Origin of the sequence: Rhizobium sp. BK316 (assembly GCF_014193695.1) — a bacterium.
Taxonomy (GTDB): Bacteria; Pseudomonadota; Alphaproteobacteria; order Rhizobiales; family Rhizobiaceae; genus Rhizobium.
The window spans coordinates 94,980-152,084 of record NZ_JACHZR010000001.1; the positions used below are offsets into that span (position 1 = coordinate 94,980).

Consider the following 57,105-nt stretch of genomic DNA (forward strand, 5'->3'; position numbering starts at 1 on the left):
CCACCGTGCTGCCGGGGAAGAGATCCTTCGAGGGATCGCGCGTGCCGAACGGATTGAGCGAGTACGTCGTGACCAGATAGCCGTCGCCGTTGCCGCCGGTATCGCCGGTCATCCGCTCGTGCCACTCCTGGGAGACGAAGGCGGGATAGTACTGGCAGCCTGCTGCCTGGTCACAGGTCATCAAAACCGTGCGCTGCAACTGCAGGCCGAGATTGGTCAAGGTGCCGGTGCCGGTCACCGTCATGCCCGTGCCGGCCTCGATGGCGCTATAGGCGTTGGTGAGATCGACAGTATTGATCGAGAGTATGTCGCCGGCCTTGATCAGCGCCGCCGGACTTCCGTAAGAGGAAACCCGGTCCTCGGTGACATTCCGGTAGACGTGGTGATCGGCATCCTGGACGATGTAGACCGTGCCGTTGTATTCGACACCGCCGCTGGGAGAGCAGGTATTGCAGAGACTTCCCTTGAGACTGTCATAGGCGGTGACGGGCGCGCTGGAAATCAGCTGGCTTGTGACAGTGGGAGCGACAAGCTTTTCGTTGCGCAGATTTGCGGTTGTTATCGCAATGTTACGGTCTGCTGTGATCAGGCCGGACCGGTTGATGATGGCAGCGTTGCGCGCTTCACCGGCGTTGCCGGCAATCTTAAGATCACGACCGGCGATAACAGCGCCCTGATCGTTGGCAAGCACGCCGCCGACGAACAATGCCGCGTCATTGTCGGCATAGACCAGCCCGGTGGCGGTGTTGGCAAGGTTGCCGGAGACGTTGATGGTGAGATCGTTGCCAGCGGCAAGCTGTCCGGCATTGGTCAATTGCGCCAGGGACAGCGTCAAATCGTGGGCGGCCAGCAGATTGGTGGCGCCGCTGGTGGCAAGGTTGCCAGCGGCAATGGCGATATCGCCGGAGCCGCTGATACCGCTGGCAGTACTGCTGGAGGTCACCGCATTGAGCCGCGTTCCGGTCAGATCGGCTGCCCCGGAAGACGTAAGATCGATTCCGCCGAACGTCAGCTGGCTGCCGGAGAGATTGGCGCTTTCGGCATCGATATGCAGCGTGCCCGAGGTGGCAAGCCCGCTCCGGTTGCCGGAGAGATCGACATGTCGTTCATTGATCGTGATGTCGCCGCCTGCGGCCGTGCGTTTGTCGAGGCTGATGACACCTGACAGCGACGACAGCGATATGGCCTCGTTTGCCTCCAGGCTGCCATAGCGGATATTGCCGCCGGCGGAGGCCTGCAAATTGCCGCCGGCAAGAACGCCGCCCGAAAGCCCAAGATCAAGACCGGCGAGCAGAGCTATATCGCCCTGCGAAAGCAAGGTGCCGGCTGTGATCGCGCCGGAGGCGGCCGTGGCCGACAGGGCCGCGCCCGACTGCGCCGTGCCGGTGATGGCGATGGTGCCAGCCCCTGACGACAGCGACATTGGTCCCGCCGCTGCCGTCTCGGTCAGGGCAAGGTTGCCATCGGCCAGGACACTGAGGGCGCCATTGCCGGCAAGCATGCCGCTGACATCGACCAGACCTGCCCCGCCATCGATGAAGATATCGCCTTCGGCTCCGACGGATGCCAGGCTGACATCCTTGCCCGCCTTGACCGACACCGTCTTCTTCGAGGTCAACCGGCCGGCTGTCACGCTGCGCTTGGAGGCGAGGCTGACGCCTTGGTTGCCCGACGCGTTGCCGATCGAAATTTTGCCGTCCGCCGACAGCGAAAGCTCCCCTGTATTGGCCGCCATGTCGCTGCGCATGCGGACGCCTGCGCCTTTTTCCGTGACGACCATCTTGATGCGGCCGGCCTGCATGGCGCCGAGCGCCGAGCCGTCGATTGCGTATTCGGGTGTTCCCGATGCCGCGTCGAGGGCTGCTGCCTCGCCGGTGGCGTAGTCGAACTTGCTTTGGCCTCCCGTCAGACGCAGGTCCTTGCCGTAGACCGGGCCATCGATCTTTACGGTGCGGGATATGACGTCGAAGAGGTCGACCGTACCGTCGCCGGATGCGAAGTTCGCGCCATTCGAGCCGAAGGTGACATCCCCATTCCTGACCGTGAAGCCGTTCAGCCGTCCATCGGCGCCGATATCCGGGGTGCCCGTCGTCAGCATGGCGTGCGGTGTGTTGATGAAGCCGCAACCGTCGCAGGTGATGCCGTTCGGATTGGCGATGATGACATCGGCCCGGCCGCCGAATATTTCGACCGGCCCTTCCAGTGCGCTTCGCCTGTTGCTGGTGACTTCATTCAGGATGACCGAAGCCGGGCCGCCGCCCCGCAGGTTCGGATTGCCTGGCGTGACGCCGCCGAGTTTGGACGTGCCGATCTCGGCATTGTAATTGTTCAATATCAGACCGGGCGTTCCGACATTGAAGTCGCCGTATTTATTGTGGGAGAGACCGGCGCTGTTTGGCGTCACGATATCGACTAAGGGAATGCCGTTTGGTGCCGTCCCGATATCAGGGCGATTTGCGGCCGGTGCTGCCGCATCCGGCGTTACCTGCTGGGCCTGCAGCAAGGCCGGCTGAAACAGAAGCAGGGCGCTGAGAAACGTCGCAACTGCCTTGCGGGCCAGACCGGAAGGGGCGCATCGCTCTTTGTGCTCGGTGTATCGGGCAGGAATTCCGCCCCGAACGGAAACAAGCGACCCGAACTTGCCCATGCTGTCACAACCTCTGCTACCGACAACCCGGTTGCAGCGCAGCAAGCGGGAAATCAGGCAATGCGACAACCTGGCGGCGAGAGTCAACGTGTATTGGAATATTGCTCAATCTTAAGGTGATGATTTACTTAATGGGATGCCGAGGATTTCAGACAATACCAAATCGGATTTTTCGCCGAAGAAAGAATCACGTAGATAAATCAATATGATAATTCTGTTAGCGGTGCCAGGTTCGCGGCGAGGCCCGACCACAGGAAGCGCGAGCAACCTTTTGTTGAGATGACATCCAGTCTGGCGAAAGATTCAATCTCTACGAGATCTGCCATGAGGCAGACATTGCTCGCCTGACGAGCGTGTCGGGCATTTGCGAAGATAAGACGGTGAAGCATGAGGTTGCGTTATCAGGCGAACCGTCCAGGACATAGAGCGTATCATGCGAAGCATTCCCCTGAAGTCGTGGCTTGCGGTTTTTGCCATGGCAAGCCTTGCGGCGGCCAAAGCTTTTGCGCAATCGGCCGAACCAGCGAGATCGCCCGCAGATGAGTTCATGCGCAGGCAAACCGACCTGAAACGAGCACAGCGGCTCAATGCCCTCCAGGCTGCCACGCCCGGTGGTTCCGAGGCAGAGGCGCCGCCGCAGGTCGTTAAGGAAAAAGGACCGTGCTTCGGCATTACACATGTCGAGGTGGAGGGCGTGACGCTGCTGCCGCAGGCAGCGCTCGCGCCAGTTCTCGAACGCTATAAAAACAGCTGCATCGGCCTTGCCGATATCAACGCCCTGCTCAAGGGCTTGACCTTTCTCTATGTGGACAAGGGTTACATAACCTCACGCTTCTATGTTCCCGAGCAGGACATCGCCGCAACGAAGACATTGCGTCTTGTCGCAGCGGAGGGATCGCTTTCGGATATTTATCTGAATGGTAAGGCGGCCGCCTCGAGCGGTCTTCTTGCAACGGCCTTTCCCGGCATGCGCGGCAGGCCGGTCAATATTCGCGATGTCGAGCAAGGTCTCGACCAGATCAACCGGCTATCCTCCAACAACGCAAAGACGGCGATGTTGCCGGGCAGGCAGCCAGGCGAGTCGATCCTCAACGTCGAGAACAAGCCGGACAAGCCATGGCATTTCTCGGTCGCAAACAACAATCTCGGCCAGGCTTCGACGGGTTATTCCCAAAGCTCGCTGTCGTTCGGCATGGACAACCTCTTCGACCTGAACGACCTCATCTCGCTTTCCTATCAGCATACAGGGCCGGATTATCCCTGGCCGAACGACGGGGTGGGCCGAAGCAACAGCATTTCCGGCGCGTTCAGCGTGCCCTACGGCTATTGGACGCTGGGGCTGAACGGATCTTGGTATCACTATGACAGCAAAATCCCAGGTAACTTCGCCGATATCGAGACCTCGGGTGATTCAGGCCAATTCGGCGTCAGCCTCGATCGGGTGTTGCTGCGCGACAAGAATTCCATCACGACGCTGAATGCGGCGCTCAATTACAAGCAGACCGACAATTTTCTCATGGGAAGCCGCATCGAGGTCGGCAGCCGTCAATATACGGTCGGCAGTCTCGGTATCTCTCATTCCCGCCGCATGCTGGGCGGGGTCTGGGTCTTCGATCTCGGCTACAGCCAGGGCCTCGATCTGTTCGACGCAGTTCAGCGTGGTGAGCCTGCAGCCGCCGAGGCCGATCCGGAATTCTCCAAGTTTTCCGCAACAGTCAATGTCACGACGCCGTTCGAGATTTCCGGTCAGCAGCTGCAAGTCGCGACGATAATCAATGGACAGTATTCGCCGGATAATCTGTTCGGGGCCGAGCAGCTTTCACTTGGCGGCTACAGCAATGTGCGCGGCACGCGCGACAGCGTGCTTTTCGGCAATAACGGTGTCTTCACGCGCAACGAAATCGTCTGGCGCACGCAGCCATGGGCAGGCAATAGGATGCTCGCCGACAGACTGGGCGAGTTGCGTCCCTATGCCGGCATCGATTACGGCCATGTATTCGGGCAAGCGCGTTTCGGCATTGAAAGCGGTGACATCGCCAGCTGGACAGTTGGAAGCCGGCTTTCGGGCGGGACGGTCAGCGCCGACCTTGGATATTCCCACATCTTCAAAAGCACCGCCGATACCAACATGTGGGATCTGTTTTTCGTGAGCGCCTCGCTGCAGTTCTGAATGACCAGCTGCGCTCACGCGCAAGGACATGAGCAATAGCGAGTGTAATTCATGACGGCAAACTGCGGTTTCATTGCATGTTAAATTGAAAAAATCAGGCTTGCGGCGCCTATCAATCCCGCATGGCTCCCGAGTTGCGCCGGCACCACGGGCACGTCGCGATAGGCGGGCATCACTCGCTCGTGAATGGTAGCCTCAATCGATCGCCGAAGGAGATCGTATCCGTGGGAAATTCCACCGCCCATGACGATCATGTCGGGCGAATAGAGATGGAGCAGATTGGTAAAGCCGATGCCCAGCCAGCGGGCTTCCTGGTCCATCAGCCCAAGTGCCGTTTCGTCGCCGGCGCGCGCCGCCTCGACAACGTGTCGACCGGTCACCTCGCCATCGTGGGACAGCGTTCGCAGCGCCGAACCGTCGCCGGGTTTTGTAAGAGCCGTCGCACGCCGGCCGAGTGCAGTGCCCGACGCCACCGCCTCGAAGCAGCCCACCGCCCCGCAAAGGCATCGTTCGCTCTCGCTCGTAATGGTCATATGGCCGATTTCGCCAGCGAGCCCGCGGCGCCCATGCATGATCCGGCCATCGGAGATCACCCCGCCGCCAATGCCGGTAGACACGGTGACGAATACCAGCGAGGCCGCGCCACGGCCGGCGCCGAAACGCCATTCGCCGAGAGCGGCGGCGTTCGCATCGTTCTCCAGCCGCACCGGCAGGTTCAGGCGGTCCTGAAGAAGGCGCGCGAGGGGCACTTCACGCCAGCCCGAGAGGGTCGGCGGTGCGGTGAGAATGCCAGCGACCGGATCGAGCGGGCCGGGTGCTCCAATGCCAATGCCGAGCGGTCTGGTGTCGGGAACTTCCGAGCAGGTTTTTTTCGCAAGCATCGCGATCTGCTCGATAACTGCATCCGGTCCATCCCTGGCGCGCGTCGGCATGGACGCGAAGGCCAGCAATTTGCCGCCGTCGCCGACCAGTGCTGCGCGCAACTCCGTTCCACCCAGATCGAATGCAAGCGCAATCCTGCTCATCAGGGCTGGGTCTCCAAAGCATGCAGCCAGGCAATACGCCCCGGCAGATCCTTGTCACCGAACGCCAACGATCCGAGCACGACCGTCTCGGCGCCTGCTGCCCGCAACAGTGGAACCGTCTGTTCACGGATGCCGCCGTCTGCCGCAAGAACAATCTCCTGTTCGCGTCCGACACGCTTCATCAGCGACCGCGCTTCACGCAGCCGGTCGCAGGCTTTGTCCGAAAGGCTTTGTCCCTTGACGCCGATCGATGTCCCGAGCAGCGTGAAGAAAGCGACCTCGGTGAGGAACGGTTCTGCTTCGGTGATCGGAGTTTCCAGCCGCAGAACGACGCCGGCTTCGGCCCCGAGCTCCTTTGCGAGTGCCACCGCGCGCAGGCCGGCTTCGCCGTTCTCGGCATGAACGCTGACGAGACCGGCGCCCGCCTCGATGAACTGGCGCGTCTGCTCCTCGACAATCTCGGCCTCGACCATCAGATGCACGTGGATCGGCTTTGCCGTCAGCCTGGCGATGCGGGCGACGAAATCGGGAAAGAACAGGAAGCCGGGCGTAAAGCGCGCGTCGGCAACGTCGATATGGTGGAGATCGACATAGGGCTCGATACGGTGAAGGTCGCGCTCCATATTGGCGAGATCTGCGGACCAGAGCGAAAACTCGCCGAGCAGTCTGTGCCGGGGCAATGCGGCGATGGCGCCGCCCGGAAGAGGTTTCGATGTCATGGGTGAGCGACGCTCCGATGTTTGAATTCTGTGTCGAGGAACTGCAGGATGACCGTTCGGACCGCAGCGAAATGCGCTTCGGCATCCGCTGCCTTCGCAGGGACTTCGAGGAAATGCGCATTTGGAAGTGTGTCAGCTATCACCTGTGCGACGGCGAGAGGGTGAATGGCATCCTGCCGGTTGCCGAGGACGAGAGCGGGAACAGAAAGCTTTGCCGCGTCCTCTTGCAAAACGCCGGTTCCATCCGAGGCGATGTCGCACAGGACGTCTGCGAAATCAGGCGCATCCGGGCGTTCGAAATAACCAAGCAGGGACGCGAGATTGTCTGGCGCGTCCATCCGCAGACGTTCCGCCGTCGCGGATCTTGCAAAAAGTGTCTGGCCGTCGGCACGCGAATGAGATCGAAGCAATGCCGCGATCTCGCGGATCGGCGCGAGATTGTCTGGGGCTTGGGCAAACGACCAGGCCGGTCGCACCAGGATGAGGCCCATGACACGCTCGGGATATGTTTTGGCCAGATGCAGCGCGATGGCTGCGCCCATCGAGACGCCGCCGGCGATGAAGCGATCTACTCCCTTTTCGTCTGCTGCGGCGATGACGTCGGCTGCAAACATCGCAATCGAGAAGGGGCGGCGCGTGCCGAGCGTCGAGTTGCCATGCCCGCGGCACTCGGTCGTGATCCGCCGCCAGTCTAGCCCCGCGGGGATAACCTGCGCGACCTGCGCCTCATCGCCGCCGAGCCCGTGTTGAAAGAGCAAGGCTTTGCCTGTCCCGCAGTCGTAGACTGAAAGGTCGGCATCGTCTCGTTTGAAGGCGATGCGCGTCTTCATCGGATCAGATCCGAAAGAAATCTGGCGACGGCGGGTGCTTCTTCTGCCGTAAGACCGTGCGTGACGAACGCACCGTTAAAACCGGTCGCGCGCAGGCCGTCGATGAAGGCAGGGAAATCGACGATGCCCTGACCCGCCGTCGCGAAGCGGCCATCGGCATAACGATCCTTCGCATGGGCCATCGTCACATGCTCGGCCGAGATATCGATCGCCCTCGCAATAATGTCGAACACTTCGGCCGGTGTCGCCCGCTCGAAGAGGTTTGCCGGATCAAGCACGATGCGCAGGCGCCTCGACCCCATCTCTCCGATCAGCCGCACCGCATCGGCGGCGGAGGTGACGATGTTTGCCTGTTCCGGCTCGATGCCGAGATCGATGTCGTGCCGCTCGGCGAGTTCCAGCGCTTTTTCCATTTCGGCCGCCATATCGGCCCAGGCGGACGGAAGCGCGTTATCCGGATGATACATCCATTGGTCTTGGGCATGGCGGCTGCCGGTGCAGAGCGTCACCAGCGGAATCTGCAAGGCCGCTGCCGTTTCGATCACCACGCCAAGCTGTTTGAGCCCTCTTTCCCGCACGGACCTGTCCGGATGGGCCATGTTATAGGTGCCTGAAAGTGCCGCGAGCGAAACGCCGGTCACTTCGGATGCAGCCTGGATCGCTGCGATCGTTTCCGGCGCCACTGCATCCGGCATCGATGGCAGGCCGACGCAGGCGAGATTGAACTGAGTCGTCGCAAATCCGTTGTCGCGCACGGCCGAGAGCACCTGCCGGGGATCGGTGCCGGGGAAGGTCTTTGCGAAGATGCCAAGCTGCATCAGACGGACCCCGTGACGGTTGCGAGTTCGACACGTTCGCCCGTTTCGACCGAGCGGGCGATGGCGACCATGGCGCGGATGGAGGCGATGCCGTCCTCTATATCGGCGCCGCGCATCGGCGCTCCGTTCAGCACGGTATCGGCAAGCCCTTCCAACTGCCGGCGGAAGAAGTGCCCGTCAGCTCCGAGCGGCTTGCGGGTCGTCGCGTCCTTTTCGTGGAAGATCTCGACTTCACTTGCCCTGAGGTACCAGGGATTGAAGGTCCTGGCGATTACCGAACCGTTTTCGCCATAGAGCTGGAAGCCCTCATGCCAGTCCATGCGGACGGCCACCGTCAGATCGAGATGACCGAGCGCGTCATTGGCGAATTCGGTTTCCACGAACCAGCAATAGGTGCCGGCGCGCTCGAGAAGGCGGGCTCGCACTGCGACGATCTCGCCACATAGGAAACGGGCGGTATCGACGAGATGCGAGCCATGCGCCAGCATGAAATACTGGCGCAGGTCAGCCTTGGGATTTCCGGAGGGTTTTCTGGCGAATTTGCTGGTGATCGGCAGCGGCTGGACCGCATCGGTATTGGTGTAGCGGTGGGTGGAGTCGCAGTACCAGGCTTTCAGCGCGAAAATCTCGCCGATATCGTCACGGACGAAATCCCGGGCAGCCTCCAGCGCCGGGTCGAACCGCTTCATGTGACCGACCTGCAGCACCTTTCCGGAGCGCTTGACGGCGTCGGCGAGCGCCTGGCCTTCCTCGACCGTCACACCGGTGGGCTTCTCGCAGAGCACATGCTTTCCAGCATCTAGCGCTTTGATGGACATCGGTACGTGATAGGCATCCGACGTGGCGATGATGACGGCTTCGAGCTCGGGATCCGCGAGCATCGCGTCATAATCGGCATACATCTTGTGTGGTTCGTATGTCGCGCCCATGCGCGCGAGCAGGTCAGGTGCTGCATCACAGATGGCGTAGAGGTCGGCATTCCCAGCCTTCACGCAGGATTCGAGATGGGCGAACTGTGCGATCGGGCCGCAGCCGAGCACACCCACACGCAGCCGTCGGTCTTCCTTACGGATCATATCTCTTCCTCAGGCGCCGTAGCGGCGCATCGTTTCGCGGTTCGTCCTGACGGCTGTCGCAGGGTCGGCAGCGGCCGTGTCTGATTCCTCTTCCAAGACCAGCCAGCCATTGAAGCGCGGCGCGGCAGCGACGATCTCGATCACGGCGGGCGTATCGCAGACCCCTTTGCCAAGCATGGCCCATTTGCCCTCTGCATCGACGTCCTTGAGGTGCAGATAGCGGATACGGTCCTGATAGGTTCGCAGCGTATCCAGAATATCGTCGTGGCCGCGCAGAATATGGCCGGTATCCGGCACCCAGCCGACGAGGTTCTTGTCGAGAAGCGAGAAGATCCGGTCATAATCGGCACGGTCGAACAGCAGCGTATTGTGGTGCGAGCTCGGATGCACAGCGATATCCACGCCCGATGCCTTGCCCAGTTCGCCGGCCCGATTGTAGAATTCCGCGGCGATTTCGAATTTCGCCTCCCGTGGTCCTTCGGAGACAACCGTCGCCGAACCGATCGAAACGAGGGCGCCGGAAAAGGCAGCCGCGAAATCGATCCAGCGCTGCGTGGTCCTGAGGTCGTTGTCGATCTCTTGCCTGACGGTGAAGCCGCTTTTCGAGCCGATCGCCAAAGAAACCAGCATCAGGCCATGTTTCTTCAGGCTCGCGGCGAAATCGTCGGGACTATCCGCGTAGTGGCCGATCATCGTGTCGGTAATCTCGATGCCCGCATAGCCGCCCTCCGCAATGGCCTCCAGCAGATCGTCTGGACCGCCATTCCAGTTTTTCCCGAGCATTTCCCAGGTGAATGTCTGGCAGCCGACTTTCAGGTCTTTGATACTCATGCCCATTCCTTGACTTCGTCCTGCGTAGGCTTCGTTGATATGCCGCTGGACCGGTATGACCGCGCTTTTGGCATGATGGCGAAGTGGCGACGTTCCCTGGCAAGCCGCGTGTGATGGTCGGATCGCTATTTCCGCATGGTTTATAAAAATTTATCGCGCGTCAAGAAATAAAATGTTCTATAGCGATTGTCGCGGCAGCGATGCCCATCGATGGTGGGCAAAACATCTGAAATTGGTGGGGAGGCCAATTCATGAAAGCATATCCGGGAACCAGGCTGGGCATCGGCGTGATCGGCTGCGGCAATATCTCGATGACCTATCTACGTAATGCCGGCCTGTTTGCCGGGGTCGAATTGAGGGCCTGTGCCGACATATCATCCGACATGTCGGCACTGAGGGCGAAGGAATACGGCATCCGGGCAATGGAGGTCGATGCGCTCTTGGCAGACCCCGAAGTCGATCTTGTCCTGAACCTTACGATCCCTGCCGTCCATTTCGACGTGACGATGTCGGCGCTTTCCGCCGGCAAGCACGTCTTCACCGAAAAGCCGCTCGCGACGTCGGCCGCTGAAGGACGGAAGCTTGTGACCGAGGCCAAAAGTCGCGATCTCTTGTTGGGTTCGGCTCCCGATACATTCCTCGGTGCCGCCGGCCGGCGTGCGCGAGGCTTGATGGATGCAGGTGCGATCGGTCGCCCGGTCAGCGGCACCGCCTTCATGTTCGGCCGCGGCATGGAGCATTGGCATCCCAATCCGCAATTCTACTATCAACCCGGTGGCGGGCCGATGTTCGACATGGGTCCCTATTATCTGACGATGCTGGTCAATCTGCTCGGCCCGGTGAAAAGCGTCATGGCGATGGCGACGAAAGGCCAGGAAGAGCGGCTGATCACCGCTGACGGCCCCTTCAAGAACACCAGCTTCAAAGTTGGGACGCCGACCAACGTGCTCTCGCTTCTCGAGTTTCAATCGGGCGCGACGGTGAATTTTGGTACGTCGTGGGATGTCTTCCGGCATTCCAATCATCCGATCGAATTGCACGGTACGGAGGGTTCGTTGCGCCTGCCTGATCCCGATACATTCGGCGGAACGGTCTCGCTTTCCGAGCGCGGCGCGGAATGGAAGAATTTCGAAAGCGAGGGCGAGTTGTATGGCGCCCTGAACTGGCCGTATAGCGCTCCCGACCGCGCCAACTATCGCATGCTGGGCGTTGCCGATCTCGTCCGCGCGCTTGGCGAGGGCAGGGCGCCGCGCGCCTCCGGCGATTTGGCGCTTCATGTTCTCGAGATCATGGAGGCGACCCTGGCATCCAGCGAGACCAGGAGCGCGGTTGCGATCGCGGGCACAGTCGCACAACCGCCGCTGCTTGGGGACGATGAAGCTCGCAGCCTGCTTGCTTGAGGTGAAGCGATGAAAGATCGATTGGATCCCGGCGCCGCGCATGTCCTGGCGCTCGGTCGCGCCGCAAACCAACCGCCCTTTGAGCGGGGGACAGTAAACGAGGCGCGCGCTGCCTACGATGTGGGTTGCCCGACATTGCAGGGCGATCGCGAGCCGGTCGCGGCCATCGAGGACAGAGCGATCGTTGGGACGGGCGGCCCGATCCCGCTCAGAATCTATCGCGGTGTGGGTGCTCCGAACGCGGATGCGCCCGCACTTCTCTATCTTCACGGCGGCGGCTGGGTCGTCGGTACACTTGAATCCCATGACGAGATCTGCCGTTGGTTTGCAAATATCGGCGCCTGTATCGTATTTTGCCCGGAATACCGGCTGGCGCCCGAGCACAAGTTCCCGGCGGGCCTGGAAGATTGCGTATCGGCGCTTGCCCATGTGGTGGAGCAGGCAAGCGCGCTCGGTATCGATCCAGATCGGATCGCGGTGGCGGGCGATAGTGCCGGCGGCAATCTGGCTGCTGTCCTATCGCTTCTCTCGCGGGATGGCGTTGCGCGGAAAATCTCGGCGCAACTTCTGCTCTATCCCAACACCGATGCCGGGCAGACGACCGACAGCTTTGTCAGGTTTTCAGAAGGATACGGTTTGACGGCCTCAACGATGCGCTGGTTCCGGAATCATTATGTCCGCGACGTGGCTGATATCGCTGATTGGCGCGTCTCTCCCCTGCGCGTCGGAAATGTCGCGGGCTTGCCACCGGCCTTCGTCGCGATTGCGGGCCAGGATATCCTCGCAGACGAAGGCGAGGCCTATGCCCGCCGGCTTGCCGAGGCGGGTGTCCCTGTAATCCTGCGGCGCTGGCAGGATCAGATCCATGGCTTCGTTTCCATGGGGCGGCACATTCCGGCGGCGCGGCGGGCGGTGGAAGAGGCGGTTGCCGGATGGCGCAGCCTCGTCGATCACGCCGACTGACGCATCACCAATGTACCGTCGAGGATGATTTTTCGGGCAACGACCTGCGTGGTGTCATCGTCTTCGTCCAGCATCGAAAGCAGTGTGTCGACGCTGCCACGCGCCATGGCGGTGAAGTCTTGCGCCATCGTCGTCAACGGCGGGCACGTATAGCGGCTGAGGGGGTGGTCGTCATGGGCGGCGATGCGCAGATCGCTATCGCTCCTGCGGCCGACGCGAAGGCCGCGCGAATGGGCGGCTGCCATCGCGCCGAAGGCGAGGCGATCGTTCGCACAGAGGATCGTCCTGCCCGGAAGCGTACCGGCCGCGATCATTGCGTCGGTCTGCTCATATCCCATACGTTCGAAATCCCAGCCATAGCTCTCTGTGGCGCCAAACACGACCGGTTCGAAGCCGAGCGATTCCATCGTGGCGATATAACTTGCCAGCCGCTCCCCGGAATTGTGATTGACATGCGGAATGTCGAAATATGCAGGCGGCTCCCCCGATCGGCAGAGATAGTCGACAATCGTCGCAACGCTTTGGGCGTTGTTGTTGCCAATGAAGGGCGTGTCGCCTTCGATGAACGTATCGAAGTAGACAATGGGAATGCTCTCCCGGAGTTTTTCGAAGATGCGAGGCTCGGAAGAAAGACCGAGAGGCGCGATGATCGCGCCGGCAGCCTTCAATGACAGAAGCGTGTTCACAGCCTCGGCTTCAAGATCCGGCAAGCCGTGGGACGAAATGACGATTGGCCAGTAACCTTCACCACGGACAAGCAATTCCAGACGGTTGACCATTTCGGCATAGAATGGATCTGTGATGACGGGCACGAGAATGCCGATGTTGCGTGTCCTCTTGCGATTGAGGTTGCGCGCATAGAGATTGGGACGGTAATCCGATGCCGATAGCGCCTCCTCGATGCGTTTACGCGTCACCGGCTTTACGCTGTTCGGGTCATCGAAATACCTCGAAAGCGTTGGACGGGAAACGCCACAGGACCGGGCGAAATCGTCCATGGTTTTGATCGTCATCTTGGCCATTGGCAATTCTGGTTGCACTGCGCCGAGGATCGTCTGCGTCAGCCGATATCGCAAAGGCGGTCAGTGTGGGGGCTTTCGAATTGCGTTTGTAGCCTGACAATGTCGCATGCGCAAAATTTTTTGTTACGTAAAGCACAATTGGCAGCCTGATCGCCTCTACACATAACGCACTTCGACTCCCAGCTTGTCCAACCGATTGCGAATCCCGTGCGGCATGCCGGTGTCGGTGATGATCAGATCGACACGTGAAAGCGAAAATGCCTTGGACGAGGCGCCAATATCCCACTTGCTGGAATCCGCCACGAGAATGACACGCCTCGCCATGCGGACCAGATTACGTTTTGTGCGTGCAATGTCCTCCGAGACATCGACGACATCGAATGCGTGATCGATGGCATGAGCGCTGAGGAACGCCTGGTGGGCGACAAGGCCGCCCACGGCCTTGTCGGAATCCGAGACGATCGTGCTGACGGTGCTGGGAAAGACCCGGCCGCCGATCATATGCACGTCCAGCCCCGGCCGATACATCAGATGCTGCGCGATGTTCATGGCGGTTGTGGCCACCACGACATTGTTGACCGGGGGCATTTGCATGGCGACCTGCAGCAGTGTCGAGCCACTGTCGAACACAACGGACTGGTTGTCGATGATCTGGCGCGCCGCCATCTGCGCGATGCGTCGCTTGGCATCGAAATTGCGGTTCATCCGTTCTTCGAAGGCTGCCGCGGGCGAACTGGCCGGCAAAGCTATCGCACCACCATGCGTCTTGATGAGCTGCTTCTTGGCATCCAGAATTTCCAGGTCGGACCGGATGGTCACTTCGGAGACGCCGAAGTTCTCCGCCAGCTGCGTGGTGCGCGCTTGGCCGGTTCGCTGAAGTTCCAGCATGATCTGATGTCGTCGTTGTTCCGCAAGCATGTGTTACCTCAAATTCCTTTCGATGACGGTACTGAACTTTCGAAAATCGAAAATCCAGGGCAACCATTGTGGTCAAAAGACGCGATGAAGGGCGGTATCAGCATATGTCCAGTCCACGTTCCACTCATCTTAAATCAAAACGAAAGAAATCGAAATATTGAACATTCGTTTATTTTCGAGTTAGGGTCTCAACGCGAAATCAAACTTGTAGAGGGACAGTATCGATATGGGCCTTGGAACCAAAATTCGCCTGTCACGGCTGTTTTCACATCCGTCGGGGCATTTGTTCGGTGGCGCGGTCGACCACTTCGTTGGCTATGGCAACGTCCGTGAGGGCGGCCTGGCGGATCTGCCGGGCGCTCTAAAGCGGGTGATGGCCGGAGAGCCGGACTATATCAGCATTCAGCCTGGTGCTGCGCGTCACTTGTGGCCCGCCTATGCCGGCAGGGCCGCACTTGTCATTCAAGCCGGCTGCTTTACGCCGGACGACAGAATCCGTCAGTTGATCGCGACCCCTGAGGATGCGGTACGCTACGGTGCCGATGCTCTGGCCGTTGCCATTCCGGTGCGCGGCAATACGGAAGGCGAATATATTCGCTGGCTCACCGATACCGTCAACGCCGCTGCCCGCTTTGAAATGCCGGTCGTTGCCCATGTCTATCCCCGCGACTATTCAAACGGCGGCAAGATCGTCTTCACCCCCGACGAAATCGCCTATGCCGTGCGGATCGGGTTTGAGACCGGCGTTGACGTGATCAAGGTCGGATACACCGGGGACTTCGACTCTTTCCAGGAAACCGTCGCCACCTGCCCGGTTCCCGTCGTTATCGCGGGTGGTCCGAAAACGGAAAATCTGCTCGGAGCTCTGACGCAGACCTTCGATGCCTTACGCGCCGGAGCGAAGGGTGCCGTGGTGGGACGAAACCTTTGGGGACACGGCGACACGACGATGGCGGCGCGCGCCTTCAAGCTTGTCATTCACAGCGGCATGGCGCCGCAAGAGGCGCTCGCTGCCGCGGGCGGTTGACAGGTGACACACAACCTTCAGGTTCTGGGCTTCGGGGCTCTGGCGATCGACGATATCATCTATGTCGACCGCCCGCTGAGTGCCGGCAAGGGGAAAGTGACAAATCGTACCCAGGACCACGGCGGCAATGTCGCGACGGCCCTTGTCGCAGTCGCAAAGCTTGGGGGACGGGCCGGTTTCATCGGTTGGCTGAGCGATCAGCCTCTCACCGATATCAGCGCCCGCGAGCTTGAACGGCACGGGGTCGATATATCCTTTGCGCCGCGCCGCTCCGATGCCAGGCCAATACGTTCGGTCATCACGGTCGGACCTGAAGGCGACAGATTTATCGCCTATGACGATGATGTGCCACACGGGACCTCGGAGTCGCTGACCGACAGCACTCTTGCGCAGGCTCAGGTGCTTTTGATCGACGGTTATGCCACCCACGCTGATACGATCGTTGCGCGCGCCCGCAAGCTGGGCTTGGCAGTGGTGGCAGACATTGAATGGACGATCGGGCCGGCAACCGAACGATTGATGAGCCTGTCCAACCACTTGGTATTGCCATTGAAATTTGCGCAGACTTATTCCTGCGAAACCGATCCGACGTTGATCCTGCGCAAGCTGTGGTCTGACGACCGAAGCGCACTCGTTTTAACCGACGGCGAGCGAGGATCCTATATCAGGCAGACCGGAGACGCCGTTTTGTGGCATGTCCCGGCCTACGAGGTCAAAGCGGTCGACACGACGGGCGCCGGAGATTGCTTTCACGGCGCTTATGCTTTTGCGCTGACACAGGGAAAGCAGCCTGTCGACTGCGCCGTTTATGCAACTGCCGCAGCCGCGATCTCGGTGACTGGCCCCGGTGGCCGCATGGCCCTGCCGGATCAGAGCGCTTGTCTCGCGTGGATGGCGAGGGAAAATGCACCCGTGCCCAGACCGATCGCGCCACCGGACTGAGAGTTCATCACACTGGTGCCCCGGACGATCGGATTGGCGTGCGCAGATGACGGTTTCGGTTCGATCCGAAACAGCACCGGGGAGGGGCTGTCCTGAAGATTGGATGGCGGTGATAATAGGGAGGAAGTGCCGTGGCTGTTGTTGTACTGGACAAGATTTGCAAGACCTTTGGAATCAAATTCCACGCGATCAAGGATCTTAGCCTGACGATAAACGATGGTGAGTTCCTCATCCTCGTGGGTCCTTCGGGATGCGGAAAATCGACGGCGTTGCGCATGATCGCAGGGCTGGAGGAGATCAGCAGCGGAACCCTGAGCATCGGCGGAGAGAATGTCGAGGATCTCGCGCCGAAGGACCGGGATATAGCGATGGTCTTTCAGAATTATGCTCTCTATCCGCATATGACGGTGTTCGATAACATTGCCTTTTCGATGAAACTTGCGGGCAAGAGCAAGGAAGAGCGCACGAAGCGGGTCCACGAAATAGCAAAGACCCTTCAGTTACATACGCTGCTCGACAGCAAACCGGCCGCGCTCTCCGGCGGCCAACGCCAGCGGGTCGCCATGGGCCGTGCAATGGTGCGGGAACCGGCAGCGTTTCTCATGGATGAGCCCCTGTCAAACCTCGATGCCAAGCTGCGCGTGCAAATGCGCGCCGAAATCGTCAGCCTGCAAAGGCAGCTAGGTGTGACGACGATCTATGTGACACACGATCAGACCGAGGCCTTGACCATGGGCGACCGGGTTGCGGTCTTGAAGGGCGGTGTCCTTCAGCAGGTCGACACGCCGAAGACATTGTATAGCCGGCCGGTCAACGCCTTCGTTGCGGGTTTCATCGGCTCGCCATCCATGAACCTGTTCGAGGGCCGCTTGCAGAACGGTAGGATCGAGCTGCCGACCTTTTCCATACCGGTCGCGACAAGTGCATTTGAGCACTCTCCCGGTCTGACGGCATTCGAGGGTCAGACGATCATTTTCGGCATTCGCCCGGAAGATCTCTACGACAGCGGTCTGGAATCGGGATCACGCTACCCGACGATACCGGCCCTTGCAAAATCGATCGAGGAATTGGGCTCGGAACTGATCGTTCATTTGAAGATCGAAGCGGTGCGTATCGACTCCGGCGACCCCGATGCCGTCGAGGACTTGAGCGGTGCGGCAAACGCCGTAGCGAAGTTCGAAGCCGTCAGCGCGGTCCAGCCGGGCGCAATGATCAACCTGGCGATCGATACGACCAAGTTGCACTTCTTCGATCCCCGGACGCATTTGGCAATCTAACCCGGAAACGCTCCAGGATGAACCGCGATAGCGGAGTTGGTCGGTGGCAATCTCAAAAGCACACGCTTGCTTCGTTGCTCGGACGTATTCGTCGCCAAGATCCTCGCTTTTTGCGTAGCGGCTTGGCGCGCTCTCGCATCGAGAGCGCAAGATCTCACACCGTCTCGTAACCCTGTGACCTTGCAGCCATATGTCAGGTTCCCCTGGTGTTTGTTGATGCCTGAGTGCAACTTTAAAGGCTTGTTGTTGTTGGATAGAACAACCAGGATAACCCCACTTTTCTTCGGTCGCCAAGCCTTTCATTTGTTTTCCTTTGGACGACGCAGCTTTCATTTGTTTACGAAAGTAAAGAAAAAATGAGACACGAGAAAATGTCTCAGAAAGAAAAAACATCTCCAAATCCGAGGATAAAATCCAAATTAATCAATATCTTAGCTTCGTTTTTCTTGCGCCCGCAGTCTTCTTGCTTTTTCCGATTGCAGTTCTTCATTGACAGCCAGACCCCTGAAGGAACCTACTTTGGTCTCGATCGGGAGGATCGAGCGAAATATCGTTTCAGGGAGGGAAACATGAACGTCAGAAGATATATCGTGGCGGCTCAGTCGGCTGTGGCCGCCTGGGCACTATGCGCCACCTGCGCCTTTGCCCAGACCAATATCGAGTTCATCCAATGGTGGGAGCCAGAAATGCCCGCCGGTGCTCTGCGAAGCATCATGGACGACTTTGAAGCCAAAAACCCCGACATCAAGGTGACGCTCGTCAGCGGTCCCTATTCGGCTACCCATGATCAGATCGTCGTCGGCGCCGCGTCCGGGACACTCAGCGATGTCGTCGGCCTGGACGGCGCATGGGTCAACGGCTTGGCAAAGCAGGGCGCGATCGCCTCGATGGACAGCCTGATGGCTGACGCCAAATATGATCAGAGCCAGATCGCCGACATCATCAAGGTCAATGGGCAAAGCGTCATGTTCCCGCTTGCCTCCTTCGTCTACCCGGTTTTCGTCAACCTCGATCTGGCAAAGGCCGCCGGCGTCGAAAAGATGCCGACAAACCGCACGGAGTTCGCCGCTGCCGCGAAGAAGATGACCAATGCGGACAAGAACCAATATGGTTGGGTGCTGCCGCTGTCGTTGCAAAATCCCGGTGGCATCCAGAATGACGTGATGTCCTGGGTGTGGGCATCCGGAGCATCCATGCTGAAGGATGGCAAGCCCGATCTGGAAAATGCCTCCGTCGTCGACACGCTTGAATACATCAAGTCACTGCAGGACGCCGGCGTCATCTCGCCTGGTATTTTTGCCAAGAAGGAACAGGACAAGGTCGAAGAGTTCGTCAACGGACGTGTCGGCATGATGATCGACTCCTTGGCGCACATCAATCTCATTCGCCAGCGAAACCCCGATCTGAAGTTCGGCATCTCCGCCCTTCCGGCCGTCGACGGCTATACCGGCAAGCGCGGGCTGCCCTATGCTTCCTGGGGTATCGGCATCAGCGACAAAAGCGAGCACAAGGCGGAAGCCTGGAAACTCGTCGAATATCTGATGAGCCCGGAGGTGAACAGCCGCCTCGTGTCGATCGCCAACGCCTTCCCGGGCAATATCCACGCCAAACCCGATTTCTCCAAGTCGGACCCGCTGTTTGAAGAAGCCTTCAAGATATTCCAAAGCGGAAAACTGGCCAACGAATTCGTCGGACTGCCGGTGGCAGAAGATCTGATGCGCCAGATGAATGTCGAAGTTCAAAAGATGTTCGACGGTCAGCAAACCGCAAAGGACGCGGCTGCCAACACGCAAAAGCAATGGTTGGTCGAGTTCAGCAAGTAAGCACCCCACCGGCCAATCGTCGGCAGCGCGATGGAATTTATCGCGCTGCCACTACATCAGGACGAATTGATAGATTTCAGGACCAGGCGGAAAATCACATCTCATGAGCCTCGCCACAGAAACGATGATCCGAACGCAAGCAAGAATGCGCAAGCGTGGCATACTGTCTTACAAAACAAGAAAGAGGCTGGTTCCGTACTTCTACGTTGCCCCGGCCACGTTTTTGTTTTGCCTGCTGATGCTGTTTCCCATGCTCACCGTCCTGCGCTATTCGCTGATGGATGGTGCAATCACGAAGAAGGACGCGTCCTTCGTCGGCTTGCAGAATTATATGACGATCTTCAATGATCCGATTTTCTGGCAGTCGGTCGTCCAGACACTCTACTTCACGGTGATGAGCGTCATCTTCCATCTTCTGATCGGTCTGGCCTTCGCCCTTTTGCTCAACAGCCAGCGTGTCGATCCGTTGATCAGAAGCATCCTGCGGGTTCTCTACATTTTGCCGTGGCTCTTCACGGCGGTGATCATCGCCATCATCTGGAGGCTGCTTCTCGATCCCAATGGCGTCGTCAACAGCATCCTGATGACGCTCCATATCATTGACTTCAAAGTCGAGTGGTTTTCTTCGACGACAACCGCGCTGCATGCGCTGACCTTTGCGAATATCTGGGCGGGATACCCGCTCTACATGGTCAGCCTTCTCGCCGGTCTTCAGGGCATTCCCAAGGATCTTTACGAGGCCGCCGGCATCGACGGTGCCAACGAGTTCCAGAAATTCCGCTACATCACCATCCCGCAACTGATGCCGATCATCATCAGCATCGCCTTGCTTGATTTCATCTGGACGATGCAGGTCTTCCCCCTCGTATGGATGACGACGGGAGGCGGTCCGATCTACGCGACCGAGGTGCTCAGCACATACACCTACAAACTGGCGTTTTCGAGCTATGAATTTTCGCGCGCGTCGGCGAGCGCGATCTTCATTCTGATCATCTCGATGGGCGCCACATATTTCTACATCAAACATCAGAAGGCCAGGTAACCGGCAATGGCAAAACGCTCTCTCAGTCGCACCATCGTACCGACCCTGCTGACATATCTCGGGCTGGCGGTCGGGCTGGTCTTCGCGGGCTTTCCGATCCTGTGGATGTTCTTCACGTCCTTGAAGTCGAACACCGAGATCTTTGCCCTCCCGCCGCGGCTGCTGCCCGACCGTTTCACCAGCGTCGCCTATCTTGCCATCTTCAACGATCCAACGAAGGTTCGCTTCTTTCTCAACAGTTATCTCGTCGCAGGAGTGGTAACGGTTCTGACGGTGCTGATCGCCATCCTGACGGCCTATGCTTTCAGCCGGTATTCATTCCGGCTCAAGAAAACGCTGAACGTGTTCATCATCAGCACGCAGACCGTGCCGCCGATCACGCTTTTGATCCCCTATTTCGGCATGGTCGTCGCCTTCGGCATTTTCAACACGTATTTCGCGTTGATTCTGACCTACATGGTCTTCACCCTGCCTTATGCGATCCTTCTCATGACCGGCTATCTCAATACCCTGCCAAGGGAGCTCGATGAGGCGGTGCTTGTCGACGGCGGGTCAAGCTGGACGGCGCTGTGGCGTGTGATCATCCCGCTGTCGGTGCCTGGCATCGTCGCGACCGCGGTCTATACGTTTCTGTTGGCATGGAACGAATTCCTCTTTGCCTTGACGTTGACGAAGTCGATGGACATGCGAACCGTTCCCATTGGTATCGAATTGCTTATGGGCCAACATGCGTTTGAGTGGAACGAGATGATGGCAATGAGCGTGCTCGGATCGCTCCCGCTTCTAGTCCTGTATCTGATTGCGCAACGCTACTTTCTCGCGGGAATGGCTGCCGGATCGGTGAAGAGCTGAAAACGAACCATTGTCTGGCTTAGCCCAAGGCTCAGTCGAGAGACTGATGAACTGTGGGGTACGGTGATGTCACGTTGTCTGCGGCGTCATTTCAGCCGCATTACCCTTCGATCGGTAAGCCGCAGACGACATGACACTACCCAGCAAGCCACCGGCCTTGATCCTCATTCGTCGCCTGGGACACCGTAGGATGGCGCTGCCGAAGGGTTCAGCGCGCGGGTGACATAGGCGCTCGCCTGTGGCTGATAGACTTCCCAAGCGCGTCCGACGGCAGCCACCGGGCAGCCATCGTCCAGCCAGTCGACCCGCAGCTCCGCATAGGGCCAGCTTTGGCTGTCGACCACGATCAGGCCTGCTGAATGGATCGGGCCAGCCTCGCCGCCGGCGACGACGGCGGCGCTCAGCGCTGCGATCAACCGATCTCCGAGCGAGCCCGCTGAACTTTCGAACGCGCCGATCATCGCAGCCGGCACGCCATCGTTGGCCAACAAATTTCCTCCGGCGACGCAGTCCTTGCCGGACGCGGACGTCCAGATGCCGAGCGCTTTTTCGCCGGAATGGATGGCCGTCGTGCCGTTCGCATCAACAGCGAGAACCTGACGATAGTCCGGATAGGCATCGTGCTTACGGGCAGCGCTGACGGCCTCGTCCGCGTTCCCGCCATCCGCCAGCCTGTCAAGCACGAAGGGACCGAGTTCCGGGTTTGTCACATTCTGCGTGGCGACGGCACCGATGCCTGCGCGCGCCCAGGCGCATCGTGCCGCGACTGCAGGGGAGGAGGACGAGATCGCCACTCCGAACTGGCCGGTCTGCGCACAGCGCGCCACAATGGAAAACGTCATTCAAAACTCCTGTATCGGCGGCCTGGGTGGAGACCCTTCAGCCAATGTTTCGATGGAACGCCGACCGTCAGTCTGCCCGGTCGGCTCGTTTCGTGCGCCGTGAGCTCGCGTCAGTCCGGAATGACGGCCGTAGCATCAATCTCGACCAGCCATTCGGGACGGGCCAGAGCAACGACGACAAGGCCGGTGCAGACCGGGTGCACGCCCTTGATATATTCTCCCATGGTCCGATAGACCGCCTCGCGGTGGCGCACATCGGTCAGGTAGACGACAAGCTTGGTAACATGCTCCATCTTGCCGCCGGATTCCTCGACGAGCTGCCGGATGTTCTGCATCACTTTATGGGTCTGTTCGACCGGATCGTGGCTGTCGATATTCTTGGCGGTATCGAGGTCCTGCGGGCACTGGCCGCGCAGGAAGATCACCGTGCCGCGGGCAACGACCGCCTGGCAGAGATCGTTGTCGAGCTTCTGTTCGGGATAGGTTTCCTTGGTGTTGAACTTGCGGATGCGGGTATGCGCCATTGTCTTCTCCATCGGGTCAGGAAAGCGGTGTGTTATGCGGATGTATGCGGATGGGCCGATCGGCTTTGATCAGTCCTGAGGCGCGTAAGCGAGATAGTTTTCCTGGATGAGGATGTGGTCGGCCAAATGCTTGGCGTCATGCCAGACACCCCAGATGAAGCTTGAGCCGCGACCGGAGAGCCAAGGAAGGCCGAGGAAATAGATGCCCTTTTCCGGCGAAACGCCTCTGAGGTGCTTCGGACGACCTGCTTCGTCGAAGGCGTTCACCTTCATCCAGCTATAATCGGAGGTGAAGCCGGTGGCCCAGATGACCGTGGTGACACCGGCACCCCTGAGATCCAGTTCGACGAGCGGATTGGTGACACAGTCGACCGCGGGTCCGAGAAGGCGTGCTTCCGGTTCTTCCGGTAGATCAAGGCCGTTGCGAGCCACGAAGGCGTCGGCCTCGTCGAGCAGCGAGAGATAGTTCTGGTCGCCTCGGTCCAGATTGCGGGCAAGGTCATCGGCAAATGACAGCTTGCCCTTGTTGTAGGCGCCCGTCATGCCGACCAATACCATTCCCTGCGCCGCAAGGCGGCGAAAATCGATGGTCTCGCCACCGCGCGCGCCGCTGACGGCGATCGTGACATGTTCGGTGCCTTGGGCCTGGGGCTGCCCGTCCCATTTGCCCAGAACGCCGAGCCACCAGACGAAGTCGCGGCCGCGATAGGCGCGGGGCGGACGATCATGCGGCCCGACCGACAGATAGACCTTGCGACCGGCACGCATCAGCTCCTCGGCGATCTGTACGCCGGAAGAGCCAGCACCGACGACGAGTACGGCGCCTTCCTGAAGTTGCTTCGGATTGCGATAGTCGCTCGAATGCATCTGGTGGACGCCGGCTTCTTTCGGGACGATCGGCGGAATGTTGGGTTTCTGGAATGGGCCGGTCGCGGCGACGACGTTGCGGGCTTCAATCACGCCGTTTGATGTCTCGATGCGAAAGCCGGGACGGCCGTCGAGCCGCTCGACACTGGTGACGTCGACACCGCAGCGGATCGGCGCATCGTATTTCCTGGCATAGGCTTCGAAATAGTCGGCGACGCGTTCCTTGGGGACGAAGGCATCTGCGCTTCCGGGAAAGTCCATGTTGGGAAAGCGGTCGTGCCAGGCAGGCCCATTGGCGACCAGCGAATCCCAGCGCATAGAGCGCCATCGTTCGGCGATGCGGCCCCGCTCCAGAACGAGGTGCTCAACATCGTTCCTGCTGAGATGCTCGCTCATGGCGACACCGGCCTGGCCCGCCCCGACAACGAGCGTGTGAATTTTTTCGACCGACATGAATAGTCCTTCTGTGGCTCACCGGATCCAGTGATCCTGCGATTGCATGTCCTTGGTCTAGCGAATGGGGTGGTTTGGGAAAATTACGATTTCCTTCAGCACTGATTAGGATTGGCGGAAGCAATGCGTCTGCGCCGTCGGTGTTTACACTTTAGCAAATGATAAATATTGAGCATGTATTGCAGGCGCAGACTGTCCGGGGTCATGCGCCATTGGGCGCAGCCCGATCCCAGGGGCATCGGCATAAAGGTCACATATGCGGTTCACGCTTCGCCAGCTCGAATACTTCATCGCCACGGCGGAAGCTGGTTCGATCACCCTTGCGTCCGAACGCATCAGAGTTTCGCAGCCATCGATCTCGACCGCGATTTCTCAGCTCGAGATCGAGCTCAAGACCCAGCTTTTCCTGCGGCGCCACGCGCAGGGGCTGTCTCTCACCCCGGCTGGGCAGAAGCTGCTTGCGCAGGCAAAGACCGTCATCGAAGACGTTCAATACATGTATACCGCTGCCTCGGAAGCGACCGATCAGGTACGAGGAACGCTCTCGCTCGGCTGCCTGCTGACGTTCGCGCCCATGGTCCTGCCGGAGGTCAGCCATAGTTTCAACGCGGCTTACCCCGGCGCCCATGTTCGCCCGACCGTCGCCGATCACAGCGTACTCCTGTCCAAGTTGGAGAGAGCGGAACTCGACATTGCCTTATCCTACGATCTCTCGGTTCCGGAGGGCTTTGAGTTCACGCCGCTTGCGGAGCTTCCGCCTTACGTCCAGGTGGCGGAGACCGACCCTTTGGCGCAGCTGTCGGCCGTGACATTGGGAGAGCTGGAGAAGCACGATTTCATTCTCCTCGATCTGCCATTGTCGCGAGATTATTTTCTTGGCCTGTTTGCCGCAGCCGGCGTGACGCCGAACATCGTTGCCCAGCTCCAGCATCAGGAAGTCATACGAACGATGGTCGGCAGTCGCTATGGATATACTTTGGCGAACGTCCGGCCCAAAAACAAGGCAGCGCTCGACGGGCGACGCCTCGTTTCGTTGCGCCTTGCCGGCAATCACAAGCCGATGCGAATTGGACTGATCCGGGTCGGTCAGCAGGTGACGACGCGCATCGTGCGAAGCTTCGAAGATCACTGCAAGAACCTGATCTCCGACAGCTATGTGCCTGGAATGGAGGCGCCCATTCTCAATCTCCGTCGGAGCCAGCCGGACTAACTCGTTTTTTTCAAAGCATCAGTTCCGAATATCCTATTTTCCTTTTTTGTCTTCGGGTGAGAGTGTGCGCGCCGTCGCCCGGCGCGCCGCCGGGCAAGTCCTATCCGGAGGTTCCCTTGCCCAATACTGCCGCATCCGCCGATCTACAGATCGAGTCCGTCCTGGCCTCAATGTCAAACGAGGAAAAGGTCGATCTTCTTTCCGGCTTCGGCATGTGGAAGACGGCAGGGATCCCCGCCTATGGTATCAAGCCGATCGTCATGACCGACGGCACTTATGGCGTGCGTTATTCGATCCCGCAGATCGACGGCGATGAACGCGGCGGCATGGACATCGACGCTTTCCTTTCCGTCGTCAACCAGCGCGCAAGCGACGTCGCGGTCGCCTGGGGCGAGATGAAGCCGGCAACATGCTTCCCGAATGGTTCGGCCATGGGCAACTGCTGGGACGAAGCACTGATGCTGCGTCTCGGCGAATTGCTTGGCAAGGAATGCCGCGCGATGGGCGTGCACCTGCTGCTTGGCCCGGGCATCAATATTCGCCGCACGCCGCTGGCGGGCCGCTCCTACGAATATTATTCCGAAGATCCGTTCGTTACCGGCAAGCTTTCGGCAGCCGTGATTGAAGGCATCCAGTCGCAGGGTGTCGGCACCTCGCTCAAGCATTTCGCCTGCAACAATTCCGAGGTGGAGCGCACCACGATGGACAGCATCGTGGAGGAGCGCGCTTTGCGCGAGATCTATCTGAAGGGTTTCGAGATTGCGATCAAGCAGTCGAAGCCGTGGACGATCATGTCCTCCTACAACCGCTTGAACGGTGTCCAGGCCTCGGAAGATCCCTGGCTTTTGAACGAGGTCCTGCGTGGTGACTGGGGCTATGAGGGCGTCGTCGTCTCGGACTGGCATGGCATCAAGGATCGGCCGACCTCTCTGATATCGGGCGGCGACCTCGATATGCCGGAAAGCCCGCGCCGCAAGGCTGATCTGCTGGCGGCACTCAACGCCGGTTCCGTATCTTCTGATATTGTCGATCTTTCCTGCAGGCGGATGCTGGACCTGATCGAGCTCTGCAACGAGGGCGCCTCGGCTCCGGTTCCTGTCTATACCGCCGAGCAACATCACGCCGAGGCACGGGCAATGGCAGCCGCCTCCATGGTTCTCGCCAAAAACGAGGGACTGCTGCCGATTCGTTCCGACATGAAGACTATCCTTGTCGTTGGCCGCGATGCGGCAACGCCCGTCATCCAGGGCTCCGGATGCGCGACGACGACCCCGACCATGGTCGACCAGCCCTTGGAGGAGTTGGAAAAGGCGCTTGACGGACACCACACCATAATTGTCAGGGCGGAAGCGGACGCCGAAACCCTTGAACTCGCGGCCAAGGCCGACCTCGTCCTGGTTTATACGTCCACGGAAGGCGCCTATGACGGGGAGGGGTCGGACCGAACCACGCTCGCACTTGGTCCGGGACAGGACGAGATGATTGCCGCCCTGGCTGCCGCCTCGGAAAAGGTCGCGGTCGTAATCGCCTGCCCGGATGCGGTGGAAATGCCGTGGATTGACGCGGTTGGCGCCGTGCTCGTGACATTCTATTCCGGCCAGGCGATGGGCGGGGCTGTTGCGGACCTCGTGACCGGCAAGGTCAATCCGTCGGCGAAGCTCTCCGTCACCTTCCCCAAGCGCCTGACCGATGTCCCCGGTTTCATGCATTATCCGGGCGAGAACGGTCGCCACATATATGGTGAGAGGATTCATGTCGGTTATCGGGCCTATGATCTGCGCGAAATCGAGCCGCTGTTTGCTTTCGGTCATGGCCTGAGTTTTACGACTTTTGCCTATTCCGACCTGACGCTCTCGGCATCCGAAATCGGCCTGCACGACGAGATCAGCGTCGGCTTCACGATCACTAATACCGGCGAGCGTGCCGGCGCGGAAGTCGCGCAGCTCTACCTGCAGGCCCCCGGCAAGCGGCTGAAGCGCTCGCCCCAGGAGCTCAAGGGCTTCGCCAAGCCCATGCTGCAGCCCGGCGAAAGCAAGCGCGTCGAGATCGTGATCAAGGGCACCGATCTGGCGGTCTGGGATCCGGCCCTCGGACGCTGGGTGCTTGAAGGCGTGGATGCCCGTATCGTCGTTGGCGCCTCGTCGCGCGACCCCAGACTTGTGGGCGACCTCACCTTGAAGCCGTCGGTCCTGCCCTTCCGCCGGCTGGCTTATGATACCCAGCCCGCCTACGTGCTTCCGAATGTGATCGCCTGCGAGCGGATCTGCGCCTATCTCACCACCCGCTGCGGCATCTCGGCGGAAGATGCGATGCGGATGCTGAACCATTGTTCCAATTCGTTCTATGGTATCTTCACATCGCTCGAACGCCGTCTGAGATTGTCGATCCCCGAGACCGAAGTCGCAGGCCTGATTGCTGACGTCAATGCAGCGATGGATGCAGCCGAGGCCGAGCTGTGACGCTGACGGAAGAGTGGCTTGGCCGACTGATCGCTCATCCCACGGTCAGTGCCGACACGAACCTGCCGCTGATCGACGAGATCGAGACGGCGTTGATGAAGCTCGGCGCGGTCTGTGAGCGCTTCTATGACGAGACGGGTCGAAAGGCATCGCTGCTTGCGAGGTTCGGGCCGGATGCGACCGGCGGATTGATGCTGTCCGGCCATGTCGACGTCGTTCCGGTCGCAGGCCAGGACTGGACGGTGCCGCCATTCCAGATGACCCGGCGCGACGAGCGCCTTTACGGGCGCGGCAGTGCGGACATGAAGGGTTTCGTTGCTTCGATCATGGCGCTCACCGAGCGGCTGGAGCCTGAAACCCTTACGGCACCACTCTGGCTCGCCATTTCCTACGACGAGGAAATCGGATGCGTCGGCGTTCGGCCGATGATCGAGGAAATCGCCGATCGCGGCATCCGCCCGGATCTGATCATGGTCGGAGAGCCGACGTCGATGCAGCTCGGCCTGGGGCACAAGGGCAAGATGGCCTTCCGTGTCACTGCCACGGGCGTGCCCAGACATTCCGCGGAGGCGCCGCTGGCGCTCAACGCTCTTCATCTGGCGACGGATTTCATTGCCGGCATCCGCAAGCTGCAGGATGAGATTACGGCCAGGGGGCCGCGCGAGGCTGGATATTCGATACCCCACGCAACCGTTCATGTCGGTAAGCTTTCCGGCGGTACCGCTGTCAACCTGGTGCCCGATCGCGCCGAATTGCTGATGGAATGCCGGTTGATGGCGGCGGATGATCCCTTGGCCATGGCCGAACGAATCCGAAAGATCGCGGCCGCTGCCGTTGCCCCGCATCGGGCAAGGTTCCCAGAGGCTGCAATCGAGGTGGAAGACAGCGGCAGCTATCCGGGCCTGGCGACCGAGAGCGATGATCCCGCGGTGCAAGATTTTGCATCCTGTCTGCCGGAGGGTACGCCCGAATGCCGAGTGAGTTTCGGTACGGAAGGCGGATTATTTGCGCAGGCGCTCGAGGTTCCTGTCGTGATCTGCGGGCCGGGTAACATGGAGCAGGGCCATCGGCCGGACGAGTTCATCGAGACGAGCCAGCTTGCCGCATGCGACAGCCTGCTTCTTGAGATTGTTCATCGGTTCTGCCGTGGCAGCGAAAAGATTGCTTCGCATGTCCCAAAGCAGATGAACGGAAAATTGTAATTTACCGAAGCCGCACCGTTGGGAAATGTAGGCTGATAAATATCAAAACGAACCCGGAGGGTACTATGAACGAAAATTTCTCGCGCCGTGGCTTTATGAAGGCGACCACGGGGCTCGCCGCTGTCGCGCTCGCTGCCCCGACGCTTCTCAAGGGCAATCGAGCCTTCGCTGGCGAAACCCTTGTCGTGCGCGACATGGGCGGTGCGTTTTACGAAGGCTTCAAGGTCGCATTCTACGACACGTTCGCCGCTGAGACGGGCGTCACCATCCAGACCAACACCAACGAGCCGGACCCGATCCCGCAGTACAAGATGGCGATCGATACCGACACGAAGCTCTTTGACGTGGCACTGATGACGCCGGAACATGTGCTACGCATCCGCCAGCTCGGCGACCAGTACATGCTGCCGCTCAATATCGACGTTCCCAACAAGAGCGATTTCGCGCCGAACACATTCGAGCCCGATTTTGTCGGCGTCGCGATCTTCGCGCTTGCCATGGCCTATCGCAAGGATACGGTGAAGACCGTTCCGACGAGCTGGGCGGATTTCTGGAATACCGAGACATTCAAGGGCCGCCGCGGCCTGTGGCGCAGCCCGGTAACGACGCTGGAAATGGCGCTTCTCGCCGACGGCGTTCCACTCGACAAGCTGTACCCGCTCGATGTCGAGCGCGCCTTCAAGAGCCTGGACAAGGTCAAGTCGCAGATCAACATCTGGTGGACCTCCGGCGCCCATGCCACGCAGCTCCTCAAGGATGGCGAGCTTGACCTGATGTCTACCTGGTCGACGCGCGCCCAGGCTGCGATCAACGCCGGTGCCCCTGCAGGCATCGTCTGGAACGGCGGTCTCTTCAATATCGACGGCTGGACGATTGCCGGCAACACCGAGAAGGCTGATCTGGCCCGCAAGTTCATCGAATGGTGCCTGGATGCCAAGCGTCAGGCTGCCTACACCGACATCCTGGCCTGCGGCCCGACCAACATGAAGGCCTACGATCATCTGAGCGCGGAAAAGGCAGTTCTTCTGCCGACCGCCCCGCAGAACATCAAGGGTCTGACCGCCCTCAACGCGGCATATTGGGCGGAGCATCAGGACGAACTCACCCAGCGCTTCGAGCAGTGGATCCTGAGCTGATTTTCGGCTGAAGAGACCACCTGAGCTTCAGGTCCCGCGTTTCGGCGGGGCAGCTTATCTGACAATGGGTGGCCCGGTTCCGCGACTTGCGGGACGGGCCATTTCAACGAACGGAACCACCATGGCTGAACTCTTCGCCAAAGACACTTATGCACGGCAGCGCCTCCGGCTTGACAGCCTGTGGCTTTCGACGCCCGGGCTCGTCTATATGGCGCTGCTGCTGATCCTTCCTGCCGGCGCACTGATCTGGCAATCCTTCGTCAATCCGAAAACCGGCGCTTTCGACCTGACGGTCTACCAGCAGATGTTTTCCGCCGGTGTTTATGTGAAGGTTCTCGCCAACACCTTCGCGATCTCCGCGCAGGTCACGATCGTGTGTCTCCTCGTCGGCTATCCGATCGCGGTCTGGCTTGCGGGCATGCCGGAACGCCGCAGGCGCATGGCCATGTGGCTGGTGCTGCTCCCCTTCTGGGTGAGTCCGCTTCTGAAGAATTTCGCCTGGATCGTGCTTTTGGCGCGCAAGGGCATAGTCGCGCAGATGCTGACTGGCATGGGTTTCGATACCGAGCTGAACCTGCTTTATGGACGTGGAGCCGTCGTCTTCGGCATGGCACATGCCATGTTGCCGGTCGCGATCCTCACCATGCTGCCGACCATGCTTGCAATCGATGGCCGTCTGATGCCTGCCGCAATGACGATGGGCGCAAGCCGCAGCCAGTCGTTCTGGCGCATCTTCCTGCCGCTGTCGATGCCGGGCGTTGCTGCTGCCGGTCTCTTGATCTTCGTGATGGGCCTGGGCTTCTTCATCACGCCCGCATTGCTTGGCTCACCAAACGAAACCGTCATCGGCCAGATGATGATCACTCAGGTACAGAAGCTCTTCAATCTCCGTCTTGCCGGTGCGCTCGCAGCACTGCTTCTTGCCGTAACACTGATCACCATCGCCATCTATGACCGTCTTTTCGGCATGTCGGCGGTATCGGGCAACGGCGCTGTTACGAAACGCGGCGGGATCATTGGTGCGACCGGTGGTGTGATCATCGAGTCCGGTGCAGCGATCAGCGATATCATTGCGCGCCTGCTTCCGGCGCGTCTCGGGCGCGGCGCCTTCACGGTCTTCGTCTGGATCGTCATTCTGGTGCTGATCGTGCCGGTCCTGGCGTTTCCGCCGATGGCCTTCTCCGGCTCGAGTTTCCTGGAATTTCCGCCGAAGAGCTTCTCCCTACGCTGGTTCCAGGCCTATATGGGTTCGGATCAATGGATGGGCGCAACAGCGCGTTCGGCCGTCATTGCGATCGTCACCGGCGTCATTGCCACGATCATTTCCGGCATGGCGGCATATGGTCTGGCACGGACACAGCGAAAGGCGGGTGGGCTGATCTTTCTGTCCTTCATGCTGCCGATGGTGGTGCCCAATATCGTGATCGGCGTATCGCTGTTCTACGTGCTGGCAAAGGTTGGATTGATCGCCACCGATACCGGCATTGTCCTCGGCCATACGCTCTCTGCGATGCCGGTTGTCTTCGTCATCCTTTTGACAACATTCCGCAGCGTCGACTGGCGTCTGCTGCAGGCGGCCGCGACATTGGGAGCCAGCCGCTGGCAGCAGATCAGTCTCGTCCTTCTGCCGCTGGTCAAGGGTGGTGCGGTTGCCGCGTTCCTTTTCGGCCTGCTGCACTCCTTCGAGGAGCTTACGATCGCGCTGTTCGTCGGGGCCGGAGTCAAGCAGACGCTGCCCAAGCAGATGTGGGACGATATCATCCTCAGTATTTCCCCGACCCTGGCTGCTGCCTCGGTCTTCATCGTGGCGGTGGTGACAGTGCTCTTCGTCATCGCCGAAAAGGCAAGGCCGCGCTGACATGCGCATGCCTGCCGATCCCATCACGACCAAAGGAACGAATTTCGACATGTCAGCCGCTTCTGCCAGCACGCCTGAAATCAAACTCAAGGTTCAGGGCCTCGCCAAGCTCTACGGCCACACCATCGCGCTCGATCACGTCGACCTCGATGTTCGCAAGGGGGAGCTCCTGACGCTTCTCGGCCCCTCTGGCTCCGGCAAGACGACGCTTCTCCAATTGATCTGCGGATTGCAGGAGCCAACCGCGGGCACGATCGTCATCGACAGCAAGGACCAGACACACGCTCCGGTCAACAAGCGCGATATCGGCGTGGTCTTTCAGAATTATGCTCTCTTCCCGCACATGACGGTTGCCGAAAACGTTGGCTTTGCGCTGAAGATGCGCAAGCTGCCCAAGGCCGAGATCAACACGAAGGTTGCCAAGGCGCTCGAAACTGTCGGGCTTGCCCATGCAGCCGAGCGCTCTCCGTCGCAGCTTTCAGGCGGCCAGCAGCAGCGCGTCGCTCTTGCGCGCTGCCTCGTCTACGATCCCGCCATCATCCTGATGGACGAGCCACTCGGCGCCCTCGACGCAAAACTGCGCGAAGTGATGCAGATCGAGATCAAGCGTATTCACCGTGAAACGGGCGCTACCATCATCTTCGTGACCCATGATCAGCAGGAGGCCCTGGCCTTGTCAGACCGGATCTGCCTGATGAACAATGGCAAGATCGCGCAGCTCGGCACGCCGCGCCAGATGTACGACGAGCCGCAAAACCTGTTCGTCGCGGACTTCATCGGTGTGTCCTCGATCCTACGCGGCACGGTCAAGGCCGGCGCGCTCGAAACCGCGATTGGCACGCTGCCTATCGCCGGTGAAATACCGGCTGACGGGACAATGGGCGCCTTTGTCGTACGCCCCGAGGTCATCACCCTTGGCGAAGGCTTTTGCGAGGGACGGGTGCGTGAAACCGTCTATGGCGGTTCGGAATTGCGCGTCATCATCGACGCCGGCAGCCAGGAGATCATCGCCCGCGCGCCGTCACAGGCAATGGAGGTGAAGGTGGGGTCCACCATCCGCTTCGGCTGGGCATCAGACGCTGCCCGCTTTCTCGTTGACAGGGATTGAATTGAACCATGAGCGCCGTGCGTTTCCTTTATGATTGCGATCCGGGCGCTGACGATGCGCTGGCCATGCTTCTGGCGCTTGGGCGTCCGGACGCGCTTGATATGATTGCCGTGACATGCGTTGCGGGCAATGTCGGGCTGGATCCGGTCGTCACGAACGCAAGGCGAATTCTCGAGCTTGCCGGGCGCCGCGACATCCCGGTTTATGCTGGTGCAGCCGGGCCGATCATGGCTCCTCGCGGCCGGGTTTCCATCATGCATGGATCGGATGGCCTTGCCGGAAGCACATTGCAGCCGCCAACCATGCCTGTGGCCGATGGCCATGCCGCCAACGAAATCTCCCGGATAGCGCGCGCGGAGGGCAAGCTTCATATTTGTGCCACCGGTCCCTTGACCAACCTGGCACTGGCTCTGCTTCTTGATCCCGAACTGCCGGCTTACGTCAGTGCCATCACCATCATGGGGGGTGCGGCCTTCTGCCCTGGCAATACGACGCCGCTCGCCGAGTTCAACTTCGCCGTCGACCCTCATGCCGCGGCGATCGTCTTCGACAGCGGTATCCCGATCACGATGCTTGGTCTCGATGTTACCCGACAAGCTGTTGTAACCGAGCAAATGATCCGCGACGCACAGGCAATCGGCACACCTGTCGCGCAGGAAGCGGCGCATCTTCTGGTCAACTACGGCTCCAAGGATCCGTGCCTGCACGACCCTGCCGCAATCGCCTGGATGCTGGCGCCGGAAATATTCAAGACCGTGCACGGTCATGTGGCCATCTGCACGGATAGCGGCCCGGCCGCCGGTCAGGTGGTGGCATCCGTCAGCGAGCGGCATCTAGCGGGACGATCACCGAACTGCACGATCGTCACCATCGTGGACGCTGAAGCTTTCGGGAGATTGTTTCTCGATGCGCTGAAGCCCTAGCGGCATCTTTTGGGTTCGAGTCCTTTCAAGGCGAGAGATCGGAAAACTCGGCAGGACTATTAGGTGTTTAGTTGCGAGCATTGGCCGGCTTATGCAATGAAGCGCCTGCCTTTTCGGCCGCCGCCTGCAGACGCTTGTCCCTGGTCCATAGCGCCGCTCGTCGGTCAAGCAGTATCGAGGCGAGTAAGTGGGCATCTGTATAGCCGATGCCCATACCGAAAATGCCGTGACGATCGATCATTATCATCACTTCGTCGTGCGTTGCGACGACCGCCTGTTGCAGACAACGTGACATGCCTGTCGCAGGATATCACCGTGCCGTCGGACGTCGCCTATACGTAAAAATCGAGGTCGTGCAGTGCGGCCCGTACTTCGAGTAGCAATGTTAACAAGGAAGCTGCGAAGAACAGCAGCGCGGCCGAGAACATAATCCCCGCGCCATATTCGTGCCTGAAGCTAAGAAACGAGCTCGCAAATGCCAATATGACGAGCAAGGTCGTGCATATTCCGCTTATCACCGCAAATTCTATTGCCCTATTGAGCAACTTTGCTCGACGCTTCAATCGTGAAAGAACAATTATTAGATGCCTGCGGTCGGGGTCCCCCTCCGGGAGAGCGCTCAAAACATTGCTGCGATCCACGATCCGGTGCATGCGTGTGATCAAAACTGAGATGAATCCTGCCACGGCACCCAACAGAAAGGCCGGCGCAGTCGCTTGTGAGATAACGCGAGAGATCTGTTCCGCGGTTGTAATTTCGCTCAGCATTACTTCTCCTAACCTGAGCGCATGGCGAGAGGTCGATCGTCTTCCCATCCCACGGCTCGGCGCTCGGCGTCCGGCTTCGATTTGAAGTCTGGCGGCATGATCAACACCTGCTTGGGCGACGATATGCGGTTTTGATTCACCGAGATCCGGCAAGCGCCGTAGGTCTGCCGCATGTTTTGATCGACGATGGCAACGGGCGCAATAACCATCGGGATCGCAACTGCCCGAGTTGTAGACGAAGGCGCCGACGGGCGCCTTCGCCTACAACTTTCTTCAACTTCGCATCCCACCGCTGCGAACAGCCATATCGCCTAATAATTCTGCGGTCAGTCAGTTGCCCAGGGAGGGGAGCGATGATCGACATTTTCTTCTCGGGGATCGTATCCCAAATACGGAAACAAACTTTCGGTAGGATACGTTCGCGGTCCTAGCCACAGTCGGCCCGTCAGGTCCACCGGATCATGCATGATCTGAGCAAAGGAAGACTGCGTGGTCAAATTGGCTATCGAACCCATGCCCTTTCCATAGGAAGACTGTCTAGCCCGCCGTCTCGGTTTCCGAACGACGGGCCAACGGTGTTAGCCGAGTTCTTCGACGGCCGGGATCGTCCAGGTGCCGTCGATGATCGACGGATCGTTTTCGTTCGGCCAGTAAAGTCTCAACATCAGGATGAACTTGCCTGCCGGAGCCGGCAGCCAATTAGATTCCTTACCCTCGCCGGGCGACTCGTGCTGCAGGAAAAGGTCCAACGACCCATCGGCGTTATACTTCAGATCCTGCCGGGGGCTGATCGAGTAGCGATTGATAGGGTTGGCGACGAAGAAGTAGTTCTCGTCATACATGGTGATCGACCAGAAGCCGGAGACCGGCGGCGCCTTGCCCTTGTCGAAGTGGATGACGTAGTTCTTCCGTCCATCATAGGCCCGCTCGTGTGCGTCCTTTTGAGACGTCGGATAGACAGCGTCCTGGGGACGATTGGCACCGAGACCAATCGCCGTGACGAGCGCCCGCATGAGGTAGTCAGTTCCGTAAAGCCCGGTCTTGGTCGTAAATGCCCAGCCATTAATATTCTTGATATTGCTGTTAATCTTGAACTGCAGCATGATCCGATCGAACCCGACGGTGGGGATCCGCTTATGGAAGTCAGCCTTCAGCTTGCTGGCGTCGAAATCCTTGCCCGCGACCAATCCTATGCGCGCAAACCGCTCCAGTGCGGGCGCATCTGCGTCTGATGGCGGGTTGGTCTTCATGAGTTCAGCGAGCAGAGTAAAATACTCGACCGCTGTCAGACGGTTCACCTGATCGCGCACAGCCGTCTTCATGTCGATCGACGGGTTGACCTTGCCGGGAGGCGGCGTGTAGTCCTTGCCATAGGCGCTCAGCGGGACCAGCTTGAACTCGTCCTGCAACTTATGAACCTCGGCGTAGTCCTCGGGGGTTCCCGTGCAGTAAATTCGGCCGAGCAGCCAGACAATGTTGGTTGGGGACTCGTATTTCACGACACCGTCGGGAAGCTTGCCACTCCAGCCGGGGGCTGTAATGGCATATGTCTGCGCCCCCGTGCCTGTCGTCCGTTTGCCCGGCACCTGAAAGACGTTCGTCCACCCATCCAGCATCGGCAGCAGGAAATACCGCCCCTTCATGTCGGGCACGCTCAACACGTAGGGCTCCTTGCCGACATCAAGCCAGGAGGTGGTGTAAAGCGTATCGGCATTCGGTGCCGTAACATCCTTGAAGGACGCATCCGGATACTGCCGCAGCTTGATGATATGTCCCATTGGACCACGGGTGCCCTTGAGTTCCGCCACGTTGGTCATGACCCGGCGCGTCATCTCCATGGTCACTAGAGGGTAGCCGTAGATGTATGCATCGGTGGCAATCCAGAAATCTTCCAGATCCGCACCGATCTGCAACCCTCCTTCGCCGAATTCGGCACGGGCGGGAGAGATTGCCGTTCCAGCGAGAAGGCTGAGGCCAGCGAAAGTCAGGGTTCGACGGGTGATCATGAGCTCCTTTTAATAGCGGCATTTGACCAATCCGTTGTTGAGTAACTGGACCCTCCGATTTGCGGCGGGCTTCGGACCGGCAGCGTTCAATGGTATTTTTCGCGGACCCCAACGGCGAGCAGCCGGTTGGGGTCGGTTCGTGTCCAACCACTAGTCCTAGTAGCAGGGCGGGTAGGGATAGTAGCCGCAGGCCGGCGGCGGGTAGTATCGTCGCTCGGCGGCAGCCGCGCCGAGCGCGGCTCCGGCGACAACGCCCGCACCGTAATAGGCCCCCGGGTGCGCATACCATCCCGCGCGCCAGACTGGGGCGCGACCACCGACCGCGACCCCGCCGTACGGACCTCGGGCAGCAAACCAGTCGATGAACAACGATGCCGGGCCATCGGCTCCAGCGAGATCGCCTTCCAGGACGGCGACCTCGAATGTCAGGTTTCCGCCCTCAAGCTTGGGCGCCTTGAGGACAACTACCGCGTCGGCGACCGAATCTCCCTCGCTGCTCAGGACGGAAATCGTCGCATTCGGAGGGTCCTTAGCGAAGCTGTCCGTCCCTTCCCCCCATTGCTTGATGAACTCGGAGGTCAGGACATGGCCGGCCGATCGCACCGGCCGATCGGCGAAGACGATCGAATTGGCGGTGATGTCGGTCATCGTGAGCTTGCCGTCTTCGAGTTTGGCTCCCGCCGAATTGAGAACGGCAAGAGACGGAACCATTTGCGATTTGGCTGCGCCGATCGTCTTTTGCGCTGGCGCTGACATGGCGTCCTGTGCCAACGTTGGAGCGGTGGATAGCAGGCCCGTCGCCAGAGCGACCAGGCATATACCGGATAATCTGTTCATCGGGTCACTCCGTATTGTTAGCGGATGGCTCTATTTCAGAAGCCCCAGATTGATCAGTTGCACGCGCCTGTTGTCGGCTGACTCGGGATGGCCGGGGTCGATTGGCCACTCTTCGCCGGCCCCCACGGAAAAGAGGCGATCCGGCGATACCGCGAAAGTGGTCGATAGCGCCTCGTTGATGGCGTCAGCGCGTTTCTGGCTAAGTTCGAGATTGTGCTTGGCGCTGCCGGTGGCACTCGAGTGCCCGACGATGAGAAACTTGTAGCGGAACAGATCGGGATGGTGGAGCGCATCGGCGATCAGCCCGACCGTGCGGTAGGATTTGGGCTCGATCGCTGTCGAGTTGTTCTCGAAATCGATCTCAACGATCAATTGGGAGAGTTCCGACAGCTTGCTCCAATTGGGAAGCGCCGCGACACCCTTGCCGACGTTGGCGCCGGCTTCTTCGACGAGAAGGGCGACATCAACAGCAGGCGCTGCCGACCTCACCTGGGCAAGCGTGCTTATGATCTGACGGTTGTCGAGCTGTTGGGCAAATGCGACGCTGGTAGCCATAACCAAGCACATTGCCGCCGCTATACGTTGAACGATCATTGTGTTGTCCCTGTCTTTGATCACTGTTAACGCCAGCCAGCGTCGGTGATTGCCTGGTTGCATTCCCTGTTGTCGACGCGTTTCGTCTCTATCAGGCAAGACAGGACATAGCCGTCGCCTTTGACGCTATTGCAGTACTGGGAGATGTCATGCCGGCAGACCTTGAACACCGACGCCTGGGCGGCTTGGCGTTGAGCGATCGAGGTCAACACGCTGCCAAGCGTGGACGTGCAGGTCGGCGAGACCTTCGAAGAGTTTTTCTCGAGGCAGGCCTGAATGCGGCCATTTCCTAGATTTTCGCCGCCGCAGAACTTCTTGATGTCGGAGCCACATTCCTCGGCGAGCGTCGTTACAGCGTCGGCGTAGCTGATCGTGTCGGCCCGTGCGATCGCAGTCAAGGAAAGGAAAACAGCAAGGGCCGCTCCCGCTCGCATGCAAAATCTTTTCATCATACCGTTGACTCTCCTGTAGCGTAATCTGAAAGGTGATTTCCTCGGATTAGTTTTGCCTTGAGAAGGGTTCATTCCCGACCCTCTCCAGCTCCCGCTCGATGTCGAGCCGCATGCTGTCTATGAGTTCCTGATACTCGGCGATCCGCTCTTGCCGATCAGAAGATGTGGAGCGCTCCCATCGGTCCCTCTCCTCGTTGGCGATGGCGAAATCGGTACAGAGGTCGCGGAAAGCCTCGCTTTGGGCGGCGAGTTTCTCGACTCTCTTATCGCTCGTGTTGAAGTAGCTCGTTACGAATTCAACACCGTTTCCCATCCGGTCTATCCGTTCATGTAGGCCTGAGTTTCAGGAAAACCCTCGGCGCTGCTTTTCCGTCAGATCGTGAGCGCTGGCCGAAAAAGCGCAAGGTATGTAACTGTAACCTACGGGGATACGTCTCGTTTCACTCGCGCTGGAAGTGATTTTATGATTGCTGACAAGGACCGGAATCTCGGCCCTTGGAACCTTGGTGGACAGTGCAATAAATACGTGCAGATAAACTTCGATTGCGATTAACTTATCGGATAGGTTACATTAGGTGATCGAAAGGTAAATCGGTGGCAGCATCCCTCAAGGGTGGGTGAGGAGCAGGCCGTGCATGAAGAATTACCATCGCAGGGCAAGGTCGTGACGCCGCATCCGGAGCTGAGCGCCGAGGACATTCGCGCCCAGCTGAAGCGCATTGTCACCAGCTCCGAATTTCCCAGCGGAGGTCGCGGCGCAGCCTTTCTGACGTATGTCGTCGAGGAAACGCTTGCTGGTCGGGCCGACCGCATCAAGGGCTATTCGATCGCGATCTCGGTATTCAAGCGAAACGAAAGCTTCACCCAAGAGGACCCTGTCGTCCGCATCGAGGCGGGGCGACTGCGCCGGGTCCTCGAGCGCTACTATCTCGTTGCCGGCTCTGAGGACCCAATCCGCATCGATATTCCAAAAGGCGGTTATGTCCCGACAATAGCTTGGAACCGCCCGTCTCCTGACGCGCGGGTAGCCGAGACAGTGGAGTTCAGTCCCACGGAAAGGCCGAAGGGCGTTATCAGCCAGCGGTCATTTTCACTTGTGGCGAGTGCAGTTGTCGCCCTGCTGACTATTCTTTGGTGGCTTCATGTTCCGCTCTTCACATCCGACAGGGAGTCGGATGCCACGGAGCCCGCTCTTGTTGTTGAGCCGTTTTCCAACCTCGGAGATAGCGAGATTGCGGAGAGATACGCGAGGGGGTTGACCGAGGAACTGCTCACGGCCTTGCCTCGCTTCAAGGAGATCAAGGTTATCGGCCAAGGTACGTCAAAGGTCGTCGGGACGGGAATGGACGCGCGCTTCATGGTCGGGGGCGGTGTGCGTATCTCCGAAAATCTGGTGAGGATCACGGCACGGCTGCTCGATACACGGACAGGGGAAATCCTCTGGTCCCAGATTTATGAAGACGACATCTCGACGCGGGACCTGTTCGCGACGCAATCCGACGTCGCCGGCAAAATCGCAGCTTCCGTAGCGCAACCATACGGCATCATCGCGCGCGCAGGCGCCGCTGAACCACCGTCCGACGATCTCGGCGCTCAGGCCTGTATGTCGGGCTTTTACACCTATCGCGCCGAGTTGAGCGCAGAGCGGCATGCGCAGGTCCGTGATTGCCTTGAAAAAGCCGTCACTCGACAACCCCATTTCCCGACTGCTTGGGCGATGCTCTCCTTGATTTATCTGGACGAGGGCCGCTTCAAATTCAACACAAGGAGTGGTCCGACTACTCCGACCGAGCGTAGCCTTGAAGCCGCGCGTCGTGCGGTACGGCAGGACGTCAACAATACCCGCGGCCAGCAGGCGCTGATGACCGCCTTGTTCTTCAGCAACCAGGTTGCCGAAGCCCTCAAGGTCGGCGAGCAGGCATTGAAGATCAACCCTAACGACACCGAACTTCTGGGTGAGTTCGGAACCCGCGTTGCTATGAGCGGGCAATGGCGGCGGGGAGCCGATTTGCTGGATCGGGCAATGGCGCTCAATCCAGCTGCGGGCGGTTACTACCACGGCATGCGCGCGCTGGCGGCGTACATGCTGTATGAGGACGACCTGGCGCTGGCCGAAATCAGAAAGGCGGACTTGCAGAAATTTCCGCTCTATCACGCCGTCGCCGCAGTCATCTATATCAATGCCGGATTGACGGACGATGCCCGCAGAGAGGCCGAGCTGTTCAACAGGTTACGACCGGACTTCATTCCGAACATTGTTGCAGAACTAAAATCGCGCAACTATCAGCCCGCCGATCGTGCTCGATTGATTGCGGATATCCGCAAGGCGGGGTTGCCGGCGCTGGATGAGTTGGTGTCGACAACGCTGCCGGTCGCCCCTGCCGCCCCTCTTCAGCCTTGATAGATCATGTGGTGCGTTGGCAACAGCACGTAGCTGCGGGGCACAGAGCATACCCGATGTTACACGACGAAAACATGATGCAGCATGTATCTGTCATTGGGCGAACATTCGAATGAGGGCGATCAGTGGGCAGTCAAAGTAGCGTTGGGCGGGTGTTTGTCCCGATGAGTTGGCTTCGTTGGGCTGCTCTGCTTGCGGTCCTTTCCATGCTACCAGCCTGCGGTGGTCACCCCAAGGATGTGCTTAGCCCGGTGGCGGACACGGCGCCGCAGTCGCCGAAAGTGGACATGCTGATCGCAACAACCCGCAGCCGTTCGACCGTGCCCGGTGAGATGTTCAACGGAGAACGTGCGCTTGCCCCCGCATTCGCGGACATGACGATCTCGATTCCGCCCAGCACCGTTCGGAAGGCCGGACAGGTCGCCTGGCCCAAGAGATTGCCGCCCAATCCAGCCACCGATTTCGCGACGATCAAGGCCGACGACCTGAGCGTCGATCAAGCGAGGAAATGGCTGAACGCGAACGTCACGAAGACCCCGGACGGCAGTGTCCTCGTGTTCATTCACGGCTTCAACAATCGGTTCGAGGATGCGGTCTACCGCTTCGCTCAGATCGTTCATGATTCCGGCGTCCACAGCGCGCCGATCCTGGTAACGTGGCCATCCCGCGGCAGTCTGCTTTCGTACGGCTACGATCGCGAGAGCACCAACTATACGCGCAACGCACTGGAGACGTTGTTCCAATATCTGGCCAAAGATCCCCAAGTGAAGGACGTGTCGATCCTCGCCCACTCGATGGGCAACTGGCTTGCGCTGGAATCCCTGCGCCAAATGGCCATCCGGAACGGCCGTCTGCCGAAAAAATTCAAGAACGTGATGCTCGCGGCACCCGACGTCGACGTCGACGTCTTCCGCCAGCAGATCGCCGACATGGGCAACCAGCACCCGCAGTTCACGCTGTTTGTTTCGCGCGACGACAGAGCGCTGGCGGTTTCCCGTCGGGTCTGGGGAGATGTTTCCAGGCTGGGGGCTATCGACCCGGAGGCGGCTCCCTACAAGAAAGAGCTGGAGGACAACGACATTGCGGTCATCGATCTTACCAAGATCAAATCCGGTGACAGCATGAACCACGGGAAGTTTGCGGAATCGCCGCAGATCGTTCAGCTGATCGGCAAACGCATTTCCGAGGGCCAGACGTTGACGGACAGCCGGGTTGGGCTCGGCGATCAAATACTTGTCGCGACAACGGGGGCGGCCACGGCAGCCGGAAATGTCGCTGGCCTTGTTCTTGCAGCGCCCGTCGCCGTTGTCGATCAGGATACTCGCGACAACTACGCCGGCCATCTTGGAGGCCTGTCAGGCCCCACTAAGGCGGGGTCCGCTGTTTCGGCGATGTGCGGCCAAGCCACACCAGCGCCGAACTGCGGGCGTTAGATGGAGCGATCGACGAAGCCACACCACGAGGTATCCTCGCCGACAACGTCAGTCTCAAGTCGGTTACATTCACCGCGATGCTTGGCGCTGCCTACACAGTTTATGAAGATCGGCAGACTCGCTTCGACGTCCTCGCCGGGGCTCGCTGAACGGCGGACTAATCGGAGGCCTGTCCCGTTCAGACGAAGGCAACTGGGTAGACGGCTTCGCCGGGGTAAAGGGCCGTTACTCGTTCACCGATACCGTCTTTTGTCTGCTTCGAGAGGATGCGCCTGCCCTTATCGTGGCAATTCTTCATGAACGCATGGATCTCATGACGCGTTTGGCTGGTCGTCTGAACGAATGATTTTTTGGGCGAAGGCGAGATTGCCTGAGCGTAAGGTCAATAAATCGTTCTTGTCGAGTGGTCAAAAGGGGGGTTGCCAGTTCTGAGATCCCTTCAAAAGCGAAAAAGTGTGACCCGCCACAATCATTGAGATGCAGAGATTGAGATGCAGGTCCCGCCGGATCTGCATCTCATTTCGTTTCTACTGGAATGAGTAATCAGCGGGCACCATCTGCGTTTCTATGGCGAAGGTGACGACGTCACCAAGTTCGGGTATTGCGAAATCCATTCCCCATTGGCTGCGGCGGATCCTGCCGGTCGCCGAGAAGCCGATCTTCGGGACGCCCATCATCGGGTGCTCGGCCATCGAGCCGTTGAACGTGACGTCGAGCGTTGCAGGGTGCGTCTCACCGCGGAAGGAGAGGAGGCCTTCGATGGTGCCGGTCTTCTTGCCCGTCACGTGGATCCTCTTGGAAACGAAGGTGATCGGCTTGGCTGCCAGGAAGGTCTCCCCGCTGCCGATTTCCGCATCGAAGTCGACCTTTTCCGGCCAGGGATAGTCGGTGCGGACCGAAAGCGGATCGATCGTAACGGAGAGCGTGGAGGTTTCCGGCTTTTCCGGCTTCCAGTCGAGCCGCGCATCGACTTTGGTGAAGCGCGCGGTGTAGTGCGACAAGCCGGAGTGGTTGAAGGACCAGCTGAAGCTCGAATGCGACGGGTCGGTCTTATAGGCCCCGCCCGGCGCCGGATCGGAGGCAAGGGCGGGGATCGTGCTCAAGGCAAGAGCAAGGACGAATGCAGTTACACGAAGCATGGATGTTTCCTTGGATATGGAATGTTGCGGGGGTATCGGCTCAGGCCGCCTTGTCGCGGCTGATGGCTCTGAGGCGTTCCCAGACGCGGCCGGGTTGTGGAATGTCGAGGTAGAATACGGTCTCGAACGTGTCGCAGAGATGATCGGCGCTCGTGATGCGCTGCTCGCTGAGGCTGTTTGCCGTCACCCGGCGCAGACAGTCGTTCTGAAGGGCTACATAGCCGTCCGCCGTGTGCCGCAGGACCGCGAGCGCATTTGTGAACGGGGAGCCGGGATCCTGCATCAGCCAGCCATGCGTTGCGGTCATCGCAGCCTCGTCGCTATGGTCGGGCTGGAAGTCGAAGCTTTTCGCGATGCCGCGCACGTGGTTGTTGAAGCGCAGCCAGCGGCCGTCCGCCGGCATGATCGAAAAGTCGAAGCCGCGCTGGCTGATCGGCCCGGCGGAAATCGGCACCGGCTCGACGATGGCGTCCGCCACGCCGACTTCGGCGAGATAGGGACGGTCGAGGTCGACACGCAGCGTCAGGTGATTGCCGACGGCGATGTCGCCGAGTTTTTCCCGCTCGACGCCGCCGCAAAGACGGGTCACACGGAAGCCCAGTGCTGCAAGCGCTGCGCCGAAGAGGCCGTTCATCTCGTAGCACCAGCCGCCGCGCCGCCCCTCGACCATCTTGGTGAAGGCCGCGGCCGGGGTGATCGCGGAGGGCCATCCCATGAAGGCGTCCAGCGCCTCCCATGTAAAGCTCATGAGATGGGCGCGGTGCAGCTGCGACAGGCTGCGGATGTCGAGACGCGACGGCCGCTCGACCCCGATCCGGGCCAGATAGGCATCAAGTTGCGTCGCTGTCAGGGTCATTCCGTTTTCGTGCGAAGGTACATATGTCATCCTTCGGTCTCCTTTCGATGGACCGTTGTTCAGGTTCTGATGGTGTGTTTGGGGTGGTTCAGGCGACCTCGCGGTCGTCCTCTTGCGGGAAGGTCAAACCGAAATCCCTGGCGACCGAAGCGATCTGTTCGGGCGTTTCGGGCTTGCAGAGTTCGATGATCGGAAAAAAGCTTTCGAACCCGCCCGGCGTGACGACGACCATGAGGCGGCCCTCGGTCTTCCCGACATTGCGGAAGCGGTGCGGCACACCGCGCGGCAGAGCGATGCAGCCGCCTTCCGTCAGTTCGACATAGTCGCCGGCGCACCAGAAGCCGAAGCGGCCGGCAAGGACGCGGAAGAACTCGTCCTCGCGCTCGTGCGTATGCAGTAGTGGGCCTTCCCCGGCCAGCACGAAGGCCTCGAACATGCCGAACGAACCGCCAGTATTGGCCGCCATCATGCGGATGACATGTTTACCGAACGCCATCGCTGGCGTTCCATGCCCCGGCGGCGAAACCGCCGCATAGGTGAACTTTTTCATCTTACTCTCCAGGTTCGGGCTGCATCGATCGTTGATGCTTTCATTCTTGTGGCGGGACGCAGAAATCCCTGCCGCGCTCCGGCATGCGGGCGGGGCCGATGTCTGTCGCCCGGTGGCACAAGGCCGCCGAAGACGGGCAGATGATGATTTTGAGGCCGTCCAGCCGGTACCGCGCTTCAATAGCGCACTGTGAAAACCGGCGTTCCTAAATGAATGTGCAAGCCGTGCCGAATATCCTAAAAGTTTGCTAAGAAGACCAGGGATAGGCAAAGGGGACAGCAATGCAGGTCGACGACAAGCTGCTCGATTTTTTCAATCGGCCGCTGATGTGCATCATCGCCGTGGCTGACGAGACCGGCCGTCCTTCGGCAGGACGCGGCGTCGGCTTCCATCTGCTGGAAGACCGCGAGACAATCGACGTCATCTTTTCCGCCTGGCAGTGGCCACGGCTCGAATCCTGTATCCGGCAGACCGGGCGGGTCGCCGCCACCTTCGTCAGCCCGTCGGATTACATCAGTTTTCAGCTGAAAGGGTCCGCCGGGATGCGAGAGACGGAAACACCCGACCTCGATCGCTCCGACCGTTTTATGACCGCGGCGACGGACGAGCTCGAATCCCTCGGCGTGCCGCGACGCCTTATCGCGCCTTGGCTGACGGCGCGCCAAGCGCGGGTCGCCCGGCTGGTGATCAGTGAAATCTATATCCAGACGCCCGGCCCGCTCGCCGGCATGCTGGCAGGCACCCAGGTTGGCACGAGGTCTCAATGAACCTGCGGCTTTCCGATCTTTCCGCCTGCTTCGAGGGTGTCATTCCCTCCATCATCGCCACGGCCTCGGCCGATGGCATGCCGAACATATCCTATCTCTCCCATGTGGTGCGGGTCGATGAGGAGCATGTCGCGCTCTCCAACCAGTTCTTCGCCAAGACGGCGGCGAATGTGCGCGCCAATCCCAAGGTCACGCTGATCGTCGTCGACGGGCTTACCGGAGATCAGTTCCTGCTCGACATCGGTTTTGTGCGTTCTGTCGATGCCGGCGCACTGTTCGACAAGATCGCCCGCCAGCTCAAGGCGAGCAGCGCGCAGGTCGGCATGTCGGATGTCATGCGGCTCAGGAGCGCCGATATTTTCCGGGTGCACGGGATCGAAAAGGTTCCCTCGCCGGTGGAAACGGCTCCGCCCATGACCGGCCGTGCGCCTGTCAGCCTTCCCGCCCTTTCCGAGGCGATCAAGGCCATCGAGGGAAAGGCGGAGGCCGATGAGATCATCGAAAGCCTGCTGTGCGGCGTCCAGCACGTTCTCGGATACGATCATGCGCTTGTGCTGATCCATGACAACCATCGCGGCTGCCTGACCACGACCGGCAGCATCGGCTACGAGCGCTCGGGCCTCGGATCGGAAATCGCCGGCAGCGAGGGATTGATCGGCGCTGCGGCAACGAGTGGCCAGACGATCAAGGTCAGCGACATGAGCCGCGTGCGTCGATTCGGCGAAGCGATCGGTCTGGAGGCGGACGGGGCTGAAAATGTCACGCGCATCGTCGCTTTCCCGCAATTGCCGACGGCTATGAGCCAGATTGCCGTTCCCATGACCGTCCGCGGCGCGGTGACGGGCGTACTCTTCGTCGAGAGCACGGAGCGGCTCGCCTTCCGTGAAGAGGACGAGGCTGCTCTCGAAATTCTGGTGGGACAGGCCGCCCGCGCCCTCAGGGCCAGTGAACGGGAGGCGGCAGCCGCCGAATTGAAACCGGTGGTCAGTTTGCCCGAACCTGCTGCCGCCGGGCGAGAAGTCCGCGTCATTCATCACCGCTTCGACGACAGCGTGTTCGTCGACGGCACCTACATAGTGAAGGGCGTTGCCGGCACCCTGCTGCGGCTGATGCTCGATTGGCATCTGAGCGACGGCAGAAGCGAATTCACGAACCGGGAAATGCGGCTCGCGGCCGGTGCCCGCATGCCGGAGATCAAGGATAATCTCGAAACCCGGCTCCTGCTGTTGCGTCGCCGGCTCGAAGAGAAGCAGGCGCCCATACGCCTCGTCCGCGTCGGAAGGGGCCGGGTAAAGCTGGAGGCGGAAGGACCTCTCACACTCGACGCGACCGCAGGCGATTACCCATGAGCTGACAAATCAGGCAGGCAATTTTCTCTCGTGCCGAAGCTGGTGTCAGAAACCATGGTCGGGATAAAATCGACATCGCCCATCAGCCGAAGCTGAGACGTTGAGCCGCTATTGAGGCGAGAACCGACAAGATAGTTGACAGTAAAAGAATGCAGGATGTTGCAATTAGCGAACCTGTCGCGCCTGCTTCTTCCGCAATTCCAGCAACATGACTGATGAGGGAGGCAAATGCTGCTGCCATCGCGACTACGGTTGCCGCACTGAGGAAGATAACGACGGCTACCAAGCCGTCCAGCACAACTTCAATAAAGGGGTTTCCATCGTTCACGATTGAACCTCCACGCTCGCTGCGCTATAGGTCGCCACCCATCCTCCGCGAAAAGTTTATAAGCTGCAACCCTGAATCGTCAGGGTGATGTGGTACGGCCGATGCATCATCAAAGGTGATTCGGCGAGCCTCAGGCGGATTCAGCCCAGCCTTGCTGCGGCAGGTCAGCCACGCTGCTGGACGTGTAGCATGCGCTCGCGTGTCGCGAACCATTCCTCGGCGTAATCGTCGTTCCTGTATTCGTCGAAATAGGGTCCGCCATCTGTGAAATGCACGATCTTGGCGTCATCGCGTTTGTCATATTCGTTGACGAGATAGTTCCAGATGATGGGTAGCTCGCCGATCAGATGGTCGCCGTCGAGCCACTTGAACTGGTGCAACTGCAGTCCGGTTGCGGTGTTGACATAATCAGGCGTCAGCGCCCTGCATTTCGCGTTGTTGAAGAGGATCAGGCTCGACCAATTCTTCTTTTCGTATTTCGTCTGTACCTGGCCGAGAAACTTCGTTTCGACCTTCGGCTGGTAATCGTGTTTCACGCACATGACGGAATAGCGCTCATCGCGCAGCGCCCAGAGCTCGGCGATATCCGTGCGCGCAAGCATGTCGCAATCCATGAACAGGCTCCATCCCTCATACCGACTGAGATAGGGCGTCAGGAAGCGCGAGAAGGAGAACTCGGTCGACTGCAGGGCGTTGCGTTCACGCGTAAACGTGCCTTCGATATTGTGCAGGTAGATTGGCGTAATTCTCACCGGCACGCTCGATTTTTCCAGAATGCTCTGCGATAGCACGTGATGGGCGACAACTTCCTTTGAATCGAAACCAACATAGATGTTGACGATATCGGTCATATCAATTTCTCCTCGGCACAAATCGGTGATTGCATTCAGGAAGCCTGCTTCTTCTGGCGGTCGAGCGCGCGCTGCTTGCGGGTCTTTGGTCGCACCTTGCGGAACGCCTGATCGAGCGCCCGCTGCCATTTGGTGAGTGACATCAGGCCGTCGATGAGGGTCAGCGCATGATCGAGCCGCGTCGAAAGCGCGTCGTTGATCGCCGCCTGGATCTCCTCGTTTTTCGCATCCGGAAATTGCCGGGTCAGAAGATCGAAGCGGGACGACCCGGCATGTTCGGCGCTTGTGATGAGACCCCTTTGCGCCAGAAGCCTGAAATAGATCCGTTCGAATGTCCAGTCATGAACATCGAAGACCTTCCAGCGCGCACTCCGTTTCCCGGAGAATCCGGCGAGCACGATCTTCGGCGTCAGCTGAAGCTCCCGCATCCACGCAACCAGCGCAAAGCCGCTCGTCGGGATTTTATCCGGCGGATAGTGGCCCGACATCAGCGTCTCCAGATCACTGTACATGACTGTCGCACCCTTGAATGCGCCGACGGGGCTGAAGCGCTCCTCCGGTGCCGTACGGACATTCAGAACGCCCAGAAACTTGTCGGAAGTGAAGAATTTCAGGACCTCGTCCACCTCCCGCCGATGGACGATATTGGCGCCCATCATACCGCTGCGCGCCACAAGAATGGCATGCCCGGGGAAACTGTCATCGAGAACCTTGTAGACCTTGTTGAAGAAGACGAACAACGTATCGCTAGGAAACTCCGTCCTCATCGACTGCGGATCGAGCGCCTCGCTATTGGCGACCAGAACGATGTGCGAATAGCGATTGAAGAATGCGCGCCACGCATCGGGGCCTTGCGTGTGAAAGACGGGGCTTCCGGAGTTTTCGGATCCGGGGCTCCTTTCAGCCCTAGGGACCTCACTCGCGCCAAAATGTGCTTTCAGTTGTCGGGCGCGGTTCATCGCGCCGGCGCGCTTGCCGAGCGCCAGGAGATAGTCGGCCGCCTTTCGGAAGCCGCTGCGCTGGCTGACAAATCCCGACCACGGCGTTTTCGAAAGCATATTCTTATAAATCTCGGCATAGACCGACTGTCCAGCCTGCACCGAAAACTGCCACGGCTTGCGGCGTCCGGTGAAATGCAGGAGCGCAGCATTGCGGACATACGGCATGATCCCGGTCTGCACATTCCAGCGGTTGTCCAGCCTTTGCCACGTCCCGCGAAAGGCAATATTGAGAATGTCCTGGTCGTTGGAGGCAAAGGATCGCCCTGATCTGAGCAGGGAACGCGCCATCTCGAAAAAGCCGCCGGCCCGGATAGCGGCGCAATCTATGAGAAGGACCCCGGCATTGAAATATCCCGACCCCGGGTCGAGGCCGAGCTCCCGCTCCAGCTGTCCGATCTTGTCGGGGAAGGCAATGCGGTAGTCTTCAACCGCACCGATCGCCTTGCCGTTGAGATCGATATCGAAGAGTGGATCGACATTATCGACGGCCAATATATCCGCATCAAGGTAAAGAACGCGCTCCAACTCCTCGCCCATCAGCTTGTCGAGATAGAGGCGCGCAAGCGTCGACTTGTGCCAGCGGCCTGCTGTCTCGGGCGTATCGGTGGGAAAGGTGAAATCGACGACGTCGATATCGATGCCGTTGACGGCGTTGAAGGTCGCAACCCGAGCTTTCTGGTCCTCAGGCAAATCGATGCCGACAATGATCGGCTTGATATCGTTCCTTTGACTGTTGCGTCCGACAGACAGAAGCGCGCAGCAGGCTGCCGGAAGCATTCGCGCATCCGTGAACACGTATATGGCTTTGCTACGTATAGGAACCGACATCCCACCCCCTTGAGATATGCAGTATTGAACGACGACAGGAGCCTTATTCGAGATTGGATCTTCAATGAAAATTCGGAAAAGCCAGCTGAACTCAACCGCGGTAAGGCTCAAACATTTGTGCACAAGAGAGTTTTGTCAATGCCATCAGGGGGGTTTTACCTCTTTTGGTATTCGCGGCAGTCTCGCCGACAACCGGCACGGTGAGGAACGTACGGCCCGCGTGAGCGCAGGCGTCAAGAGCGAGATCGACATCGAGGATCTGCGCGGTGAGAAGATCATCTCATTCCCACGTCAGAGCCTCCCCTACAGCGAGCGCCATTTCGCGAAAAAATTCGAGGAGCATGATCTGACCGACGATGTCAGCTATACCCGCGACGACACGTTTTCACTGATGTCGCTGGTCTCTGCCGGTCTTGGCGTCGGCTTCGTGCCGGAATGGACGCAGGATCTGTCGAACCGCGGCTTCGATCTCAAGAAGGTGAGGGGCATCGATTTCAGAATAGGGCTGGTTGTCGCCTGGATAGGGAGGATCCGACCGCCGCGCGCGACGGCATCATCGATATCGCACGATCGCGGTGCGGCCGGGCAGGTGAGGTGACCTGCGGAAAGAGCGGCCGATGACCGGCTTCGGATTGCTTATCGCACCGGACCGTCAGTCCTCAGCAGCGTGCGGATCAGCGCCGCTTGGCTACGCACGCCATTTATGACTGGCGAAGTCGAAATCGGCTCCGCTCTTCAGTGTGGCTTGATGTCGGAGGAGGTAATCCACACCCGTCCATCATATGCCAGTTCGCCGTCTGAGAACTTGCGATCGGCGATATCCTCATAAACATGAAGATACTGAAGGAGCCCTTGCATAACGTCGCCTTCACCGGCAGGCATTGCATCGTCGGTAATGCATACAGCCTGGTGCAGGTTTCCTTCCGTCATGATCAGGACAGCGTGACCGCCATAGAGGCGAATTTTACCGGGCACAGTTACGAGCGACATGGCACCCTCCTCGAAAATAGCAGGACAATATTGCGTCGCTTTCCGGACGCTAAGGAGCCATGGTTAATGAAAGGTTAACGCTTATCAATTCTGCAATCAGGAGAGGCTACCACACTAAAAGGTCGTAACATATTCTCCGGTCGCGACCAACCAAACGCGCAGCTCCAGGGGGAGCGTTGGCGGTTTCGCGCGCGTTCAGAATGGGTTGGCGAGTTCGATCTGGCTCAATGCTTCGCTCAAACAGCTCGGTACGACGATCGGCCCGGTGCTGAAGACCGTGTCCACGATCCTGCCTGCAATGGAGCCGAGCCTAAGGAAACGCTCATGCTCGGCGGCGTCCGATCGATACTCAATGAAGGCCCTGCAGCCGATTTCGCCGCTCACTCAACAATTCACGTTGAACCAGCTCTCTCGCTTCGTTCGACAGGCCATTCGGCCCGGATAGTCCGAGCTCGACTAACCTCGCCTCGATTATCCGGGGAACGCTATCTGCTTCGTGCTGGCAGAGCCGCACCAGCCACTTCCATTCGTCGTTCGTCATGTCCCTTCGCACGACCATCAACTGCCTCCCCAAGGACGATCATATTTCTTAGACTACCACAATTCTCGGGGAAGGGCAGCTATGTCAGCCGCCTCACAATCGGGCTTCCGGGCTCCTCTGGAAGCCCGAGCCGAATTCATGCCACGCGCTTCAGCGCGTCGCCGATCTTGGAGACAATCGTTTCGATCTCGCTCTTCTCGACGATCAGAGGCGGGGATAGGGCGATGATGTCGCCGGTGACGCGGATCAGCAGTCCCTTTCTGAAGCAGTCGACAAAGACGTCGTAGGCACGCGTGCCCGGCGCTCCGTCTCGAGGTGCGAGTTCGACTGCACCGACAAGGCCGAGGTTGCGGATATCGGTGACATGGGGATGGCCCTTCAGCGAATGCAGGGCTTCCTGCCAGTGGTCGGACAGGTCCGCGGCACGCGTGAGCAGCCCTTCCTCCTCGTAGATGTCGAGCGTGGCGATGCCTGCAGCGCAAGCGACCGGGTGGCCGGAATAGGTATAACCATGGAAGAGCTCGATCGCGTTTTCCGGACCCACCATCAGACCGTCATGGACCTTCCGGCTGGCAAAGACCGCGCCCATCGGGATCGTGCCGTTCGTCAGGCCCTTCGCCGTCGTGACCAGATCCGGAACGACGCCAAAATAGTCGGTTGCAAATGGTGTTCCAAGCCGACCGAAGCCGGTAATGACCTCATCGAAGATCAGGAGAATGCCGTATTTGTCGGCCGTGGCGCGCAATCTCTCCAGGTATCCTTTCGGAGGGAGGATGACGCCCGCCGAACCTGACATCGGCTCGACGATAACGGCGGCGATCGTCTCGGCCCCGTGCAACTGGACGAGACGTTCGAGATCGTCTGCAAGTTCGACGCCATGGTCCGGCAGGCCTTTAGTGAAGGCATTGCGTTCAACGTCGAGCGTGTGGCGCATATGGTCTGCGGGAATCTGCGGGAACATCCGGCGATTGTTGACGAGGCCGCCAACCGAGATGCCGCCGAAACCGACGCCATGATAGCCCTTCTCCCGGCCGATGATGCGGGTCCGGGTGCCCTGGCCGATTGCCCGCTGATAGGCGATTGCGATCTTCAGGGCAGTGTCGACCGATTCTGAGCCGGAACCGGTGAAGAAGATCCGGTCGAGCTTCGCATCGGCGCCGCCGGGTGCAACTTTCGCCAGTCTGACGGCGAAGTCGAAGGCGATCGGATGCCCCATCTGGAAGGTCGGCGCAAAATCCATCGTCGATAGCTGGCGCTCGACGGCCTGAGAGATTTTCTTGCGGCCGTGCCCGGCGTTACAGCACCAAAGGCCCGCCGTTCCATCGAGAACGCGGTTGCCGTCGACATCGGTGTAGTACATGCCCTCGGCGGACGCGAGCATACGGGGTGCCGCCTTGAACTGGCGGTTTGCCGTGAACGGCATCCAGAAATTGTCGAGCACCGGAGCGTTCGTCTTGCTGATCTGATCCATCTTGTCCTCCATTGGTTGCAGGAAACGTCCGCTAATTTCCCTGATCGAACAAGTCTTTTTCATTGGGTGCATAAGCTATTGATTTTACGAACTTGTGTTCGTAGAGTTTTCGGTATTTTGAACAACGCAAACGGTGCATGCATGTCGTTTGATATCGGCAATCGTCTTCGCTATGTCCGAACCGCCCACAAGCTTTCGCAGCGCGAACTGGCAAAGAAGACAGGGGTGCGAAATTCGACGATCTCGCTCATCGAATCGAACGCTTCGAATCCCTCGGTCGGCGCGTTGAAGCGCATCCTGGATGGCATTCCGATCGGGCTTGCGGAATTCTTTGCGCTGGAGCCGGAGAGGCCCAAAAAGGCCTTTTACGCTGCCGAGGAACTGGTAGAGATCGGCAAGGGCGGCATCTCATATAGGCAGGTCGGCGAGAGCATGTTCGGCAGGAACCTGCAAATACTGAAGGAATGCTATCAGCCGGGTACCGACACAGGGAAGGTGCCCCTCGTCCATGAAGGCGAAGAAGGCGGTATCGTCCTCGTGGGGCGGCTCGAAGTCACTGTCGACAATGAACGGCGGATCCTCGGGCCGGGCGACGCCTATTATTTCGAGAGCCGTCGTCCGCATCGCTTCCGATGCGTCGGTCCCGTTGCCTGTGAGGTCGTCAGCGCCTGCACACCCCCGACCTTCTAGGGACGGCCCTCAATGCGGGCAAGAACCCGGTCAAGCGCATCGTGGAGCTTCCGACGAAGCCGCTATTTGCCATCGTCATGGCTTACTCCGGGGCAAGGATTGTTACACAGCATCAGCTTTCAGTCTCGGAAATGCCGCACCCGAAAGCTTGTCGAATACGTGGACACGATGCTGCTCGACGACAAGCTCGAGAGTTGATCCGTCTGCGATCGCCACATGATCGGGAAGATGGATAACCGCAGAGGTTTCGCAGGATTCGACCGTGCCATAGACATAGGTTTCCGTGCCGATGCTTTCGGCATAGTCGACATGATAACGGACGCGAAGACCGTCGCGGGTTCGATCACGCGCCAATCCGAAATGACTGGGACGGACGCCAAGCGTGACTGCCTGGCCGATCCGGGCATCAGGGGCCTCCAGCGGCACGTTGAGCGCACCGAATCCGGGCACCTGCAGGGCTATCCCCCCCGGGCCGCAGGAAAGCAATTCGCCTTCGAAAAAATTCATCTGGGGGGATCCGATGAACCCCGCGACGAACCGGTTCGCCGGCGTCTCGAAAAGCTCCAGGGGCGTGCCGATCTGTTCGACACGGCCGGCATTGAGCACGACAATGCGGTCCGCCATCGTCATCGCCTCGATCTGATCGTGCGTGACATAAATCATCGTCGCGCCCAGGCGCTTGTGGAGCCGGCTGATCTCGCCTCTCGTCTGTACGCGAAGTGCTGCGTCAAGGTTGGACAGCGGCTCGTCGAAAAGGAACAGCTTGGGGTTTCGAACGATGGCTCGTCCGATCGCGACACGTTGCCTCTGTCCTCCCGACAGCTGTTTTGGACGCCGCTCAAGAAGTGGTTCAATCGCCAGCATCCTGGCCGCTTCCAGGACGCGGGCATCAATTTCGGCCCGCGTCATTTTGAGGTTTTCGAGGCCGAATGACAGGTTTTTCGCGACGGTCATGTGCGGGTAAAGTGCATAGGATTGAAACACCATCGCAATTTCCCGTTCGCCAGGGGCTGCCTGCGTAACGTCCTTGTCGCCGATCAGGACGCGCCCGCCCGTGACGTTCTCAAGTCCGGCGATCAATCGCAGAAGGGTGGATTTCCCGCAGCCGGATGGGCCGACCAAGACAACGAATTCACCCTCGTTCACATCAAGATCGATGCCGTGAAGAATACCGAGGTGGCCAAAGCTTTTTCTGACATCGTTCAATCTCAAACCGGCCATGTCCACTGTTCTCCCAGTAAGCTATTTCGAGCGAAGGTCGCTGATCGAGGCATAATCGAGCCGGCACTTTGCGGGGATCGAATTAGTTCGTCAAGATGACGAACATGAATTTTGCGTTTGCAGATGTTTCCATCCAGAGCGCGTCCGTCCGGATTCGCTTTCAAATGAGATGGGCGGACGCGTCGCTCCCGGGTGCGGATCGTACTCAGACCGGCGGCGGGAGACGCCGTTGCTCGGGAAGGGCCTGCGGAGAAAAGAGAAGGTTGTGCAGGTGGTTGAGACCGATGGCGAGCGCTCCGATTAGTGTCGCGCGGCTGCCGAGGGCGCTGGCTTCGACCGTTATCCTGCGCCGGCTGGCCTTGGCGATGCCTTCGCGAATGCGCTGGACCATCAGCGGATGGCGACCGATGCTGCCCCCAATGATAATGATGGTAGGATCGACGATGGCGTTCACGGACACGATCAATAGCGCCGCGATGTCCCCGACTTTCCGGATAACTTTGGCTGCAATCGGATCTTCCTCTTCGGCAAGCCTTAGGATATCTCGAACGGACGTGTCCTTGGCGCCACCCGAACGCTGGTAGAAGTCGCTGATTCCTTGCGCTGCAATGGCGCATTCCAACGCCCCGCGTTCTAGGCTGTCCTCGGAATAGGGATCGGCTCCGAACGGCAGGTAGGAAATCTCGCCGGCGGCGCCGCTCGCGCCACGCATCAATTTGCCGTCCTGAAGCACGCCAAGGCCGATACCTGTACCAAGCGAGATGAATGCCACCGTATCGATGGCGACGGCGTGGCCCTGCCAAGACTCGCCTATAGCGGCTGCATTGACGTCATTCTCCAAGACCACTGGACAGGCAAGCCGATCTGCGAGCGTCCTGGCAATGTTGATGCTGCCGAGATCGACAAGGTTCGGGGCCATCGACAACGCGCCGGTCGTGGGTTCGACGACGCCAGGGGTTGCGATAGCGGCCACCAGGACATGCTCGCGCGCCACTCCGCTCTCGGCAAGGATTCGAGCGAGCGCTGCCTCAACCTGTTCCAGCTGATGATAGCCACCACGACGGTCGGAGGGATATTCAACCTCTCCAACGATGTGGCCTACGATGTTGCCGAGCACGACCCGCGTTGTCGTTGCGCCCATATCGACGCCGACCGCATAGCCGGCAGTGCCGTTCACCTCGTAAGTAATGGCGCTGCGGCCGATGCGGCCGGTCGTAACGCCTTTTTCGCGAACCCAGCCGGCTTCTTCCAGAGTTCTGATGACCTCGGACATTGTCTGCTTGGAGAGCCCGGTGATCTTCGACAGGTCCGCCCGGGATGTTGGGCCGGTATGCAGCAATACGTCCATGACGGCGCGAACCGAAATCTGTCGCAGCACGGGAGGTGCGTTCTCAGTCAATGCCATGAGCCAAATATTCCGGTCGATATACGGTTCCGCTTTTCGTCTGCTTCTGCTTTTTCCACGAATGCCCGCCAATTTCAAACTGGTTGTTGACAGACCAAAGGCTCACCAATAATAAATTCGTCAACCTGCCGAACAAATATATAAAGAGAGCTGCGTTTGTCAAATATTTCAACTATCGCGCCAGATCTGCGGCCGGCGGTTGGCAATCGCCGCACGAAAGCTCTGGGTCTCGTCGCCGGCGTTGACCTTGGTGGCACGAAGGTGCTCGCAGGCCTATCCGACCTTGACGGCGACCTGTTGGCGACGATGGAAGAGCCGACGGCGCACGGCGAAGGCGCTCCCGTACTCGAGCAAATTGTGCGCATGATCCTGACCCTTGCGGAGAGGCACCGCGATCGTGGTCCGCTGCTCAAGGCGGTCGTTGGCGTGCCGAGCGCCGTTTCGCCCTCCACTGGTCTTGCCTCCTTGTCGCCGAATCTCGCAATCCCCGCGGACCAGCCGCTTGCTCGGCTGCTTGAGGCCGGGTTGCCCTGTGGCGTGGTTGTCGAGAATGACGTCAATCTGGCAGCATTTGCCGAGGCGACCCTCGGAAAGGCGCGAGATTGCGCTTCCGTGGCCTTCATCGCCTTCGGGACCGGGGTTGGTATGGGGCTTGTTATCGACG

52 protein-coding genes and 3 pseudogenes (2 of these 55 running past the window's edge) are annotated in these 57,105 nt (G+C 59.5%); 24 read left to right on the plus strand and 31 right to left on the minus strand.

Annotated elements, in window-relative coordinates:
* A protein-coding gene (locus FHT87_RS00345) for a hemagglutinin repeat-containing protein (RefSeq protein WP_183798549.1) crosses the window boundary here: on the minus strand, positions 1–2,647 show its 5' portion. It extends 4,757 nt beyond the left edge of the window; only the first 2,647 of its 7,404 coding nucleotides appear in the window; it begins with the start codon at positions 2,645–2,647; its stop codon lies off the left edge, out of view.
* A gap of 433 nt (positions 2,648–3,080) precedes the next feature.
* Between FHT87_RS00345 and FHT87_RS00350 the strand changes: the two genes are divergently transcribed.
* Positions 3,081–4,817, plus strand: coding sequence for a ShlB/FhaC/HecB family hemolysin secretion/activation protein (locus tag FHT87_RS00350; RefSeq protein ID WP_183798552.1), 1,737 nt, complete (start codon positions 3,081–3,083; stop codon positions 4,815–4,817).
* An 80-nt stretch (positions 4,818–4,897) separates the two neighbouring features.
* Here FHT87_RS00350 and FHT87_RS00355 read toward each other — a convergent pair whose 3' ends face one another.
* The 6 genes from FHT87_RS00355 to FHT87_RS00380 are packed head-to-tail and all read right to left on the minus strand — an operon-like array spanning position 4,898 to position 10,116.
* On the minus strand, positions 4,898–5,842 hold the full coding sequence (locus tag FHT87_RS00355; RefSeq protein WP_183798555.1) for an ROK family protein: 945 nt from the start codon (positions 5,840–5,842) through the stop codon (positions 4,898–4,900).
* Positions 5,842–6,561: a ribulose-phosphate 3-epimerase gene (locus tag FHT87_RS00360; RefSeq protein ID WP_183798558.1), complete on the minus strand. Its 720-nt coding sequence runs from the start codon at positions 6,559–6,561 to the stop codon at positions 5,842–5,844. Before FHT87_RS00360 ends, FHT87_RS00355 begins: the two co-directional genes overlap by 1 nt.
* Entirely contained in the window at positions 6,558–7,391 is an 834-nt protein-coding gene (locus FHT87_RS00365; protein ID WP_183798561.1) for an alpha/beta hydrolase, read from the minus strand. Before FHT87_RS00365 ends, FHT87_RS00360 begins: the two co-directional genes overlap by 4 nt.
* On the minus strand, positions 7,388–8,209 hold the full coding sequence (locus FHT87_RS00370) for a sugar phosphate isomerase/epimerase (protein WP_183798564.1): 822 nt from the start codon (positions 8,207–8,209) through the stop codon (positions 7,388–7,390). Before FHT87_RS00370 ends, FHT87_RS00365 begins: the two co-directional genes overlap by 4 nt.
* Complete coding sequence (locus FHT87_RS00375; protein WP_183798567.1) at positions 8,209–9,285, minus strand: Gfo/Idh/MocA family oxidoreductase; 1,077 nt, start codon at positions 9,283–9,285, stop codon at positions 8,209–8,211. Before FHT87_RS00375 ends, FHT87_RS00370 begins: the two co-directional genes overlap by 1 nt.
* Positions 9,286–9,294: 9 nt before the next feature.
* On the minus strand, positions 9,295–10,116 hold the full coding sequence (locus tag FHT87_RS00380) for a sugar phosphate isomerase/epimerase (protein ID WP_183798570.1): 822 nt from the start codon (positions 10,114–10,116) through the stop codon (positions 9,295–9,297).
* Between the two features lie 251 nt (positions 10,117–10,367).
* Between FHT87_RS00380 and FHT87_RS00385 the strand changes: the two genes are divergently transcribed.
* Positions 10,368–11,516: a Gfo/Idh/MocA family oxidoreductase gene (locus FHT87_RS00385; protein ID WP_183798573.1), complete on the plus strand. Its 1,149-nt coding sequence runs from the start codon at positions 10,368–10,370 to the stop codon at positions 11,514–11,516.
* A 9-nt stretch (positions 11,517–11,525) separates the two neighbouring features.
* On the plus strand, positions 11,526–12,479 hold the full coding sequence (locus FHT87_RS00390; RefSeq protein WP_183798576.1) for an alpha/beta hydrolase: 954 nt from the start codon (positions 11,526–11,528) through the stop codon (positions 12,477–12,479).
* Here FHT87_RS00390 and FHT87_RS00395 read toward each other — a convergent pair.
* Both FHT87_RS00395 and FHT87_RS00400 read right to left on the minus strand, forming a co-directional pair.
* A complete protein-coding gene (locus tag FHT87_RS00395) occupies positions 12,467–13,501 on the minus strand; it encodes a LacI family DNA-binding transcriptional regulator (protein WP_183798579.1) in 1,035 nt (344 codons plus the stop codon). The two genes, FHT87_RS00390 and FHT87_RS00395, sit on opposite strands and share 13 nt — an antisense overlap.
* A 156-nt stretch (positions 13,502–13,657) precedes the next feature.
* Positions 13,658–14,419, minus strand: coding sequence for a DeoR/GlpR family DNA-binding transcription regulator (locus tag FHT87_RS00400; protein WP_183734051.1), 762 nt, complete (start codon positions 14,417–14,419; stop codon positions 13,658–13,660).
* 226 nt (positions 14,420–14,645) lie between these two features.
* Between FHT87_RS00400 and FHT87_RS00405 the strand changes: the two genes are divergently transcribed.
* The 6 genes from FHT87_RS00405 to FHT87_RS00430 all read left to right on the plus strand — a co-directional run bounded on the left by FHT87_RS00405 (position 14,646) and on the right by FHT87_RS00430 (position 21,382).
* Positions 14,646–15,446, plus strand: a complete 801-nt coding sequence (locus tag FHT87_RS00405; protein ID WP_183798580.1) for a class I fructose-bisphosphate aldolase — start codon at positions 14,646–14,648, stop codon at positions 15,444–15,446.
* Between the two features lie 3 nt (positions 15,447–15,449).
* Positions 15,450–16,388, plus strand: coding sequence for a PfkB family carbohydrate kinase (locus FHT87_RS00410; RefSeq protein ID WP_183798583.1), 939 nt, complete (start codon positions 15,450–15,452; stop codon positions 16,386–16,388).
* A gap of 131 nt (positions 16,389–16,519) precedes the next feature.
* A complete protein-coding gene (locus FHT87_RS00415; RefSeq protein ID WP_183798586.1) occupies positions 16,520–17,665 on the plus strand; it encodes an ABC transporter ATP-binding protein in 1,146 nt (381 codons plus the stop codon).
* Positions 17,666–18,234: 569 nt separating this feature from the next.
* A complete protein-coding gene (locus FHT87_RS00420; RefSeq protein ID WP_183798589.1) occupies positions 18,235–19,488 on the plus strand; it encodes a sugar ABC transporter substrate-binding protein in 1,254 nt (417 codons plus the stop codon).
* Between the two features lie 103 nt (positions 19,489–19,591).
* A complete protein-coding gene (locus FHT87_RS00425; protein WP_183798592.1) occupies positions 19,592–20,530 on the plus strand; it encodes a sugar ABC transporter permease in 939 nt (312 codons plus the stop codon).
* 6 nt (positions 20,531–20,536) lie between these two features.
* Positions 20,537–21,382 (plus strand): carbohydrate ABC transporter permease, encoded by an 846-nt coding sequence (locus FHT87_RS00430; protein WP_183734033.1) that lies wholly within the window; start codon positions 20,537–20,539, stop codon positions 21,380–21,382.
* 164 nt (positions 21,383–21,546) lie between these two features.
* Here the strand turns inward: FHT87_RS00430 and FHT87_RS00435 are convergent, their stop codons facing one another.
* From FHT87_RS00435 to FHT87_RS00445, 3 genes are all read right to left on the minus strand, one after another.
* Positions 21,547–22,224, minus strand: a complete 678-nt coding sequence (locus FHT87_RS00435) for a DUF1028 domain-containing protein (protein ID WP_183798595.1) — start codon at positions 22,222–22,224, stop codon at positions 21,547–21,549.
* 110 nt (positions 22,225–22,334) lie between these two features.
* Positions 22,335–22,748, minus strand: coding sequence for a RidA family protein (locus FHT87_RS00440; protein WP_183798598.1), 414 nt, complete (start codon positions 22,746–22,748; stop codon positions 22,335–22,337).
* Positions 22,749–22,817: 69 nt separating this feature from the next.
* Positions 22,818–24,068 (minus strand): NAD(P)/FAD-dependent oxidoreductase, encoded by a 1,251-nt coding sequence (locus FHT87_RS00445; RefSeq protein ID WP_183798601.1) that lies wholly within the window; start codon positions 24,066–24,068, stop codon positions 22,818–22,820.
* 256 nt (positions 24,069–24,324) lie between these two features.
* Here FHT87_RS00445 and FHT87_RS00450 point away from each other — a divergent pair, with 256 nt between their 5' ends.
* From FHT87_RS00450 to FHT87_RS00480, 7 genes are all read left to right on the plus strand, one after another.
* Complete coding sequence (locus tag FHT87_RS00450) at positions 24,325–25,278, plus strand: LysR family transcriptional regulator (protein ID WP_183734023.1); 954 nt, start codon at positions 24,325–24,327, stop codon at positions 25,276–25,278.
* A gap of 116 nt (positions 25,279–25,394) precedes the next feature.
* Positions 25,395–27,737, plus strand: a complete 2,343-nt coding sequence (locus tag FHT87_RS00455; protein ID WP_246699543.1) for a glycoside hydrolase family 3 C-terminal domain-containing protein — start codon at positions 25,395–25,397, stop codon at positions 27,735–27,737.
* A complete protein-coding gene (argE, locus tag FHT87_RS00460) occupies positions 27,734–28,939 on the plus strand; it encodes an acetylornithine deacetylase (protein ID WP_183734020.1) in 1,206 nt (401 codons plus the stop codon). Before FHT87_RS00455 ends, argE begins: the two co-directional genes overlap by 4 nt.
* A 65-nt stretch (positions 28,940–29,004) precedes the next feature.
* Positions 29,005–30,075: an ABC transporter substrate-binding protein gene (locus FHT87_RS00465; RefSeq protein ID WP_183734017.1), complete on the plus strand. Its 1,071-nt coding sequence runs from the start codon at positions 29,005–29,007 to the stop codon at positions 30,073–30,075.
* A 121-nt stretch (positions 30,076–30,196) separates the two neighbouring features.
* The gene (locus FHT87_RS00470) at positions 30,197–31,933 is read left to right on the plus strand and encodes an ABC transporter permease subunit (RefSeq protein WP_183734015.1); all 1,737 of its coding nucleotides are present in this window, start codon (positions 30,197–30,199) and stop codon (positions 31,931–31,933) included.
* A 7-nt stretch (positions 31,934–31,940) separates the two neighbouring features.
* Complete coding sequence (locus FHT87_RS00475; protein ID WP_246698160.1) at positions 31,941–33,041, plus strand: ABC transporter ATP-binding protein; 1,101 nt, start codon at positions 31,941–31,943, stop codon at positions 33,039–33,041.
* Between the two features lie 8 nt (positions 33,042–33,049).
* Positions 33,050–33,964 (plus strand): nucleoside hydrolase, encoded by a 915-nt coding sequence (locus tag FHT87_RS00480; protein ID WP_183734009.1) that lies wholly within the window; start codon positions 33,050–33,052, stop codon positions 33,962–33,964.
* Between the two features lie 67 nt (positions 33,965–34,031).
* Here FHT87_RS00480 and FHT87_RS31010 read toward each other — a convergent pair.
* The 8 genes and pseudogenes from FHT87_RS31010 to FHT87_RS00515 all read right to left on the minus strand — a co-directional run.
* Positions 34,032–34,244: pseudogene (locus FHT87_RS31010) on the minus strand (type II toxin-antitoxin system VapC family toxin); the annotation flags it as partial.
* Between the two features lie 52 nt (positions 34,245–34,296).
* Positions 34,297–34,731 carry a DUF2721 domain-containing protein gene (locus FHT87_RS00485; protein WP_183734006.1) on the minus strand — a complete coding sequence of 145 codons (435 nt, stop codon included), beginning with the start codon at positions 34,729–34,731 and terminating at the stop codon, positions 34,297–34,299.
* Positions 34,732–34,739: 8 nt separating this feature from the next.
* Positions 34,740–34,940 carry a hypothetical protein gene (locus tag FHT87_RS00490; protein ID WP_183798604.1) on the minus strand — a complete coding sequence of 67 codons (201 nt, stop codon included), beginning with the start codon at positions 34,938–34,940 and terminating at the stop codon, positions 34,740–34,742.
* A 369-nt stretch (positions 34,941–35,309) separates the two neighbouring features.
* Positions 35,310–36,737, minus strand: coding sequence for a DUF1254 domain-containing protein (locus tag FHT87_RS00495; RefSeq protein WP_183798607.1), 1,428 nt, complete (start codon positions 36,735–36,737; stop codon positions 35,310–35,312).
* A gap of 156 nt (positions 36,738–36,893) precedes the next feature.
* Positions 36,894–37,574, minus strand: a complete 681-nt coding sequence (locus FHT87_RS00500; RefSeq protein WP_183734003.1) for a hypothetical protein — start codon at positions 37,572–37,574, stop codon at positions 36,894–36,896.
* A 30-nt stretch (positions 37,575–37,604) separates the two neighbouring features.
* The gene (locus FHT87_RS00505; RefSeq protein WP_183734000.1) at positions 37,605–38,168 is read right to left on the minus strand and encodes an OmpA family protein; all 564 of its coding nucleotides are present in this window, start codon (positions 38,166–38,168) and stop codon (positions 37,605–37,607) included.
* A 26-nt stretch (positions 38,169–38,194) separates the two neighbouring features.
* On the minus strand, positions 38,195–38,620 hold the full coding sequence (locus FHT87_RS00510) for a cysteine rich repeat-containing protein (RefSeq protein WP_183734203.1): 426 nt from the start codon (positions 38,618–38,620) through the stop codon (positions 38,195–38,197).
* Positions 38,621–38,666: 46 nt separating this feature from the next.
* Positions 38,667–38,933, minus strand: coding sequence for a hypothetical protein (locus tag FHT87_RS00515; protein ID WP_183733997.1), 267 nt, complete (start codon positions 38,931–38,933; stop codon positions 38,667–38,669).
* Between the two features lie 318 nt (positions 38,934–39,251).
* On the opposite strand from FHT87_RS00515, the gene FHT87_RS00520 reads away from it, so the two are divergent.
* The 3 genes and pseudogenes from FHT87_RS00520 to FHT87_RS31060 all read left to right on the plus strand — a co-directional run.
* On the plus strand, positions 39,252–41,021 hold the full coding sequence (locus tag FHT87_RS00520) for an adenylate cyclase (protein ID WP_183733994.1): 1,770 nt from the start codon (positions 39,252–39,254) through the stop codon (positions 41,019–41,021).
* 206 nt (positions 41,022–41,227) lie between these two features.
* Positions 41,228–42,454, plus strand: a complete 1,227-nt coding sequence (locus FHT87_RS00525) for an alpha/beta hydrolase (RefSeq protein WP_183800946.1) — start codon at positions 41,228–41,230, stop codon at positions 42,452–42,454.
* 244 nt (positions 42,455–42,698) lie between these two features.
* A pseudogene (locus tag FHT87_RS31060) lies at positions 42,699–42,800 on the plus strand (type II toxin-antitoxin system RelE/ParE family toxin); the annotation flags it as partial.
* Between the two features lie 181 nt (positions 42,801–42,981).
* Here the strand turns inward: FHT87_RS31060 and FHT87_RS00530 are convergent.
* The 3 genes from FHT87_RS00530 to FHT87_RS00540 are packed head-to-tail and all read right to left on the minus strand — an operon-like array spanning position 42,982 to position 44,999.
* Entirely contained in the window at positions 42,982–43,593 is a 612-nt protein-coding gene (locus FHT87_RS00530) for a YceI family protein (protein WP_183733991.1), read from the minus strand.
* Between the two features lie 40 nt (positions 43,594–43,633).
* Entirely contained in the window at positions 43,634–44,479 is an 846-nt protein-coding gene (locus FHT87_RS00535) for an arylamine N-acetyltransferase (protein ID WP_183733988.1), read from the minus strand.
* A 58-nt stretch (positions 44,480–44,537) separates the two neighbouring features.
* On the minus strand, positions 44,538–44,999 hold the full coding sequence (locus FHT87_RS00540) for a cupin domain-containing protein (RefSeq protein ID WP_183733985.1): 462 nt from the start codon (positions 44,997–44,999) through the stop codon (positions 44,538–44,540).
* A 281-nt stretch (positions 45,000–45,280) separates the two neighbouring features.
* Between FHT87_RS00540 and FHT87_RS00545 the strand changes: the two genes are divergently transcribed.
* The gene (locus tag FHT87_RS00545; RefSeq protein WP_183733981.1) at positions 45,281–45,766 is read left to right on the plus strand and encodes a pyridoxamine 5'-phosphate oxidase family protein; all 486 of its coding nucleotides are present in this window, start codon (positions 45,281–45,283) and stop codon (positions 45,764–45,766) included.
* Positions 45,763–47,115 carry a GAF domain-containing protein gene (locus tag FHT87_RS00550; protein WP_183733978.1) on the plus strand — a complete coding sequence of 451 codons (1,353 nt, stop codon included), beginning with the start codon at positions 45,763–45,765 and terminating at the stop codon, positions 47,113–47,115. Before FHT87_RS00545 ends, FHT87_RS00550 begins: the two co-directional genes overlap by 4 nt.
* An 82-nt stretch (positions 47,116–47,197) precedes the next feature.
* Here the strand turns inward: FHT87_RS00550 and FHT87_RS00555 are convergent, their stop codons facing one another.
* From FHT87_RS00555 to FHT87_RS00565, 3 genes are all read right to left on the minus strand, one after another.
* Positions 47,198–47,443, minus strand: a complete 246-nt coding sequence (locus tag FHT87_RS00555; protein WP_183733975.1) for a hypothetical protein — start codon at positions 47,441–47,443, stop codon at positions 47,198–47,200.
* A gap of 164 nt (positions 47,444–47,607) precedes the next feature.
* Positions 47,608–48,294 (minus strand): glycosyltransferase, encoded by a 687-nt coding sequence (locus tag FHT87_RS00560; protein WP_183733972.1) that lies wholly within the window; start codon positions 48,292–48,294, stop codon positions 47,608–47,610.
* Between the two features lie 35 nt (positions 48,295–48,329).
* Complete coding sequence (locus FHT87_RS00565) at positions 48,330–50,072, minus strand: glycosyltransferase family 8 protein (protein WP_183733969.1); 1,743 nt, start codon at positions 50,070–50,072, stop codon at positions 48,330–48,332.
* A gap of 286 nt (positions 50,073–50,358) precedes the next feature.
* Here FHT87_RS00565 and FHT87_RS00570 point away from each other — a divergent pair.
* Positions 50,359–50,744, plus strand: a pseudogene (locus FHT87_RS00570) (LysR substrate-binding domain-containing protein); the annotation flags it as partial.
* A 114-nt stretch (positions 50,745–50,858) separates the two neighbouring features.
* Here FHT87_RS00570 and FHT87_RS00575 read toward each other — a convergent pair.
* From FHT87_RS00575 to FHT87_RS00585, 3 genes are all read right to left on the minus strand, one after another.
* Positions 50,859–51,113 (minus strand): hypothetical protein, encoded by a 255-nt coding sequence (locus tag FHT87_RS00575; protein ID WP_183733966.1) that lies wholly within the window; start codon positions 51,111–51,113, stop codon positions 50,859–50,861.
* Positions 51,114–51,308: 195 nt separating this feature from the next.
* The gene (locus tag FHT87_RS00580; protein WP_183733963.1) at positions 51,309–51,497 is read right to left on the minus strand and encodes a hypothetical protein; all 189 of its coding nucleotides are present in this window, start codon (positions 51,495–51,497) and stop codon (positions 51,309–51,311) included.
* A 293-nt stretch (positions 51,498–51,790) separates the two neighbouring features.
* Positions 51,791–53,125: an aspartate aminotransferase family protein gene (locus tag FHT87_RS00585; protein WP_183733960.1), complete on the minus strand. Its 1,335-nt coding sequence runs from the start codon at positions 53,123–53,125 to the stop codon at positions 51,791–51,793.
* A gap of 141 nt (positions 53,126–53,266) precedes the next feature.
* Between FHT87_RS00585 and FHT87_RS00590 the strand changes: the two genes are divergently transcribed.
* Positions 53,267–53,815, plus strand: a complete 549-nt coding sequence (locus FHT87_RS00590; RefSeq protein ID WP_183733957.1) for a cupin domain-containing protein — start codon at positions 53,267–53,269, stop codon at positions 53,813–53,815.
* A gap of 102 nt (positions 53,816–53,917) precedes the next feature.
* Here the strand turns inward: FHT87_RS00590 and ugpC are convergent, their stop codons facing one another.
* Positions 53,918–55,036: a sn-glycerol-3-phosphate ABC transporter ATP-binding protein UgpC gene (gene ugpC, locus FHT87_RS00595; protein ID WP_183798615.1), complete on the minus strand. Its 1,119-nt coding sequence runs from the start codon at positions 55,034–55,036 to the stop codon at positions 53,918–53,920.
* A gap of 205 nt (positions 55,037–55,241) precedes the next feature.
* On the minus strand, positions 55,242–56,441 hold the full coding sequence (locus FHT87_RS00600) for an ROK family transcriptional regulator (RefSeq protein WP_183798617.1): 1,200 nt from the start codon (positions 56,439–56,441) through the stop codon (positions 55,242–55,244).
* Between the two features lie 156 nt (positions 56,442–56,597).
* Between FHT87_RS00600 and FHT87_RS00605 the strand changes: the two genes are divergently transcribed.
* Positions 56,598–57,105, plus strand: partial view of an ROK family protein gene (locus tag FHT87_RS00605; protein ID WP_183798619.1) — the 5' portion only. The gene runs 464 nt beyond the window's last position; 508 of the gene's 972 nt are visible here — the first part of the coding sequence; the start codon lies at positions 56,598–56,600; its stop codon lies off the right edge, out of view.

Coding starts and splice junctions, on each gene's coding strand:
- FHT87_RS00375 (WP_183798567.1), bottom strand. CDS start 9,285: ATGATCCGTAAGGAAGACCGACGGCTGCGTGTGGGTGTGCTCGGCTGC.
- FHT87_RS00505 (WP_183734000.1), bottom strand. CDS start 38,168: ATGATCGTTCAACGTATAGCGGCGGCAATGTGCTTGGTTATGGCTACC.
- FHT87_RS00425 (WP_183798592.1), top strand. CDS start 19,592: ATGAGCCTCGCCACAGAAACGATGATCCGAACGCAAGCAAGAATGCGC.
- FHT87_RS00495 (WP_183798607.1), bottom strand. CDS start 36,737: ATGATCACCCGTCGAACCCTGACTTTCGCTGGCCTCAGCCTTCTCGCT.
- FHT87_RS00480 (WP_183734009.1), top strand. CDS start 33,050: ATGAGCGCCGTGCGTTTCCTTTATGATTGCGATCCGGGCGCTGACGAT.
- FHT87_RS00565 (WP_183733969.1), bottom strand. CDS start 50,072: ATGCTTCCGGCAGCCTGCTGCGCGCTTCTGTCTGTCGGACGCAACAGT.
- FHT87_RS00550 (WP_183733978.1), top strand. CDS start 45,763: ATGAACCTGCGGCTTTCCGATCTTTCCGCCTGCTTCGAGGGTGTCATT.
- FHT87_RS00475 (WP_246698160.1), top strand. CDS start 31,941: ATGCCTGCCGATCCCATCACGACCAAAGGAACGAATTTCGACATGTCA.
- FHT87_RS00540 (WP_183733985.1), bottom strand. CDS start 44,999: ATGAAAAAGTTCACCTATGCGGCGGTTTCGCCGCCGGGGCATGGAACG.
- FHT87_RS00530 (WP_183733991.1), bottom strand. CDS start 43,593: ATGCTTCGTGTAACTGCATTCGTCCTTGCTCTTGCCTTGAGCACGATC.
- FHT87_RS00360 (WP_183798558.1), bottom strand. CDS start 6,561: ATGACATCGAAACCTCTTCCGGGCGGCGCCATCGCCGCATTGCCCCGG.
- FHT87_RS00435 (WP_183798595.1), bottom strand. CDS start 22,224: ATGACGTTTTCCATTGTGGCGCGCTGTGCGCAGACCGGCCAGTTCGGA.
- FHT87_RS00405 (WP_183798580.1), top strand. CDS start 14,646: ATGGGCCTTGGAACCAAAATTCGCCTGTCACGGCTGTTTTCACATCCG.
- FHT87_RS00545 (WP_183733981.1), top strand. CDS start 45,281: ATGCAGGTCGACGACAAGCTGCTCGATTTTTTCAATCGGCCGCTGATG.
- FHT87_RS00350 (WP_183798552.1), top strand. CDS start 3,081: ATGCGAAGCATTCCCCTGAAGTCGTGGCTTGCGGTTTTTGCCATGGCA.
- FHT87_RS00470 (WP_183734015.1), top strand. CDS start 30,197: ATGGCTGAACTCTTCGCCAAAGACACTTATGCACGGCAGCGCCTCCGG.
- FHT87_RS00585 (WP_183733960.1), bottom strand. CDS start 53,125: ATGGATCAGATCAGCAAGACGAACGCTCCGGTGCTCGACAATTTCTGG.
- FHT87_RS00400 (WP_183734051.1), bottom strand. CDS start 14,419: ATGCTTGCGGAACAACGACGACATCAGATCATGCTGGAACTTCAGCGA.
- FHT87_RS00390 (WP_183798576.1), top strand. CDS start 11,526: ATGAAAGATCGATTGGATCCCGGCGCCGCGCATGTCCTGGCGCTCGGT.
- FHT87_RS00380 (WP_183798570.1), bottom strand. CDS start 10,116: ATGAGTATCAAAGACCTGAAAGTCGGCTGCCAGACATTCACCTGGGAA.
- FHT87_RS00430 (WP_183734033.1), top strand. CDS start 20,537: ATGGCAAAACGCTCTCTCAGTCGCACCATCGTACCGACCCTGCTGACA.
- FHT87_RS00525 (WP_183800946.1), top strand. CDS start 41,228: ATGCTACCAGCCTGCGGTGGTCACCCCAAGGATGTGCTTAGCCCGGTG.
- FHT87_RS00450 (WP_183734023.1), top strand. CDS start 24,325: ATGCGGTTCACGCTTCGCCAGCTCGAATACTTCATCGCCACGGCGGAA.
- FHT87_RS00370 (WP_183798564.1), bottom strand. CDS start 8,209: ATGCAGCTTGGCATCTTCGCAAAGACCTTCCCCGGCACCGATCCCCGG.
- FHT87_RS00535 (WP_183733988.1), bottom strand. CDS start 44,479: ATGACATATGTACCTTCGCACGAAAACGGAATGACCCTGACAGCGACG.
- FHT87_RS00590 (WP_183733957.1), top strand. CDS start 53,267: ATGTCGTTTGATATCGGCAATCGTCTTCGCTATGTCCGAACCGCCCAC.
- ugpC (WP_183798615.1), bottom strand. CDS start 55,036: ATGGCCGGTTTGAGATTGAACGATGTCAGAAAAAGCTTTGGCCACCTC.
- FHT87_RS00600 (WP_183798617.1), bottom strand. CDS start 56,441: ATGGCATTGACTGAGAACGCACCTCCCGTGCTGCGACAGATTTCGGTT.
- FHT87_RS00385 (WP_183798573.1), top strand. CDS start 10,368: ATGAAAGCATATCCGGGAACCAGGCTGGGCATCGGCGTGATCGGCTGC.
- FHT87_RS00575 (WP_183733966.1), bottom strand. CDS start 51,113: ATGTCGCTCGTAACTGTGCCCGGTAAAATTCGCCTCTATGGCGGTCAC.
- FHT87_RS00420 (WP_183798589.1), top strand. CDS start 18,235: ATGAACGTCAGAAGATATATCGTGGCGGCTCAGTCGGCTGTGGCCGCC.
- FHT87_RS00500 (WP_183734003.1), bottom strand. CDS start 37,574: ATGAACAGATTATCCGGTATATGCCTGGTCGCTCTGGCGACGGGCCTG.
- FHT87_RS00395 (WP_183798579.1), bottom strand. CDS start 13,501: ATGGCCAAGATGACGATCAAAACCATGGACGATTTCGCCCGGTCCTGT.
- FHT87_RS00355 (WP_183798555.1), bottom strand. CDS start 5,842: ATGAGCAGGATTGCGCTTGCATTCGATCTGGGTGGAACGGAGTTGCGC.
- FHT87_RS00515 (WP_183733997.1), bottom strand. CDS start 38,933: ATGGGAAACGGTGTTGAATTCGTAACGAGCTACTTCAACACGAGCGAT.
- FHT87_RS00445 (WP_183798601.1), bottom strand. CDS start 24,068: ATGTCGGTCGAAAAAATTCACACGCTCGTTGTCGGGGCGGGCCAGGCC.
- FHT87_RS00440 (WP_183798598.1), bottom strand. CDS start 22,748: ATGGCGCATACCCGCATCCGCAAGTTCAACACCAAGGAAACCTATCCC.
- FHT87_RS00510 (WP_183734203.1), bottom strand. CDS start 38,620: ATGATGAAAAGATTTTGCATGCGAGCGGGAGCGGCCCTTGCTGTTTTC.
- FHT87_RS00465 (WP_183734017.1), top strand. CDS start 29,005: ATGAACGAAAATTTCTCGCGCCGTGGCTTTATGAAGGCGACCACGGGG.
- FHT87_RS00490 (WP_183798604.1), bottom strand. CDS start 34,940: ATGGTTATTGCGCCCGTTGCCATCGTCGATCAAAACATGCGGCAGACC.
- FHT87_RS00485 (WP_183734006.1), bottom strand. CDS start 34,731: ATGCTGAGCGAAATTACAACCGCGGAACAGATCTCTCGCGTTATCTCA.
- FHT87_RS00365 (WP_183798561.1), bottom strand. CDS start 7,391: ATGAAGACGCGCATCGCCTTCAAACGAGACGATGCCGACCTTTCAGTC.
- FHT87_RS00560 (WP_183733972.1), bottom strand. CDS start 48,294: ATGACCGATATCGTCAACATCTATGTTGGTTTCGATTCAAAGGAAGTT.